We start from the raw sequence: 44,892 nt of genomic DNA, 5'->3' as shown, positions 1-44,892 counted from the left end.
TGACTGTTTACCTGGAAGCCAAAATGTATCGTCCATAAGGCTTAGCCTATTTCTATTCTTATATCGCAACATAGCAGTGACCTCGTTTTTTAAATCTTAATATCACTACTATAGCATACAATGCAAGCAAAATATTTAGTTAAATCGAATGCCTGCCCGGACTTTTTGCAGGGAGATCATAAATACAGAAATATTATTAAGCAGAATTAATTTTTTTCATACTTCTGAAAAGGCAATTCTTAAAAATTATAAATTTTTATATAACAAAAAAAGCATAGATGGAACAACTAAGGCAAATTTGAAAAAAGATTCACAATTTGAAACACATGGAGTATGCTATGAAATTGACACTGAGGATTTAAATATATTAAAAAATTTCGAAAAAGGATATGATGTAGTTAATGTTGAAATTATAACTCACAAAAATGTTACTGCATATGCTAAAACTTTCATATCTAATTCGACAATAGAAGGAATTCTACCATCAGAAGACAGTGATGTTCTTCATTTGGTGATCTCGGATGACTCGGAGGCTGAAAGTGTTGAAGTGAGCCCGAACATCACGGCGGAACTCAATAGTAACAGAGAACTCATCGGTATCGAAATTTTTGAAGCGAGCACCTTCATCCGTGACTCGATTTTTGAAAGTGTGCAGGCCAGAGTCCTTCACTTGGCTGGCGCACGTGTTGGCTGAGCATTAATTTTTCCCTCATGCCCGTCCTCACCTATAATCCCGCCTCCCGCATGGCCGTGATGGACGGCCCGCTTGGCCCGATTGAGTCGGAGCTTGCCACAAGGTATGTGCAAGGGGGTGCGGTTTTTATCGAGTGATGGGTAGAGAAGGCAGGGGTTAGAGATCAATAGCGGCAAGTACGGCTTTGGCTTTCGTGGCTGGCCAATCACTCATGCGGGAACCGCGAAGAGGCAATCCAAGCCGGAGACAGGGCTTTCGTTCTCGATTTGATCAGCCATGGTTCGCAACGCAAGCGCCTTCACTTTGGAAATGGCTTGCTCCCGCGTCGCTCCATACACCATAACCCCAGGCAGTTCAGGTATTTCAGCAATCCAGCGTCCATCATCTTCCATTTCGAGTTCGATTCTCATGCCACTATCTCCCCTGGCTGAATATCAAGACGTCTTGAATTTATTCCAATATATTTATTCGTCAAGTAGCGTCAATTCAATCCCAAAAGACCTTTATGGCCGTCCTCACCTATAATCCCGCCTCCCGCATGGCCGTGATGGATTGCCCGCTTGGTCCTGTCGAGGCTGAGCTTGCCACAAGGGAGGACTGGCCCTTGCCCGTGCCGCTGAACGAGCTGGGCCGGTATTTCGTGAAGTGCTTTGGAGACGTTCCGGATTCGCTCCGGCAGGCTCCCTACGTGATCCAGGCCTATCCGGACAACCTGCTGGAAATCTCCTTTCGCAACAGCGTGGGGCTTACGCGCATCGGCCCCCTGCCCGTTGTGGTCCGAAATCTGAAGATTGCCGAACCGCAGTACCAGGCCATGCTGGACGCCGTGGTCGCGAAGGTGGCCGGCCTGATTTTCGGATTTGGACAGCCCACGGGCCAGAACGTGCAGCGCGGTCAGCCGGGCAAGGACGTGGCCTACCTGGAGATGTGTTTTTTGCGCATGGCCTTGTTGCGGGAGAAGCCGGACATCGACGCCATTGCCGGAGCCATCCTGGCTGATCCGCACCGGGTTTTCCGGCGGGTGCGCAGTCCCAGGCGGATGGAGGACGTCACCGAGGTCAACCCGGAAGCCTGGGCGGAGTTGGCCACGCGGCCCCAGGGGTTGTGCCGGATTGCCGATGGGCATCCGCTGACGGCCACGGCCTTGGGCAAATCCCTGCGCCGCACATCCGGGCAGTGGCTTTTTCCCCGAGAGCTGGTGGTTGAAGAAAAGGTGCAGTCCGTGGACACCCCGGAGAACCGGTTCGTGAAACATTTTCTGGGCGTCTTGCTGCACAAGGTCCAGGTGTTTCGGGATATCCTCGGGGCAGCTTCCGGAGGGGCGCTGAACCAGGAACTGGCTTCGGAGATGCGGGAGCTGGACCGCAAACTCCGACGCTTTGCCCAGGCTGGTCTGTGGCGCGACGTCGGACAGATGCGTTTTTTTCCGGCTTCCTCCCAGGTCTTGCAACGCCGCGAGGGCTATCGCAGCCTGTTCCGGCTCCATGCCTTGCTCTCCCTGCGCACTCAATGCCGGTTCACGCTGCCGGACTTTGCCCGCATTCTGGAAACCAAGGACACGCCCACCCTGTATGAGTACTGGGCCTTTTTCGTAGTCAAGGACGCGCTTGACGCACGTCTTCGCCAGCAAAGCCTGCATGTCGTGCATTCCGATGACCAGCGCGAACGCTCCATGTCTCATGAGTTGGTCCTGGGGTACGAGGGGGATCTGCGGCTGTGCTTCAACCGCACCTATTCCACTCCCGGACAGAGCTATTCCCATCCCTTGCGCCCGGACATCACCATCGAGCAGGGCGGTCGCCGCCTGATTCTGGACGCCAAGTTCAAGGGGGCAGGCTCGGGCTTCTACGGGGTCTTGGCCGAAGACGGGACCATCCAGCGCTGGCGCGAAGAGGACATCGACAAGATGCACGCCTACCGGGACGCCATTGCCGGAGTGCAGGGCGCGTTCATCCTCTATCCAGGGCTGGAAACCGCCATGTTTGCCCCTTCTGGTCAGTCCTTCCCCGGCGTCGGGGCCTTGGCCCTCAGGTCCGGAGAGCAGGCCAGCCCCAATCCTGAACACGCTGCGGGCCTTGCCCAAGTGATTGACCGCTTTTGCACCTTACAGGAGGGGGCGTCATGCTGAAGTCCCCTCAAGGCCTCCTTTTCTCCGCCACGGACATCATCAATTTTCTGGACTGTCCGCACTGCACCGTGCTGGATCTGATCGACCTGGAAACGCCCTTGCCCAAGACCGAGGACAGCGACGAGGCCAGGCTTGTGCAGATCAAGGGCATTGAGCACGAGCAGCGCTTCCTGGACAAGTTGCGCAAGCAGGGGCTCCAGGTTGTCGATGCCTCCCTTGCCGGAAGCCTGGACGCCAGGGTCCGGGAAACCATCCAGGCCATGCAATCCGGTGTTGATGTCGTCTACCAGGCTGCGCTGATGGACGGCCCTTTGCTGGGCCATGCCGATTTTCTGCGCAAGGCTTCCGTGCCTTCAACGCTGGGTGGACACAGCTACGAGGTTCTGGACACCAAACTGGCCCGCAGCGCCAAGACCAGGTTCGTGGTCCAGCTGGCCTTCTACTCGGACCTGGTGGCCCGACTGCAAGGCCGCATACCGCAATTTATGCACGTCTTTCTCGGGGACCAAACCGAGAAAAACTATGCCTGCGCCCAGTTCAGCCGCTATGTGGCCAATGTGGTCCGCCGCTTCCAGGACCATGTGCAGGCCCTGACCCCCCAAATTGCCTCCCTGGCTAAGCCCGGTGCGCACGTCTCGGTTGCTCTGGGCACCTACCCCGATCCCTGCCCTCGCTGCTCCCTGTGCAAGTGGCAAACCCTGTGCGAAGAGCGCCGCATGGCCGACGACCATCTCTGCCAGGTTGCCGGAATAACCAAGGTGCAGGTCAAGCGGCTCCAGGCCGCTGGCGTGGCCACTCTTGAAGCGCTGGGCAAATGGTCTATGGGCAAGAGGGGGCCCAAAATAGCCGGGCAGACCCTGGAAAAACTGGTCCGGCAGGCCAGATTGCAGGCCAAGGGGCGCAGGACGGGCCAGCAGCACTACGAACTGCTGTCACCCAGCCAGGAAGATGGCCCACGTGGCTTTGCCCGGTTGCCCAAACCTTCGCCAGGGGACATGTTCTTCGACATGGAAGGCGACCCGTTGGAAGAAGGCGGATTGGAGTATCTGTTCGGGCTCTATGTGTTCGAGCCCCCGGAAGGTCGCAAGCCAAGTCGCCAACCAGGCAAGGGCAAAGCAAGCCTGCATCCGAAGTTCATCCCCTTTTGGGGCCATGACCGGGCCGGGGAGAAGCAGGCGTTTGAGCGGTTCATGGACTATGTGTCTGAACGGCTGCGCCAGTATCCCGACGCATATATCTACCACTATGCCCACTACGAGCCCGTGGCCCTGAAAAAGCTGATGTCCCTGCACGGCACCCGCGAGGTCGAGGTGGACAACCTGCTCCGGGCCGGAAAGCTGGTGGACCTGTACAAGGTGGTCCGGGAGGCGGTGAGGGTCTCGGAGCCGAGCTACTCCATCAAGCACATCGAGCATTTCTACCTGGGCCGGCGCACCGGGGACGTGCAAAGCGCCGGGGCCAGCATCGTTTTTTACGAGCGCTGGAAGGAAACCGGCGATGCCTCCCTGCTCCAGGAGATCGAGGACTATAACAAGGAGGACGCGCGCTCCACCCATGCCCTGCGGGACTGGCTCCTGGACCTGCGGCGCTTCAGCGATGCATCGGACCTGCCCTGGTTCACCCCGGACACGGCTTCCAGCGGGGGCGACCAGAAGACCGCCGACCTGACCGAGCATGAACAGCGCATCGCAAAATATCACACTTTGCTTGTGGACGGGTTGCCACCGGACCGCCAGGACTGGGACCACAGCGCCCATGTCCGGGAACTGACCTGGCAGTTGCTGGACTTTTATCGCCGTGCGGCCAAGCCCGGCTGGTGGGGGATGTTCGCCCGCCAGGACATGACCGAGGAAGAGCGCATCGAGGACATGGAGTGCATCGGCTCCCTGGTTCGGGACCAGAAAGTCGCCCCGGTCAAGGAAAAGCAGTCCTTTGTCTACACCTACCGCTATCCGGAGCAGGAGACCAAACTCAAATCCGGGGACAACGTGGTTATTGTGGGCATGCATGCCCCGCTGCGCGATTTCGAGGTGGACCAGGACGCCCGCCGGGTCACGTTCAAGATGGCCGCCAGACACGGTGAGCCGTCAGCCAGGATCAACATCGGGGCCGGTGGGCCGTTCAATACGAACAAGCTCCGGGAAGCGGTGTTCCGGTTCGCGGACAGCCTGTTGGCCGGGGACGGCAACTACCAGGCGATTCATGATCTGCTCAACCGCACCGCGCCGCGTATCAAGGGCCGTGCTCCGGGAAGGCCAATAATCAAGGAGAGCGCCCCTGCCCTGCCGCAGATTTCCAAGGCCGTGGCGGGACTGCAAAGCAGTTGCGTCTTCGTCCAGGGACCACCCGGCTCGGGCAAGACCTACACCGGTTCCCACGTGATCGTGGACCTGCTGGGCCGGGGCAAGACCGTGGGCGTATCCTCCAACAGCCACAAGGCCATCCACAATCTACTTCAGGATGTGGAAAAGGTCGCCTCGGGCAAGGGGGTTACTTTTTCGGGCGTCAAAAAAAGTACGCAAGGTTCACCGGAAACGCATTTCAACGGACGGTTCATCCAGGATGTCTTTGCCGCCGACCAGGTGGACCCCAGGCAGGACCAACTGATTGCCGGAACGGCCTGGCTGTTTTCCGAACCCCACCTGGATCAGACCCTGGATTATCTCTTTGTGGACGAAGCCGGTCAGGTGGCCCTGGCCAACCTGATCGCCATGGGCACCAGCGCGAAGAATATCGTCCTGCTGGGCGACCAGATGCAGCTTGGCCAGCCCATCCAGGGGATCCATCCGGGTCGCTCCGGAGATTCCACCCTGGAATACCTGCTGGGCGAGACCGCGACCATCCCTCCGGACCAGGGCATCTTTTTGAAGTCCACCTGGCGCATGCACCCCAATGTTTGTCGGCTGATTTCCGAGATGGTCTACGATGCCCGCCTGGAACCGGAACCGCATACGGTTAATCAGGTTCTGCTCCTGAACAAGGATGCCCATCCGGCTCTGGCACAAACTGGGGTGCGTTTTGTACCCGTCCATCACGACGCCTGTTCCCAGCAGAGCGAGGAAGAGGCGGAGCTGATCAGGGAGCTCATCGAAAGCCTGCTCCAACAGCGCTACCAGGACAAGGACAAGCAGGACCGCCCCATGACCCTGGAGAACATCCTGGTGGTCGCGCCCTACAACATGCAGGTCAACCTGCTCAAACGCGTCTTGCCCGCTGGGGCGCGGGTGGGTACTGTCGATAAATTTCAAGGGCAACAGGCCGAGGTGGTCATCGTCTCCATGACCACGTCCAACGAGGAATCTCTGCCCAGGTTCATCGATTTCCTGTACAGCAAAAACCGGCTCAACGTGGCCCTGTCCCGCGCCAAAAGCCTGGCCCTGCTGGTCGCCAATCCGGAATTGATGTCCATCAAGTGCTCCACGCCGGAGCAAATGGCGCTGGTGAATGCGTTGTGCTGGGTGTGGGAGTATTCGGACGCAAACGGATTGGCGGATTGAACCCGTGCCGATTGGGCAGGTGGGATGCACGCAGGCGGGGGAGGAGTTATCACGGACATTGCCTGTAGGGCCGGAGTGGTCACTTTGATTTGAAAAATGCGCCGGGAGACGGCGCGAATCTGTTGCATGGATGGAGAAGGGGGGATGGGGATGGCTGAACAGCGCGTGTTGGTCACCGGGGCCACGGGATACATCGGCGGGCGACTGATCAAGAAGCTGCTGGAACGCGGGCATGCGGTAACGGCTATGGCCCGTTCCCTGGGCAAGCTGGGCTGCCGACCCTGGGCCGGGCATCCGCTGGTGCGCCTGGCCCAGGGCGACGTCATGGACCAGGCTTCCCTGGAACGGGCCATGGAGGGCTGCACCGCGGCGTACTACCTGGTGCATTCCATGACTCCGGGGGCCAAGGACTTCGCTTCGGCCGACAGGGTCGCGGCGGAGAACATGGCCCGGGCCGCGGAAAATCAGGGGCTGTCGCGGATCATCTACCTGGGCGGCCTGGGGGAGGAGAGCGACGCGCATCTGAGCAAGCACCTGCGTTCCCGGTTGGAGGTGGCCAAGGTGTTGCGGGAGGGGCGCGTCCCCGTGACCTTTTTGCGGGCGGCGATGATCATCGGGTCGGGCAGTGCGTCGTTCGAGATTCTGCGCTACCTGACCGAACGGCTGCCGGTGATGATCACCCCGCGCTGGGTGCGCACCGAATGCCAGCCCATCGCCGTGTCCAACGTCATCGAGTACCTTTCGGGCTGTCTGGAACATCCGGAAACCACCGGCCAGACGTACGACATCGGCGGTCCGGACGTGCTGACCTATGCCCAAATGTTTCAATTGTACGCCGAAATTGCCGGACTGCCGAAGCGGGTACTGATTCCGGTCCCGCTTCTGACCCCTCATCTTTCCTCATTGTGGATCAATTTCGTGACGCCGATTCCCACGATCCTGGCCAAGCCGTTGGTGCTGGGACTGCGCAACCGGGTGGTCTGCTCGGAGAACCGGATTCGGGAGATCATCCCCCAGCCGCTGTTGACCTGCCGGGAAGCCATCACCACGGCCTTGCGGAAAATCGAGCAACTGGACGTGGAGACCTGCTGGAGCGACGCCGGGTTTCAGCCTCCGCCGGAGTGGCTGGATTGCGGGGACGCGGCCTATGCCGGGGGCACGCTGCTGGGTTTGTCCTACCACATCAAGATCGCGGCCAAGCCGGAGGAAGTCTGGCCCGTGGTGGCCGCCCTGGGCGGGGAAACCGGCTGGTACTACGGCGATTGGCTCTGGCGGCTGCGCGGGTTCATGGACCGGGTGGTCGGCGGGGTGGGGTTGCGGCGCGGGCGACGGCATCCAACGGAAATTCGGGTCGGCGACGCCCTGGACTTCTGGCGGGTGCTTCAACTGGAACCCGGGCGGCGTCTGCGCCTGTTGGCGGAAATGAAGACACCCGGGGAAGCCCTGCTGGACTTCGAACTGCGTCCCTCCGGCCAGGATGGAGCGTACACGGAAATCATCGAGCGATCCCGGTTTCTGCCTAAGGGACTGTGGGGCTTGGCCTACTGGTACGTCACCTATCCGTTCCATATCCTGATCTTCAAGGGCATGCTGGAAAAAATCGCCCATCAGACGGGACGGGCCGCCGGACCGGCCAAGCCGCTGGGGCCATCGTCCACCACGAGTTGCGCTTTGCCCGGTGGACGCTAACAGGGCCGAACGTCACTTGGTTGGTATTCTGGACGCTGGAGCTTGGGAACGATCGGAACATCGAAATCGAAATCGCTATCGAAATCGGAAAGTTGCCAGAAATCGATTTTGGTCACGATTTCGATTCCGATTTCGATAACGATCCAGAGCGCCTGCGGCTCGATAACAGATCAGCCCTGCCGTGAACCCCAAAACGATTGACCTCGCCATGGAAAGGGCCTACCGAGAGCACATTTTATCCGGATGCCTTGGAGGGCGAGAACATGTTCATGGAGGACGATGTCTTTTTTTCAGACATCAAGCTGGACCCCGAGGTTTCGTACTTTCTGTACATTGGTGAAATCAAGACGGATTGCCTGAACCAGTTCGTCAAGGAGACCCTGTCCAAAATTCACGGACGGCCTTTTGATTTCATCTCCATCCTGTCGGACGTGCTGGAATCCTACCCGCACAAGAACACCCTGGTGATCAATCCCATGGCCCGGGAACTGTACCGGGCCAAGGGGCGCAAGGTCAGTTTCCGGATCGCCCCGAGGACCTTCGCGTCCATGGTCTCGGCTTCCGCCGCGGTCAACGATCTGATCCGGCAACTCCTGGACAAGCAGGGTCAGGTGTTCATCCACGTCTTCGAATCCGTGCCGGAGCTGACCCTGGCTTTGATTCCCGACGTGCGCATCCTCGGTCCCAGCGGACACATCGCCAATATCTGGAACAACAAGCTTTACCAGCTACAGATGCTCAAGGGCACGGCCCCGCTGATCGACTACCGGGTTTGCGCGGACGCGGAGCACATGCTGGAAACGGCACGGGATCTCTGGGGGGAATGGCCGGACGGCATTTTCGTCAGCCAGCCCTATTCCGCGGCCGGGGTAAACAGCTTCCTGGCCACTACTCAGGAGGAGATCGAGACCAAAGTCGCCCACCTCAAGGGGAAGTTCTTCATCAGTCGCTATATTCCCCACCTTGACGATCCCACCGTGCTTGGCGTCGTGGCCGGACCCTCCGACGTCTTCATTGCGGCCATCGCGGACCAGGAGATTCAGGACGGAAACAAATTTCGCGGATCGACCTTTCCGTCGGCGCTGTCTTCCGCCTTGCAGCAGGAACTGCGAGAGATCACCCGCAAGGTGGGGCAGGTCATGGGCCGCAGCGGGTATCGCGGGATTTTCGGCTGCGATTACGTTGTCGACGGCCAGGGCCGGATTTATTTCGTGGAAGTCAATGCCCGGAAACAGGGCACCACCATGGAAATGTGCTGTACCCTGGAAAACGCGCTGCCCGCGGACACGCCCGGCTTGTTGGAACTGGAGTACCACGCCGTGATGCACAATCGGTTTCCGGAAAACAAGATGGAAATCGTCGACGCTCTGGGAGACATTTGTTGGCGGACCTACAATTACAAGTTGGACACGGAAGCCGAGACCAATCAGATCGTGCCCGTTGATGAGGATGAACGAACCCTGTTCAGGGAGGTCAAGGCGGGCAGACAGGACCACGGCGTGATCGTGATGGAACATGTCGGCGGCAGGCTTGCCGTGCAACCTGGGACGTTCCTGGGTCGCGTGGTGGCCGTTGGCCACACCCGGGCGCAGTTGGAAGAGGATATCCGTCTGGGCATCCAACAGCTCAAGGAATCCATTTTCGATACGCTACAGACCCAAACCACAACGAAGGATGACTGATCATGAGCAGCACGACCCCGCATGTCTTGGATTCGTTTACCGAGGTTTTTTTTGAAGACTTGTTCATGGCCGAGGGGGATACTTCCGCATCGGAAGTACAACTTGCCGCCGTGGCTGAGTTGAAGGACGCGGCCCTGACCCAGGACCGCACCGGCCCCATTGTCGAACTCTTCGCGGAATTGGCTCGGATTCATGGTGAGCAGGGCCTGACACCGGAACAGCTTGGCCTGACACGGGAGGAACTTGTCACGTTGGCGGACAAGCATGCCAAACTGGACGAACACGGTGTGACCGTGGGTGGACGAGTAGGCAAGGCCCTGCCCATTGTCGCCGAAGCCAAGTCCCGGATCGCCGACTACCTGGAACGCCACGCTGTGGAAGCCCCCAGCGGGATCGAGGCCTGGGAGCGAATCCAGGAGAATCAGGCCCGAATCAAGCGCGTACTGGGCATGACCGACGAGGACTGGAACTCCTATTCCGGACAGTTGCGCCATGCCGTGGAGGACGTGGACGCGCTGGCCTCGATTATCGATCTGCCGGCCAAGGCCGTGGAGGAGGTCCGGCGGGTCACCCAAACCTACCGGATGCGCCTGACCCCATACTATGCCAGCTTGATTCTGCCGGACCGGAGCAACGATCCCGTGCTGCTTCAGGCCGTTCCCACCGCGGAAATGGTCGACAACGCCGGGGTGGAGATCCCGCCGGTGGCCGCGGACCATTCCCCGGCCCGGCTGATCGACCAGTTCTATCCCCGGGTGGTGACCATCAAGGCCACCAACATGTGCGCCATGTACTGCACCCACTGCTTGCGCATCGCGCACATCGGCGCCAAGGACCGGATCTACAGCAAGGAAGCTTACGGCGAAGCCCTGAGCTACATCCGGGCCAACCCGGAAATCCGGGACGTCCTGGTTACCGGCGGAGACGCTTTCGTGCTGCCCAACTCCATGCTGGAATGGCTCCTGGGTGAACTGGACTCCATCGAGCATGTGCGGATGAAGCGGCTGGGGACCAGGATCCCGGTCACCACGCCGCAGCGGGTGGACGGGGCATTGCTGGACATCCTGGAGGCCAGCAACGAGCGCAAGCCGGTGCGCGTGGTCACTCAGATCAACACGGCCCAGGAAATCACTCCGGTGTCCAAGGCCGCTTTCAAGGCGATTTCCGGGCGCGTCATGGCAGTGATGAACCAGGCCGTGCTGCTCAAGGGCATCAACGATACCAAGATCAAGATGTGGAAGCTGTGCGAGACCATCCAGGAGTCCTACGTCCGGCCCTACTACGTGTTCAATTGCAGCTACCGCAATCCACAGTTCACGCATCTGCGCGTTCCCGTGGCCACGGGTCAGGAGATCATCGAGAGCATGTACGGCAACATCTCCGGCGACGCCATCCCCCGATACATCGCCACGGCCGGCGGCAAGATTCCCCTGCACAAGACCAACCTTCTCGGGCGCAAGGACGGCAACCTGCGGATGCAGAAGCCCTGGAACGAGGAGCGGGTGATGTATCCGGACGCTGATCCCGGAGAGTACGCCCGCCAGGATTTCGGATTTGCCAGGTATCGGGCCGACACGGAAAAATAGTCGCCCCATGCACGATCAAATCATCGCCTATCTGGCGGACCGGGAAACCGAAGTCGTTGAACTGTTGCGGCGCTTGGTGGAGATCCAGAGCGGTAGCCGGAACAAGCCGGGCCTGGACCTTATGGCCGAGGTCATGGGCGAGATCCTGGGGCAGGTCTTGCCGGACGTCCGAGTCCTGCCCTTTGCCGACTACGGGAACATGGTCCAGGCTTCCTCCGGACCATGGAGCCGTGGCGAATCCGGCTTCGCCCTGGTGGGACACATGGATACCGTATTCCCCGCGGACACGTCGTTCACCACCTTTCAGGAAGACGGCGAGATCTGTCGCGGGCCCGGGGTTTACGACATGAAGGGCGGCCTGGTGGTGGGCGTTTACGCGCTCAAGGCGCTCCGGAGCCTGGGCGTTTTGAATGACATGCCGGTGACGTTTTTGTGTAATTCCGACGAGGAGATCGGCTCCCCGGCTTCCCGGCCCTGGATCGAGGAGCAAGCCGTGCGTGGTCTGGCCTGTTTGGTGTTTGAAGGCGGGGGGCTGAACCGGGAAGTGGTCACGGGCCGCAAGGGCAGGCTGGGTTTGCGGGTGACGGTTTGCGGAAGGGCCGGGCACGCGGCCAAGGGCGGCTCCAAGGCCAGCGCGATCCTGGAACTGGCCCACAAGATCACGGCTTTGGAAGCCTTGAACCACGACGCGGAAATCACCGTGAACGTGGGCCGCGTGGAGGGCGGGATCGGGCCGAATACCGTCCCGGAACTGGCTCAGGCCCTGGTGGACGCCCGGTTTCTCTCACCTGAAGGTCAATCCCGGCTGCGGGAGTCGATGGCGGGTATTTTCGCGGATCAAACCGTTCCCGGTACGTCCTGCGAGCATGTCGAAACCACGGGCCGTCCAGCCATGCCCCAATCCGAGGCGAATAAGCACCTGTACGCGGCGGCCCGGAGGCAGGCGGCGCTGTTGGGATACGACTTGCCCGACGAGCTGCGTTTCGGAGTTTCCGACGCCAACTTCATTGCCGACCGGGGCGTTCCGGTTTTGGACGGGCTGGGACCGCTGGGCGATCTGGATCATAGCGACAAAGAATACATCGTCAGGCGCAGTCTGCTGGAGCGGTCCGTCCTGGTCGCCTCATTGCTGCTGGATTTGTGGACCAACCGGCCCCGTTGACCGCGAATCCTCGGCGTTTGACATCAGCACTCATCTTCGGCATATCACTTCGGACAAGATTGGTGAGAGGTGAATTTGTTTGATTTTTAACATTTTTGTTATGGAGGTGTGAGTATGGTAGGAAAGAAATGGTTCGTAGCCTTGGTCGTCGCCCTTGGATTGGCGTTGTCCGCGCCCCAGGCCATGGCGAAGCAGGACATTCTGTTCGGCGGAGCGTCCATTACCGGTGTTTACTATCAGGTCGCCCTGCAGATCAGCAACATGATGAACAAGCACATGGGCGGGGAGTACAACTACATCGGTCGGCCCACCGGCGGCTCGGTGTTCAACATCAACGCCCTGGATCGCGGAGCGTTCGACTTCGCCGTGGCCCAGTCCGACCGGAATTTTCAGGGCTTCAACGGCACCGCGGACTGGGAAGGCAAGCCGGTCACGGCTTTGCGCAGCGTGTTCAGCATGCATCCCGAGACCGTCATGCTGGTCACCCGCAAAGATACGGGCATTACCAGCGTTGACGGCTTGAAGGGCAAGCGGGTGAACATCGGCAATCCCGGTTCCGGTCAGCGCGGCAATGCCGAAGATGTCCTGCGCATGTACGGGCTGGATTTCAACACGGATTTTCGGGCCGAGGCGCTCCAGCAGCATGAAGCTTCCCGTGCCCTGGTGGACCGCAACATCGACGCTTTTTTCTACACCGTGGGCAACCCCAGCGCGGCCATTGAAGAGCCCGCCCAGTCGGTGGATCTGGACATGGTTCCCCTGAATTCCGACGCCGTCAAGGCGTTCGTTGCCGAGCATCCCTTTTACATCACGACCAGCATCCCGGCCGGCACATACCGCGGCATTGACCGGGACATCGAGACCTACGCCGTGACCGCCACCGTGGTCACCAACGACTCCGTCTCTGAGCAGGTGGTCTACGACATGGTCAAGACGGTATTTGAAAACCTGGATGAGTTGCGGGCTTCCCACGCCGCTTTCCGTCATCTGAAGCCCGAGGAAATGCTGCAGGGTCTTTCCGCTCCGCTGCATCCCGGCGCCGAGAAGTACTATAAGGAAAAAGGCTGGATGTAGCCTGTCTTGTTTGCTCAGGGGCGGTTTGCGAACCGCCCCTGTTTTGTTCCTCCCTCCGCATTGTTCTCACAAGCACTAAAGGTCCGCCATGACCGATCAGGAACGTACCGAAACTACGCCGCGAGGCGTTGAGCACGCCGTCGAACCTGACACAGAGGGTTCGCGCAAGAAAACCCGGGTCCGTCAGTCCGCCGAAGACATGGTGGCCATGGTCGAAGCCGGGGCTCGGGAGCCGAAGCATCCAGTCGCTGCCTGGATCATCACCCTGTTGTGTCTGGCGTGGTCCGGATTTCAGTTGTATCTGGCCTATGAGCCGATGAACTCCCACATCGCCCGTTCCTGGCACCTGGGATTCGCCATCTGCCTCGCCTTTTTGGCCTACCCGGCCTACAAGCAGTACAGTCCGCCCATGTGGGTCACCTGGACCCGGAAGATGATTCCCAGCTTCGCCCGTCGTTCCATCCGGACGCATATCCCGATTTACGACATCCTGCTGGCCATTCTGGCCACGGCCGGGGCCCTGTACATCTGGTGGGACTACAGCGGGATCATCACCCGGATGGGCCTGCCTTCGCAGCTGGACATCTGGATGGGCGTGATCCTGGTCGTGCTGCTGCTGGAAGCGGCAAGGCGCGCTCTGGGGCCGGCCCTGGCAGTTCTGGCGGGCATTTTTTTGCTGTACACCATTATTGGTCCTCATTTGCCCGCGCTGTTGCGCCACCGGGGCGTTCCCCTGGATTTCATCATCAGCGACATGTACCTGACCACTACGGGCATTTTCGGCGTTCCTCTGGGCGTGTCCACGGACTTCGTGTTCTTGTTCGTCCTCTTCGGGGCTCTTCTGGACCGGGCCGGGGGGGGCAAATATTTCATCGACGTGGCCTTTTCAGCCCTGGGCACCTTCCGGGGCGGTCCGGCCAAGGCCGCGGTCATGGCCTCCGGGTTGACCGGACTTGTTTCCGGCTCCTCCATCGCCAACACCGTGACCACCGGAACCTTCACCATTCCGCTGATGAAAAAGGTCGGCTTTCCGGCGCACAAGGCCGCGGCCATCGAAGTGGCTTCCTCGGTCAATGGGCAACTCATGCCGCCGATCATGGGCGCCGCGGCGTTCATCATGGCCGAGATCATCGGGATACCGTACCTGGACGTGGTTCGCGCGGCCTTGTTTCCGGCCCTGATCGCATATCTGGCCTTGCTGTACATCGTACACCTGGAGGCCCTGAAAATGGGCATCAAGGCCCTGCCGCGCAAGGAACTGCCCAAGTTCGGCAAGACCGTGCTCCGGGGCTGTCACTTCATCATTCCCCTGGGCGTGCTGATCTTTTATTTGGTGATCATGCGCCGTTCCCCCATCGCCTCGGCGCTGTACGCCATTGAGAGCCTGGTCGTGATCATGCTCGTCCAGCGGCCGATCATCGCCTTCCTGTCCCTGGGCATGCACAAGCGGGCCGGGACCCTGGACCCGAACATCGACCTGAAGCGCTTTTTGCTGACCGCCACCTGGCAGGGGCTGCACGATGTTTGGAGCGGGATGATCATGGGAGCGCGGAACATGGTTTCCGTGGGCGTGGCCACGGCCACGGCCGGGATCATCGTCGGCGTGGTGACCATCACCGGTTTGGTGGGTCGCTTCATCACCATCATCGCCACCCTGTCCATGGGCAACATCGTGCTTATGCTGATCTTTACGGCCATCACCAGTCTGATCCTGGGCATGGGCATGCCTACCACGGCCAACTACATCATCATGGCCACGCTGACCGCGCCGGTGATCATCCAGCTCGGCGGCGACGCCGGATTGATCTTCCCGCTGATCGCGGCCCACTTGTTCGTTTTTTATTTCGGCATCCTGGCCGACGTGACTCCGCCGGTGGGCCTGGCGGCCTATGCCGGAGCGGCCATTGCCCGCACGGACCCGATCAAGACCGGGGTTCAAGGGTTCGCCTACAGCCTGCGTACGGGCATCCTGCCGTTCATCTTCCTGTTCAACACCGAGCTGTTGATGATTTCCGGGGTGACCGAAACCGGCAAGGTGATCTGGCTGGAGGATCCATGGTATCTGACCTGGGTTTTCTTCTCCGGTCTGATCGCCATGTTCGCCTTCGCCTCGGCCCTGCAAGGCTGGCTGGTCACGCGCTGCAACTGGCTGGAGCGGCTCTTCCTGCTGTCCGTCTGCGCCACCACCTTCCGCCCGGGCGTCTTCGCGGCCTACCTGCCCTTTGATCGTCTGGGCATGCAGATCCTCGGCGTGGCCATGTACTTCTCCCTGTTCGCGTGGCAGATGTACCGGTCGAAACGAACAGGCGGCGACGCCTCGCCGTCCCCGGCCTGACGGTGACCAACTCTCAAACCCCGAGCACTCGGACCCTGCTTATTTTACCGCTGCCCTCTTAATCGTTGAACCGTGAACCGTGAACCGTTGAACCCCTTAACCGACCGCGGAGCCGACATGTACAAGCGCATCCTTGTTCCCATTGATATCCAGGAAGGCGAGCGCACCCGAAAGATGAGCCTTGAGCGCGCCGCCGAGTTATGCCGGTTTTATGATGCGAAGATGTTTGCCCTGACCGTGGTTCCGGACATGGGCATGCCCATTGTGGCCGACTACTTTCCCTCCGACGCCGGAGACAAGATCGTGGCCGACGCGGAAAGCCTCCTGCACGAGCTGGTGGACGCCCATATCCCCGACGACATCGATGTCCAGCACCTCGTGGCCCAGGGCTCCATCTATCGCCGGATTTTGCGCATGGCCGAAAAAGTCGAAGCCGACCTGATCATCATGCCCGCCCACCGCATCAAGCTTCAGGACTACCTCCTCGGCACCAACACCTCAAAGGTCGTTCGCCACGCCAAGTGTTCGGTTCTCGTGCTGCGATGCGAGAGCTGAGTTTGATCAGCGAGTTGCGGGGTTGAGTCTTTTCTGTACCCGGAAAGAGGTGATGCCTATGGGGTTTGAGATTGCGGATCATTCTTTATCATATGAAGAGACTGACCGTTTTACTGAGTATCTCACAAGAAATGATTTCTCGTCGTGCATCGTAGATATTCCGGGTTAAGGACTCTCTAGCCCCCATCCGAGTCTTCGTGGAAAAGGATTCCTAGGCGTGACAGTGACGACGCCTGATTTGTCACTGTACGGGTACGGAGACGAAGACTGGCTGCCCATATAGAATTATTTCCTGCGTGTCGTACAAAGCAGATGAAGAACGCCCAGTTCAACACCCTTCACGTCAAGAAGACATGCGAACAAAAGTTGGAGATCAGATTCAAGGCTGGCGGCGAACAGAACGGGTGGTTCGAGCATGACGGCAAGAAGACTGCCAGGATCACGATACCAAAGGGGTCACCCCACCAAACGGAAATTTGTGTACGCAAAGCCCTGCTCTGTGGTGCATAATTCGGTACACCGTGATTGACATTGGTCTTTTTTGGTCAATTGATATCAAGAGTTTATATCCAAAATTCGATTCCTAACCTGTCCGTCGAATCCGCAGGAAGTGGGTTCAGGTGGAGGGGATGCGTATCGTGTAGCTACCTGCTCAAAAGTTACTTGATACTTGGTGACACGAATGTTGGGTCTGGGCCAATTAGAGCATATAGGGTGGAGATTCGTAGAATACGCAAAGATGAAATATGACATACAACGTCCCAAGATTCTGGAAGTCGAAGCAGGAAAACAAGGACGCCCTGCCATCAAGTAGCCGGGCATTATCGCAGACGCTTGATTTGCCGAAAACCCTGATGATTGCTTAAAATACGCCACCTTAAAAAAGTTCTTCCAAGATCTTCTAAGATCTTCTACATGAAAGCGCCTTTTTTAGGGCGCTTTCATGTTTTTTTAAAGGCAGGGGCAATAGGAAAGAAAAGAGTGTTCAAACCACTCCTGGGATGCAAAGAAATGGATGAATACCTTACTCGATAATTATCTGTTTTATTTGCAGTCTCCTAAAGAAATTACTGTTACAGCTATAAATTTATCGTTTTTGTCAACATATGAATATGCTATATCTACACCTTTATTTACAACATCTGCCAGTGGTGTGGGACACAATTCGGTTAAATTGATATTCCTTATTACATTTTTAAATGTATTTTGATCTATAGTTCTAATATCTGCATCGTGAAGCTTGTAATGGTATGTCAATTTGTTGTACTTTGCACTCGCGAAAAGTAAAGTTTGTCTTGTTCCATCTGGGAGATCAAAAGTTTTTGGTGCAATATTGTTCACTTCTTCAGCCATTATAGAAACAATTGAATTTACATTATTTTTACTATGTGCATTAATAGGTATCATATAAAATAAAATTAAGAAAAAAATACAAACAAGATTTTTCATGTTATTGTCTCCTTTTTTGAAACATTTTCGTTAAGATTTTTTTTGAAAATTAAAGATGTTTTGTCCACGCGAATTCGAGCAAATGAAAAATTTTCTTAGAAATTCATCCATTAACCTCCATAATACATCGATTAGTGTTTTGATTAATGTTGACTTCAAATAAATAATTTTATGCCATTTTGTCTATCATTTTTTTTGCCCCCAGAAGGGATAACCTACAGGAGAGCGAGAAATAAACTGGTTCTCTTTCCTATCGCCCCCGTATTGGTTCGGGCAATTTGGCCCAGACCCAACATTCGTGTCACTAGGTATCAAGTAGCGTCTATGAGGTCGTTGCAAGGGTGGTTTTTCAATTCTCACAAACGATGGTTTGTAAGAATCGAAATTGAGAATTGAGAAACGACGGTGAAACCTGACTTCCGGGGTTCTCAAAAACCATTCTCGGAATTATTTTCTCGAAACCGAAAGATAAGACGGATTTTGAGCATTGAAGTGGAAGCAACTATGCATACGCAAGCTGAATTTGTCCGGGAGAGTGAACTGCCGGTTTGACCTTGATTTCTATATCGTAGCCCAAACGGTTCAAGCATTCCATCAGTTTTCGTTCTGAAAACAGGTTCAACTTGCCATGCATCATTTCCGAAACCTTGGGTTGTGTCAGCCCCATTACTTTCGCGGCCTGATGTTGGGTTAGTCCCTGGCGCTCCATGGCGTTCATGATCTCAATGATCAATCCGGTCTTGATTTTGAGTTTCTCGGCGTCGGGCAATTCCAAGTCAGCATAGACGTTGCCTGATCCTACTTCGTAATCGATGCCTTTAATCTCACAAGTTTTCATTTTTTTATCTCCTCAAAAATGGCTTGAGTCTGCTTCAATCTCCCCCGAATAATATCAATGTGTTCTTTTGGCGTTGTAGCTCCTCGTTTGCTTTTCTTTTGGAAGCAATGAAGAACAAACACGCATTCGGCGAATCTCACCGAATAGACGGCACGGCATGTGTCATTAAAATCCGCCAACTCCCTAAAAACTCCAACTGACCTTCGCCTCAAACCCCAGCGTCGCGTCCAGGTCGTGGCTTCGGCGTTTGTCGCCGCCGGAGTCGTAGACTTCCAGTCTTCGGTTGAAGTTGTAGGTCGGGCCGATGCGCAGCAGCAGGGTGGGGGTAGGGGTGACGTCCAGATAAAGGCCGGTGGTGAACATCCGTGATCGGACATATCCTCTGGGCATGACGGTACTGTCGTCAGCCAGGCGGTAGGTGTCCGAGTTGATGCCGAATCCCAGCCAGGTGGACCAGACAGGGGATACGGTGTAGCGCAATTCGCTTTTCGGGAATCCGAGTCGGCCGGAGAAGCCTGGGGCGCGGGGATTGCGGTACTGTAAAAAGGGACCGGCCATGGCGAAAGTGCTGGAAAAAGCGAATTTGGTGGTGGGATCCACGCCGATGAATCCTCCCAGGCCCACGGTCCAGTCTTCATTCCAGGCATAGACTAGGCCTCCATTGGCCGCCACGCCCACGGATCGGGAGAGCTGCTTTTCGAAGCCGGAGCGAATTGCCCCTTGAACGAAATAAGACCAGCGTTGGGAAAGGATACCGCGCTGGTTGACCATGAAGGTGAGCACGTGCAGCGAATCCCAGGGGGCGCCTCGTCCGTCTCCGAAGGGCAGGGCGCTCTTGTCCTCCCAGGAATACCAGTTGGAGTGCCAGCCCAGACTGAAGCGGGACCAGGAGGCGTCTGCCCGGGTCTGGGTCACGGAGACTTTGCCCTGGTCGTCGCCCACGGCACTGTTGAACAGATGAAAACCGCTGAGCGCGACGCTTCCGGATGGGGCGCCAAATCCAGGCCTACTTTGGGTGGAAGCTGGTGGGCCATCCTGCCCGTGGGCCGGGCCTACGAGAACCAGGGTGGCCGCGATGAGCAGGGCGATGAAAAATGGCAGTCGGGGTTTGACTCTCCACGGGGATACATTTCGACTCGCGCGGGACAGGGACATGTGAAGGACCTCCAAAGAATGCGATATCAATAATGTGGTGGGTATCCAGTGCTTTCTGTATGGTGAGCTGAGTTGTTGCAAAAAAAATCCCGCCATGCGCGAGCATGGCGGGAGCGGGAAAAGTCAGCTAGGCGCGGCATCTCCAGGATTGTTCCTCGCCTTGAGCGAGGCGCTGGATGTTGTCCTTGTGCCGCGAGTAAACCAGGGCCATGATGACCAAGGTCACCGGAAGCAGGCTGTAGGATTCGGTCAGCAGCATGAAGATGGGCATCAGGGTGACCAGGACCAGGGAGCCCAGGGAGACGTACCCGCCCAGCTTGATTACGGTCAGACAGACGATCAGGGCCAATACGGCCGGCCAGAAGGCCAGTCCAAGAAAGATGCCCACGGTGGTGGCCACGCCTTTGCCGCCTTTGCCGTCCAGAAACACGGAGAACATGTGCCCCAGGAGCACGGCCAGGGCGGTGAGGGACAGGAACAGCCAGGAGTCGCTGAAGGAGGCGGCCACGCCCACGGCGAAAAGGCCTTTGAGGGCGTCCAGGATCAGCGTCATCGCGCCACAGCATGTGCCGCAAACACGGGCCACGTTGGTCGCGCCCATGTTTTTGCTGCCGTGCAGCCGCGGGTCGGGCAGTCCGCGCATTTTGGTCAACAGCAGGCCGAAAGGAATGGCCCCGATCAGATAACTCATGCCCAGCCATAAAATGCTCAACATCGTCTACTCCTTTTGCTCAGTTTGATCATCAATAATCTCCACAACCTTGATTTCATTTAGTAATGGATCAATCCTTCCCAGGCGGAGTCCGTAGTTTCCACCGATGAGAAACTTGTCCCCCAGCAGGCGCTTGGGCGCTCGGACCTGTACCTGCTCGGCGGGCAAAGAGAATACCGCCTGAGTCGGTGTTTCGTCCACTAAAATCGCGCCCCAAATTTTGTCGTTGGCGCTTTGTTGGCGTAAATACTCCAGTTTCCAGTAGCGCGACCGGGTTCGTTGCACTCGGCCCACCGCCTCCATCCTGGCCCGCCAAAAGGGGAGTGCGGCGTCCAGGTCCCGCTTGGTCAACCGGGCCGATCCCTGGTCCAGTCGGGAAGCCACCTGGGCCAGGTTGATGAAATCCACGTAGCGCCGCAACGGCGAGGTGATGGAGGCGTAGGCCGAGACGCCGAGGCTGGCGTGGGGTGCGGGCTTGGTCTGGATGGCGGCGTTGGCCAGCAGGCGGGACAGGCGGTACATGTCCTCCGGTCGCGTGTAGCACCCGCCGATACCCGGTGGAAGGGCGACGTTCTGGGTCCGGAAAAGCAGGGGAACTTCGTGCTCCCGCGCCCATCCGGCCAGCCGCGTGTTGGCAAGAACCATGAATTCGCTGACTAGAAGCTGGGCCATGGGCGAGGCCGGCTTTTCCTCCCGAACGACTCGGATGGCCGCGCCTTCTTCGACCAGTTTCAGATGCGGGTCCTGCTGATCAAAGACCACGGCGTTGTCGGCGATGCGGTGGCTGCGAAGCATTTCGGCCAGGGCGTGGGCCGAGGCAAAAGGCTCGATTCCGGCCAGGATATCCGCCTCCACCTGTTCGTAGTGGGTATTGGCATGCACCCGAACCCAACCCAGGCGCGGTTCGATGGAGCGGACCCGTGCCTCGGGGTCCAGGTCCAATTCCAGAAGCAGGGCCGGACGCTCCACGTCCTGGCGTAGGCTGAACAACTCAATGCCCAACCGTTCCGGAAGCATGTGGCTGACCCCTTCGAGCAGATAGAGGCTGGAAGCCCGTTGCGACACGGCCTGGTCCAGTTCCGAGAGCCAGGACCATTCCAGACAGGGCCGGGCGATGGCCAGGGTCAGGCGGAATCCCTGGTCCGCGGTCCGTTCCAGGGCGAAGGCGTCGTCGATGTCCCGGGTGGACGGGGAGTCCACGCTGAACAGCGTCAGGGGGGCCGGAGGAGAGACGCGGCCTCGGACCGCTTCTTCCAAGCGCTGAATCTCCGGCAGGAATTCCCGGCTCCAGTCGTCTTGCCAATCGTAGTCAGCCTGGGCCAGCAGATAGTTGTGGTGGGCCGGTACGAGTCTCCAGGCTTGGGCCAGGAGCAGGGCTTGCTGGGGATGATCCGGGATGCGTTTGGTCAGGTTGCGCCAAAGGTCGTCCGTGGCCGGGTCCTCGGGCTGATTGATGCGTCGCAGCAGCAGTTCCCTGAGTTTCGTGGCCGTGGATTCCAGAGGAGGCGGGAAGGAGGCATCGGTTTTCCCGGACGCTTTCGAAACTCCGATTTGCCACAAGTGGTGGAAAAAGTCCTGTCCGGCCGCAACCAGTTCCTGGTGCTCACGGGCCGCTTCCTGTTCGGTCAACCGGGCGAGGACGGTTTGTTCCGGATAGATCAGAAACGACGGCGGCTGAAACTTGAAATGGGTCTTGGCCTCCAGCAGGACGCGACCCAGGGCCGAACGCTGATCCGGGCCGGGTTCCTCCCAGAGCAGGTCGGCGAACCATTCCAAAGGGGCCGCGTCCAACTCGCCCTGGGCCAAGCTCCAGATCTCCATGACGTCGATGGACTCGGTCAACGCCTTGCGGGATTCCAAGTGTCGGGCCAGCCGCTCTTCATTCTCAGCGCGGGTGGCCGGGAGGGCATACTTCGGGCCGTGCCAGGGCAGGAGCCTGGCCGCCGGCAGGTTCATTTCCCGGCCTCTCTGGGTGAACAGGCGCGTTCGCCCGCCCTGTTCCTCCAGCATCACGGCCAGGTTGACCTGGTTGTCCTGCAGGTATTCGACCAGGGAGCCGGGGCCGGGGGACGAGGAGGGGGGAGATAAGGTCAAAACGAAATCCGGATTCTTTTAGTTGACTGTTGAAAAAGTCATTGTCTCCAGTCCGTTCAAAAATCCCAAGTGCAAGGAGCAAAAAAAGTTCAAGGTCGAAGCGTATTTATTGATACGTGAGAGTTTGAACTTTTTGCAGCGACGCAGCAATTGGGAGTTTTTAACCGACTGTTAGTGCCGAAAGGAGCGCTGCCCGGTGAAAACCATGGCCACCTGGGGATCAGCCTGGTTGACCGCGGTGATGACCTCATGATCCCGGATGGAGCCGCCGGGCTGGGCGATGGCCGTGACGCCCTGGGCCACGGCCAGGTCCACGCCGTCCCGAAAGGGGAAGAAGCCGTCGGAAACCAGGACCGTTCCGGGCAGGCCGCCCTTGGCCGTCTCGGTCCGGGCCTGGATGTCTTCCAGAATCCGACGCGCTTCCGGGTCGGTCTCGGCCTTGTTCTGAAGCTCGTAAAGGGAAACGCCCTGTTCGGTGAAGCTGAGCCAGTCCGCGTATTTGGTGTAGGCTTTGTGAATGGTCAGCTGGACGCATCCGACCCGGTCCTGCTCGCCGGTGCCCACGGCCACGGTGGCCCCGTCGCGGACAAAGAGCACGGAGTTGGAGGTCACGCCGGCCTCCACGGCCCAGGCAAAGAGCAGGTCGTCCATTTCCCTGGCAGTGGGCGTCCTGGCCTGGAGCAGGGCGCCGTCGCGCTCGGTCTTGGACGGCAGGAAATCCTGGGGACCGCGGATGCGGTTGCGGAACGAGAACTGGACGATCACTCCGCCGTCGGCCAAGGATTTGACGTCCAGGAAGGGCTTGTCCGCGAAGGTTTTCAACTCCGCCAATCCGGGAATGCGCAGAATGCGCAGGTTCTTGCGCTTTTTGAGGATGTTCAGGGCCTCGGGGTCATACTCCGGGGCCGCCACCACCTCGAAGTAGGATTCGTTAATGAACGCAGCGCAGGCCGCATCCACGCCGCGATTGACCACCACCGTACCCCCGAAGGCCGCGATCCGGTCGCTCCAGAACGCTTTTTTCAGGGCGGTCTCCAGCCCCTGGTCGTTCCAGGCCGCGCCGCAGGGGTTGTTGTGCTTCAGGATCACCGCGGCGGGCTTGGCGTGCAGGTATTGAAGGATGTTGATTCCGTTGTCCACGTCCGTGAGATTGATCTTGCCGGGGTGCTTGCCGGACTGAAGCATGTGCTCTTCGGTCAGGGCGGAGACCAGGCCGTCCCCGGCCTCGCGAAAGGCCACGCCGTCCAGTTCCAGCGTCCCTTGGGCCAGGGCGTACAGGGCCGCCGGCTGGTCCGGATTTTCTCCGTACCGCAGCCCCCGATCCTCCCCGTCGATGTGCCAGGTACGCTTTTCGAACTTTAATTCCTGGTCACCCAGGGTGATGGTCATGGTCCTGGGAAACGGGTCCGTGGACAGGGTGCGGTAGACGGTTTTCAGGTCGGACATGGTCGCTCCTCATACTGCTTGGGGTGTGGCTTGGGTTGATGTTCAGATCGGCTTTCGCCTCCTGCCTCCAACATTTCACCTTGAAAACATCGGACGGAAGGCATAGAAAAACGAATTGCGGCAGTGTGCGGTTTTTCTGAGAGGTGAACCGTGAACCCTTACAAACAAACGAAGGCAGGGCATTACTCGTGGAAAAGGTGTTAATCAAGCTGGCCGACCAGCTTGCCCAGTTCGATGAAGCGTCGTTGACGTCGTTGATGGACAAATATGAAGGAATGGCCGGTGAGTTTCAGCCCACGAAAAAATGGGAGCAGGCCGTGATGGTCTTGGGGTTGATCCAAGTGGTCCGCTGGAAAAATCATCTCTTCAACTATCATTGGGCCGAGCAGCAAAAACCCCGGAAGACGCTGGAGGCTCCGGCCTTGCCGCTGACCGCGTCAGGAAAAAAGGCGCGGACGCCCAAGCCGGCCAAGGTGCTTCCCTTCCGGTCGTTCAAGAACGAGGAGCCCGTTTAGGACGTAATAGTAGTACCGAATCGCCTCAACGTGGGCCACGGCTTCAAAGCCTCTGGTGTAGCCGTGGCGCGCCTTGCTGTAATAGTCGCGTTGGCTGAGCAGGGGAAAGACGCGCTTCACGTCGTTCCAACTTGTCTTCTTCAGCCCGAGGCTCTCGGCCAGGGCCATGGCGTCCCATGTATGACCGAGGCCCTGGTTGTAGGCGGACAAGGCCAGGAACCAGCGATCCCACTCGGAAAGGTCCGTGTTATCCAGTCGGTTCCAAATTTGGCGCAGGTACCGCGCACCGGCCAGGATGCTTTTGTTAGGGTTCATGGGGTCGTCCAGGCCGAGTTCCTGGGCCGTGACCTGGGTGATCTGCATGATTCCGCGCACCCCGGTCCGGCTGACCGCTTCGGGGTCGAACCGGGATTCGTGATAGATCAGAGCGATGAGCAGCAACGGGTCTATTTCGTAGCGCTGGGCCGCCTTGAGGATGGTCGGACCGTACCGAGGCAGTTCACGCTGGAGGGTTTCCATCAGGTGCAGCAGGGCGAAGCGGTCGCTGCTTTCCGGAATGAATCCGAGATATTTGTCCTGAATCCGCTCCAACGCATTGTCCTGGGTCATATTATTCCAGAATTCGGTCAGCTTTGGGGCGATCAGGTTACGGTCGTCGCGCCAGAACCAGCGGTATTCCAGAGTCGTTTCCAGGCTGTGGGCCAGTTGGAAGTCGGCGTAGAACGGTCCCCAAAGAGAGAAACGCCCGGTATCCACGAGGGTAAAGCGAGCCTCGGTTTCGACCATGGCCGCGAGCTGCACCGGAAGCGACGCTTCCTCGGTCAACAGTGGGGCCTCGGAGCACGTCGCATCGTCCAGGCCCAGGTCGTTCCGGTCCATGTCGTCCAGCAACTGGAGGAAGGTCAGGCGCAGGAGAGGGTTCTCCGGGAGCAGGACCTTGCGGCGACAGAGGTCCGACGGGTCCTGGGGAGGGTGGTGGTGACGCTGATGGACCACCCCCACGGGATGACGGGCGTAGACAGGCCCGGAGGCCACCGGGGTCACCAGGGAGTCCAGAAAGGGTCGGGACGGCGCGTATCCGACGCCGACCAGCAAGTCGGCCCGGTGATGGCGCAGTTCGTCCCAGGCCGGTCCGGGGCCGTCCATGTGCAGCCAGATCGGATGCACGCCGGCCTGCTCGGCGAACAGTTCCACTAGTTCCCGTTCCAGACCCGGTCCGTAGGGCGATATTCGGGAATGGACCAGTTCGGACTCCGGAGCCAAGACCCGGACAACCGGCTTGATCAGGCCGGGCGGGCGGGCGTCCCAGAGCAGTTTGTTCACCAGGACCAGCTGGGCGAACACCAGGAGAAAAACGAAAAGGCGGAGATGTCTGACAAGCAGGAGATACGGGGTTCGTTTCATATCGGGAGAGGGGAGTCGAGGAGGAGCTATGGAAGCCGGGAAAGGAAAAGGGTGTGTTCAAGAACCCCCAAGGGTGGGTTGGCAATCATCGAAATCGCTATCGAAATCGAAAATTTGCCGGAAATCGATTTCGATCACGATTTCGATTTCGATACCGATCCGGAGCGCCCGGGGTTCGAGAAAAATCTGTCCTGGGAAATTTCAAGACGTGCATTGACTTTGCGGACGGCCTTTTTTAGGGAGATGGGTCGTCTTGCGCAAACGAATAGATATACTTTTAAGGAGCGGTTCATGTCAAACGTCGTCGTGGTGGGCACCCAGTGGGGTGATGAAGGCAAGGGCAAGATCGTCGATTTGCTGACGGAACGGGCGGATCTGATCGTCCGGTTTCAAGGCGGAAACAACGCCGGTCACACCCTGGTCGTCGGCGAGAAAACCTTCATCCTGCACCTGATTCCCTCGGGAATACTGCACCCCGGCAAGGTCTGCCTGATCGGCAACGGCGTGGTTCTGGATCCGGAGGTTTTTTGCCGGGAACTGGATGCCCTGGCCGAGCGCGGATTGGACGTGGGTCCGGAGCGGATTCTGATCAGTCCCAAGACCCATGTGATCATGCCCTACCACAAGGTTCTGGACAAACTCCGCGAGGAGAAGCGCACCGGCGAGAAGATCGGCACCACGGGCCGGGGCATCGGGCCGTGCTATGAGGATAAGGCGGCCCGGGTGGGCATCCGGGTTGGAGACTTCCGCTCGTCGGATCTCGTGCGGGCCAAGATCGTTCAGGCCCTGGCCGAGAAAAACGCCTTGTTCACCCACTATTACGGCGCCCGAGCCATGGACGTGGACGCGGTGCTGGAAGAGGTTTTGGAGTCCGGCCGACGCCTCGTGGCCCATCTCGGCGATGTTTCGGAGCGCATTGCCGAGGCCGTGGCGGACGGACGCAGCGTGCTCTTCGAGGGCGCCCAGGGAACCCACCTGGACATTGATCACGGCACCTATCCCTTCGTGACCTCCTCCAACACCGTGGCCGGGAACGTGGCCGCCGGGGCGGGGTGTTCGCCGGGGATGCTGGGCACGGTCATGGGCATCGTCAAGGCCTACACCACCCGGGTCGGCTCCGGTCCCTTTCCCACGGAACTCTTCGACCCCGTGGGCGAGCACTTGCAGCGGCAAGGCGGGGAGTTCGGCGCGACCACGGGCCGTAAACGGCGCTGCGGCTGGCTGGACCTGCCCTTGCTACGCGAATCCATCCGCCTGAACGGCGTGGCGGAGATCGTCCTGACCAAGCTGGACGTGCTCAGCGGTCTGGATCGGATACGGATCTGCGTCGGATATGAGCTGAACGGCCGGGAGCTGGCGTATCCGCCCCAGGAAGAAGGCCTGCTGGCCGCGGTGAAGCCCGTTTACGTCGACGTGCCCGGCTGGTCCGGGGACATCGACAAGGCCGCGACATGGGACGACCTGCCGGAGGCCGCACGGGCGTATATCCTTCGGCTGGAAAAAGAGCTGAACGTTCCGGTGACTATCGTCTCCGTGGGCCCGGATCGACGTCAGACCATCGAACGCCGCGCATAACGGGAGCCGATCATGGCCAGGACGGCCTCCCAGACCCAGGCCCAGGCTCGGACCAAGAGCCCAACCAAAAAGCAGACCCAGGACGAGGCCCAGGACTGGGCCCCTAGGGTCGTGCCGGATTTGTTCCGGATTCCGGGCCAGGATCGGGTGGTGGGCATCCTGGCCCGCCTGCTTTCCCGGCCACCCCGGGTGCTTCTCTTGGAAGGCGGGACCGCCGAAGAGCGCCAAAAGCTCGGTCTGTATTGGACGGCTCTGCTTAATTGCTCGGCGCTCCCGCCGTCCTCCTCCCTCCATCCCTCTCCTTACGACTCTTCGTTAGCTTTGCCCGGCGGGCCGAGGCCTTGTGAGCAGTGCCCCGCGTGCAGCCGGATTCGGGACGGCGTGTTTCTGGACCTGGTCTATCTGGACGGCAGGGAAGGGCGGATCGGCATTGATACGGTCCGGGAACTGCGCGGCCTGCTGGGCCAGGCCCCCCGGGACGCGAAGCGCCGGGTGGTCGTCCTGGGCGAGGCCCAGGAGCTGACCGAAGAGGCGGGCAACGCTCTGCTTAAATCCATGGAAGATACCGAAACCCGCAACGCCTACGTCTTGCTGGCTCCTCAGCGGGAGCGCCTGTTGCGTACTCTGGTATCCAGAAGCTGGGTCGCCACCCTGTCCTGGGATTTGGACGGGGTTCAGGAGCGAGAAGGGGGGTCGGATCCGGAATGGACCGAGGCCCTGGCCCGATTCCTGAAGACCGGCCGGGACTGGTTCGGCCGGACCATGGTCAAGGGCCAGGTGGACCGGCCGCTGGCTTTTCATGTGATCCTCGCCTGCCGCCGGGGTCTGATCCGGGCCTGCCAGGGCCGAACGGATTCGTCCCTGGCCCGGGTGTTCCTCGAACAAGGGAGCCCGGCGGCCTGGCGGGCCGTTGATCTGCGCCTGGACGAGGCCGAGCAGGCATTGCGAACCCAGGTCGCCCCGACCTTGGTTCTGGACTGGCTGGCCGTGGGGCTGCGCGGGGCGCTGCGAGCACCGCTTCGCTGAGCACGAGAAGGACGATTTACTGTATCTACTCAGCACATTTTGTATCCGCCCTTGCTCCGGCAATCGGAGTCGGGGTCGCTATCGGAATCGGAATCGGAACAGGAAAAATTTTGAACGCTTCCCAGCGTTTTCGATCCCGATCCCGATACCGATCCCGACTCCGACCCCGGCAACAGCATTACTCTATGCTGAATAGTTACATACGAATGAAGTTCCCGATGCGACGAAAGCAGGTTGCATGATTGACATTGAAACTGCTTATCATTAGAAACCCATCATTCAGCGCCACTGATTGAGCCTGATCGGGGTTTTGCGGGTCGTGGTTTGGAATCATCGTGAGCGTCCTCAACAAGCAAGGAGAATCAAGCCATGTTGCACCGTTTCCGGAAACAAAAAGCAATGCCGCTCCAAGAATGCCCTTCCTGTGCGCAGACCACGCAGAGCGGAAATGGCGAGGACCAGACGCTGACCAACGTGGCCAACGGGTGCCGGTGTCGGATTCGACGGCACAGGGCGCATGGGGCCATCCGGCAGCGCCTGCTGGACCTGGGCTTTGTTCCCAACGCGGAAATTGAAATGGTCCGTTGCGCCACGCTGGGCGATCCGTTGGAGATGCGCGTCGGCGACTACTACGTCACCCTGCGCAAGCGGGAAGCTGATTTGATCGACGTGCGGGCCGCCTAGTCGGGCTCGTTCCCGTCGTACGCAGGATCAGGTCGAATCTTCCGGTTTTGAATTGATCTTGAAAATCATTTTGGTAGTTGCTGTGATTTTTTTTCTCTTCAAAATAGTTTCCCGGAGAGACGGCCACCCGCGGTCTTCCCGCGGTCTCTTGGGAACTGCACGATAATCTGAAGGATAGCATGTCACCCGCCAAGAAAAACATCATGATCGGGCTGGCCGGTCAGCAGAACGCCGGCAAGTCGACCATCTTCAACATGCTCACCGGGGCGAACCAGCATATCGCCAATTACCCCGGCGTGACCGTGGACAAAAAGACCGGCAATTATCACGACGAGCTGGGTCGGGTGGAGGTCGTGGACCTGCCAGGGACCTACAGTCTGACCTCCTTTTCCCTGGAAGAGCGGGTGGCCCGGGATTTTTTGTTGCGGGAACGGCCCGACGCCATCCTCAACGTCATCGACGCCTCCAGTTTGCGCCGGGGGCTGTATTTTACCTTCCAGATTCTGGAAATGTCGTTTCCCGTGGTCATGGCTCTGAACATGGTGGACGTGGCCGCGGCCCAAGGGCGCAAGATCGATCACGAAAAGCTGGGCAGGCTGCTGGGCATCGAAGTCGTGCCCACGGTGGGTCGCAAGGGCCGGGGCAAGCTGGAACTGCGTCCGGCCCTGCGCCGCGCGGCTCGCGAGGAACGGGGTGAGGATGAAGGATTCCAGGATCAGCATGGTTTGCGGATCAATTACGAAGAGTTGGAAGAACACATCGCCGCTGTCCACGAGCATTTGCTGGAATCGGAAAATTTGGTCAAGGCCGTCCCCTTGCGCTGGATGGCGGTCAAGCTCCTGGAGGGCGACTCCGAGGCCCTGAAGCTGTTGCGACGACACCATGCCCGGGCTGATGCCGTAATGGACGCGGTATCCGCGGCCACCGCCGCGTTCCAGGAAAAAATGGACATCACCCCGGCGGACTATATCGTCACCTGCCGGGACCGTCTGGCCGCCTCCCTGGTGGAGCAGTGCGTGGAGGTGACCAAGGCGGACACGGTGCGCTTTTCCGAAAAAATCGACCGGGTGCTTCTGCACCGGGCCTTTGCCCCGATCTTTCTGGTGCTCACGGTTTACCTGATCTACGAGCTGTCCATCGTCCAGGGCTACAAGCTGACCTTCCTGACCTGGCCGGCCCTGGCCTGGGTCAGGACCTTCGTGGCCGGGCTGTTGCCGGACCCCGGCCTGCTGCACGACACCATGCTTCGGTCCATGTCCTTGTGGATGGTGGACAGCGTGAACACCCTGCTGAATTACGTGCCCATCTTTCTGATCCTCTTTGCTCTGATCGCGATCCTGGAGGATTCCGGGTACATGGCCCGAATCGCCTTTATCCTGGATCGGGTCTTTCAAAGTTTCGGCCTGCACGGCCAGTCCACGCTGCCGTTCATCCTGGGCGGGGTGTTCACCGGCGGCTGCGCCGTGCCCGGGATCATGGCCACCAAGGGCATTCCGGACGAGCGTTCCCGCCTGGCCACGATCCTGACCGTGCCGTACATGAACTGCCTGGCCAAAATCCCGCTCTACACCCTGCTGGTTTCCATCTATTTCGCGGCCTACAAGTCTTACCTGATGTTGTTCATCTCCACGATCACCATTATCATGGCCATGATCATCGCCAAGCTGCTCACCTCCACCATCCTGCGCGGGCGGGAAACGGCCCCCTTTGTCATGGAGATGCCCAACTACCACATGCCCACGCTGATGGGCGTGTTGCGCCGCGCCGTTGACCGGACCTGGGTCTACATCAAAAAGGTGGGAACCATCGTGGTGGCCGTGGCCATCGTGGTCTACGTTTTGTTGCAGTTCCCAGGACTGCCGGCCGAACGCATGGCCTACTTCGACGGCCGTATGAACGAGGCCGTCGCCGCCTTTCACGAAGACATTCGGGAGACGGCCTACGCCGAAATCCTGGCCGACGCCGCTGCGGTGCTTAACCTGCTCAACGTGGCCAATACCTACCGCGAGGCCAAGCTGGCCGCATCCACCCAGGAGGCTTCCTCCGCGGTAGATGCTCGCTACGAGGCCCTGCACCCGGAGATTTTTCCCCTGCTGCGCCCCAGGGACCCGGAAGCCCGCAACCTGAGCCGGTCCTTGCGCTCCTTGTCCACGGAACGTTCCAATCTGCGCACGGCCATTCGCGAAGAGACCATCGTCTACAGCTACTTCGGCACCGTGGGTCGGGCTCTGGAGCCGGTGACCAAGTACGCGGGCTTTGACTGGAAGATCAACGTGGCACTGATCAGTTCCTTCGCTGCCCGTGAATCCAGCGTGGCCACGCTGGGAGTGCTGTTCCAGGAAGGGGCCGACGAACAACTGTCCCTGGAGGAACGCATGGGCCAGGAAGGCGCAGCCACCGGGTTCACTCCCTTGCACGCCTTTGCCTTGATTCTCTTTTTCGCCTTGTACCCTCCCTGCCTGGCCACCACGATCATGGTCAAGGTCCAGACCGGTTCCTACAAATGGATGCTTTTCTCAATCATCTTCCCAACGGTATTTGGTCTGGCCGTGGCCAGCGGGGTGTTCACCATCAGCTCCTGGCTCGGTTTGAGCGGCATCCAGGCCATGTTCGGATTCTACTTCCTGGCCCTGGGCACGGCCATCGGCCTGTCTTTTTTGCCTGATCCGGCCTGGAAGAGACCGGGAACGGCCATCACCCACGCCAAGGAGGCCTGATCATGTTCTGGGAATACCTGATTCTGGGAGTTCTGTTGGCCTGGGCCGTCTTTTATATTTGGAAATCGTTTTTCAAAAAGAAAGGCTGCTCCTGCGATTCCTGCCCATCGGCTTTGAAGTTGCCGGGGCAGGAAGGGATTGGGGATTTGCGGCGGGACGGGAAAGAGAAAGGGAGGAGGGATGAAACCTGAGACCTGAGGGGGAAGATGTTCTTGGTTCGTTGTTCTTCGTTGGAAAAATCGCGGGCTGGCGGAGATGGGAGCGTGAACCCGGATGCCCGCCACCCCTCGCTTCATTCCCTTCCTGGGAGGGGCCAGGGGTAGGTTCTTTTGGTATTTTTTTACACCATTTTTTGATTAGTGGAGGATACTGACATGTTGCGACGCGGATTGATTTTGTTTGTTTTGGCGGGGTTTCTGGTGGTCGCGGGGACGGCTTCGGCGCACACGCCGCTGTTCTCCTGCTTCGACAACGCCGACGGGACCATCTACTGCGAAGGCGGATTTTCCGACGGCTCCAGCGCGTCCGGGGTTCCGATCATTGTCAAGGATGCATCCGGAGAGGTGATTTTGTCTCTCCAATTGTCCGGAAACAGCGATGTGGAGTTCGATAAGCCCGAGGGAGAGTACTCCGTTGTTTTCGACGGCGGCGAGGGGCATGATATTCTGATTCCCGGCTCACAGATTTTCGAGTAGGAAATGTCCGGACCGCGGGGGATCCTTCGGCTCGGTTTTCAGTCATTGTTGAGAAAGATTGTTGTTATTAACATTATGTAAACCCTGAAATGGAGGAAGAAATGAAACGTGGATTGTTGCTTGCCGGACTGTTGACCCTGTTCTTGAGCGCCCCGGCCCTGGCCCACTTCCAGATGCTCTACACCCCGGAGAGCGCCCTGGAGCAGGGCGGAGAGATGAGTCTGAAGCTGGTCTTCACGCATCCTTTTGACGGTGATCATATCATGGACATGGATCCGGTCCAGGAGTTCTACGTGGTGCATCAGCGCGGCGAGGAAGGCGAACCCCGGAAGACCGACCTGAAGGAGTATCTCTCGGAGATCACCTGGAAGGGCCTGGACGACGCGGCGGGCAAGGCTTTTGACGCCAACCTTCCGGCCCGCGTGGTTCGCTCCATGGGAGACTACGTTTTCGTTCTGGTTCCGACTCCCTACTATGAAAAGGCTGATGAAGGATACATCCAGCAGTTCACCAAGATGATCGTGAACGTGGGCGGTATGCCCGGCAATTGGTCCGAGCCCCTGGGTTTGCCCGCCGAGATCGTGCCCCTGAACAAGCCGTACGCCAATTGGACCGGCGGGGTGTTCACCGGCGTGGTCATGTCCAACGGCGAGCCGGTTCCGAACATCGAGGTCGAGGTCGAGTACCTGAACGTGGACGTGGACATGGCCGCCAACGCCTTTGTCGGCGAGCCCAAGATCGAGGCTCCGCATCCAGCTTTTGAAACCATGATCGTCCTGGCCAACGGCAAGGGCGAGTTCACCATCGGTCTGCCCAAGGCCGGCTGGTGGGGCATCGCCGTGCCGGACGTGGTCGAACTGGAGCACGACGGCAAGGAAATGGTTCAAGAAGCCGTGCTTTGGATCCAGGTCACGGATATTCCGTAAGCCCCTCCTGAAGCGCCCCGACTTCATCGTTCTTCACCGTAGTTGATGGAGTCGGGGCGGTTTTGTTGTTTCTTGTTGCGCAGGGAACAAATTGCTTTGTAAGCAAACAGACTTCAAGGCATAGTGACTTATTCAGGATAACCCAGGAGGTGCGAAATGAACGAACTGATGAAAAATGGATTGTGGTTGCTGGCTGGTGTCGTGATCGGCGCGGCGGGAGCCAGCCTCATGGCCCGGCAGGACAGCCCTTTGCGGGGAGCTGTGGTGGGCACCTTGGCCCAAGGTTTGGCCGCAAAGGACAAGATGTTGACGTCCCTGGAAAAGGCCAAGGAAAACGTGGAGGACCTGATGGCCGAGGCCAAGCAGGTCAAGCCGTCCGCGGGCCTGCCAGATCAATCAAAATAATCCTCCTCCCTGGCCGTGTTACGGTCAGGGAGACCTCTTCCTTCTGTTTTCTGACTCCTGACTCCTGACTTAACCCTCACTTTTTCAGGATTATCATCATGGGCAGACCTCCAAAGCGCTTTCTCGTCGTCCTGGTTCACGCCTTGCCCGGCCGCTTTCGGCTCCGCTTGGATCACGTGCCGGATCAAGCCACCCTCGGCATGGTCCGACAAGGGCTGTGCGGTCACCATGGCGTGCGGGAGGTACTGACCTCTCTGCGGACGGGCAGCATTCTGGTTCTTCACGACGCGACCACGTCCTTGGAAGAATTGGTGCTTTTGTTTCAGGACCAGAGCTTGGCGCTACGAGAGCTGGGGCAGGCACCCTCCACTAACTGCCCCACGACGACGGCCTTGAGCACGATCGACGACCCCGGCGGTCCGCCGTCCCTGATGCAGACCCTGGCTTTTCCCGGGCTTTTGCTGCGGGCGTTCCTCCCGCCTTGGGTTCGTCTGATTCTGGCCGCGCGAAGGGCCTTGCCGTTCCTGCTCAAGGGATTCGCCTCACTGATGCGGGGCAGGCTGAACATCGACGTGCTGGACGCTCTGGCCATCGCGATTTCCCTGGCTCGCCGGGATCTGCGCTCGGTGATGATCATCACCACGCTTCTGTCCCTGGGCGATTTTCTGGAGCAATGGACCCGCAAGCGTTCCCGCGATCAATTGGCTCAGGACCTGCTGCAACTGCCGCTCACGGTATGGGTCAGAAACAACGACCAAGTGGAGGAGCGGGCCCTGGAACAGGTCCGCGCAGGCGACCTGGTGGTCGTCCAGGCCGGATCGCGGATCGCCGTGGACGGCGTGGTGGTGGACGGCGAAGCCATGGTCAATCAGGCCTCGTTGACCGGCGAACCTCTGGCCGTGGTCAAGAGCCGGGGCATCTCGGTTTTTGCCGGGACCGCAGTGGAGGAGGGGACCATCGTCATCCGGGTCGATCAGGTGGGCGACACCACGCGGGTGCATAAGATCGTCAAAATTCTGGAGCAGTCCGAGCGGCTCAAGGCCGGCCTACAAGCCAGGGCCGAGCAGTGGGCCGACCGGGTCGTACCGCTGACCCTGGGCTTGAGTCTGTTGACCTGGTTCCTGACCCGGAACCTGAACCGGGCCGTGTCCGTGCTGCTGGTGGATTTTTCCTGCGCCATCAAGCTTTCCACGCCTCTGACCATGCTTTCGGCCATGCGCGAGGCCTCCACCAAGGGCGTACTGATCAAAGGCGGGCGGTTTCTGGAAAAACTGGATCAAGCCGACACCTACGTTTTCGACAAGACCGGAACGCTGACCGAGGCCCACCCCCGGGGCCTCGAAGTGATTCCCTTCAACGGCCACGATTCCCGCGAAGTCTTACGCGTCGCGGCCTGCCTGGAGGAGCATTTCCCGCATCCCCTGGCCCGGGCCGTGGTGACCATGGCCGAACGGGAGGGGCTGTCCCACAAGGAAGAGCATGCCGAGCTGGAGTATATCCTGGCCCACGGGATCGCCTCCAAGCTCAGGGGGCAACGTGTCCTGGTGGGGAGTCGGCACTTTCTTCAGGAGCACGGCAAGGTTGATCTGGATCGGGCTGCCGACGCCGTGGCCCAGGCCGCGGAGCAGGGCTGTTCCGTGCTCTATGTGGGCATGGGCCATGACCTGGCCGGGGTCATTCTCCTGGAAGACCCGGTGCGCCGGGATGCGCCGTTGTTTCTGCACCTGCTGCGGCAGGGCGGGGTCAAACGGGTCCTGATGCTCACAGGAGACGGAGAGGAGAGCGCCGCCAGCGTTTCCCGGCAGCTGAACATCGACGAATTTCACTCCCAGTTGCTGCCCGAGGACAAGGTCCGCATCGTCCAGAAACTGCGCTCCGAGGGTCACGTGGTGGCCATGGTCGGGGACGGGATCAACGATACCCCGGCCCTGTCCGCGGCGGATGTGGGCGTTTCCATGAAGTCCGGGGCGGACATCGCCCATGAAGTTTGCGACGTGTTGTTGACCAATGCCGATCTGGACGGCATTCTCTCCGCCAGGGCCATCTCGTCTCGGGCCATGTCCCGGCTGCGCTGGAACTATTCCGCGGCCGTGGGCATCAACGGTGCCCTGGTGGTGCTGGGATTGACCGGTCGGATTTCTCCTACGATTTCCGCCCTGATTCACAACCTAGCCACGATCCTGGTAACCGTGAACAGTCTGCGCCCCTACGATGACGGTGGGCGGTAGGGGCACGGCGCTCTCCGTGTCCCTACGAATGTATTTCGCGAAACCGCTACCAAGAGAGGCAAACACGATGTACGTCAGTTCCATTCCCGGAAGACTCCGGATTCGCACCGAGGATCAGGCCGCGTTGCAACGTTTGGCTGAATCCGTCGGCAAGCTGGGGGGCGTTCTCGCTGTTCAACTCAATCCACGTACCGGAAGCCTGTTGGTCCATTACGAGGACGAGTCCAAGGTCGAGGCCGCGCTGCTCAAAGCCCTGAAAAAAATCCCCGGCTCGGACACCGCCCTGGTGCCCAAATCCACGTCCAAGGCGTCGAACAAGGCTGCCTACATGACCATCGCCAAGCGAGGCATGCTCTCCAGCCTCGGCCTGGCCATGCTTTTCGCCCTCATTGATCGCGAGGACGGCCATATCGTCACTGGTGCTCTGTTTCTCAGCTTCCTCGGTTATCACCTTTACGGGTACCGGAAGCGGGTGCTGGCGTAGGGGGGACGTTCGTCGTTCGTTGTGCTTCGTTCCTCGTTCTTTGTTGGGAGTGTCGCGGAGGATCGGGCTTTGCGTCACTTTTTTCCTTGAGAGCAAAAGATGGGTCAGCAAAGTGCAACCGGTGACAGCAAGGAACGTCGAACCAAGAACCAAAAAACAAGAACCAAGAACCAAAAAAATGCATTTATCCGATCTCGCCAGCCTGCGTCGCTATCTGACCATCAAGCATCACATTCCCGGACGCATCAGGCTGCTTTTTAATCCGGTCCTGGTTTCCCGGCCCGAGGTTCGGGAATTGATGGCCACGCATTCGGAGTTGCCGCCGGGCGTGTTTTCCGTTCGGGTCAATGCTTTGGCCCTGTCCTTGGTCATCGAATACGATTCGGAGCGCATCGCTCCGGCGCTGTTGGATGAACTGGTCACTGCGGGCGACGATCGGGTGGTGGAGGTTCTGCGAGAACTGGGCGAAAGATTGATGACGTGATCGTTCTCGCGAATCAAGTCATCTCTTGATACGCCATGAACCATTCTAACCAAGACAGCCGATCGTATCATGGACACATCTTCGGTCATCGACTTCCTGAACGAGAGCATCGCTGAACTGCATAAGAAGGTCGACGATCAGGGACGCATCCTGGCGAAACTGACCATACTGCGAGCAAATATTGATATTGATGGTCAGTCTTGTTACCTTTGCGATTATCATCGGGAGAAGCATCTGGAAGGCGCCATTCGCGAGGCGATTCTGGTTCTGGAGCAGAGCAAGCGCAATTTTCGTTCCAAGCAGCTTGAAACACTGCGCAAGCGCCTCATGGAAGCGCTGCTGGACGTCGATTTCGAAGCACTGGAGAACACACCATGTCCCACGACTTTTCCGTCTCCACGGAGCTGATCTCCGGAGAGCTGCGGATCAAGGCCCGCGGAGAGTTCGACCGCAAGGCCGCGCGTATGTTGCTTGATCTACTCCGGGACCATGAATCCGGGCAGGAATGGTTGGTCATCGATACCAGGGAACTCTGGCGGGTGCATACTCACGCCTGCACGGTCTTCAGAGAGGGAATATACCGATTTCGGCGTATCGAGCCCCGGTTGAGATTTATCGGCAGCAAGGGCCGGGCCATGGCCGGACAGCGGGAACTGGTGATGCATGGTGAACATCGCGAAGGGAGTTTTGCATGACTTCTCGATGGACGAAACCTCCGACCTGGGGCGGCAAACGGCTCGTGGTGTTGACCCTGGGCCTGGTGCTGGTGGCCACGGTTTACTTTGGAACCGACGTATCCCGGGGCAACCGGGGTGGTCCGCCGACGGGTTCCGCCGGTCGGGTCGCCCTGCTTCAGTTGACCGCCGAGCACTGCCCGGCCTGCCGGGACATGGAGCCGACTCTGGAGATGATCCGGCAAAGTCATGGGGAGCGGGTGCTGATTCGCCAAGTGGATGTCTTCCAACGGGCGGGAGCGGCATCGAGGTACGGCGTGAGCACGATTCCGGCCCATTTGTTCTTCGACCACCAGGGCCGCGAGCGGTATCGTCACGAAGGCGTCATGGACCGGGAGTCCGTGCTCAGGGTCCTGGATGAACTGTTGGCGGAACTGGACGGGTGAGCAGCGCAATTCCAACATCGATAAGATTACGGAGGTGGAAGATGGTGAACAGACTCGGCGCCTTGGTGCGCCGGAGATGGAGCGGCTTCGTGGAGGAGGGCGTATTCGGTTCCGAGGGGAGGACCGTCGAAGTACGAAGGAGGCCTTCCGAAGATGCCCCGCGACCTTTCGAATCCGGCAATGTTCACCCCGACGTCAAGATTCGCTCCCGGGAGGATTGCCTGGCCGCCGAGCCCGTGATGGTCTGGCCGGCCGATGCCTGCCGCGTGGTTCGGGAACTCAATGCCAGGGTCGCGGAATTGGAGGAAAGCAATGCGACGCTCCGGAGGAGAGACGAGGCGCACCAATTTCGCGTCGCGCCGGAAACGCCCAGCGCCGTGAGAGACGTGCTCGACGAGGCCCGGTGCTTCGTGGATGAGACCAAGGCTCTCAAATGCGAGTTCTTGCGCACCGTGAACCATGAACTGCGGACCCCGCTCAACGGCGCGAAAGGGATGTTGCAGGCGTTGCGGGAGACGAATCTTGATGCGGAGCAGATGGAGTATGTCGACCAGGGACTGGCCTCTTGCGAGACATTGGACAGGGCGGTCCGGGATATCCTGGATTACAACACCTTGAATCCCGACTGCGTCCAGTTGGAACGCAAGCCGTTGGACATCGCCGACATCCTGCATGATGTCGAGCAGCTTTATACTCCGGGCTGTGTCGAAAAGGGGCTGGATTTCGTGATCCGTAAGGACTCTTCCGTCAGAGGACTGTTTTTAGGAGACGCGGCGAGATTGAAACAGATTTTCCGTCACCTGCTGGACAATGCCCTGCGGTTTACTCTTTCAGGTGAAATTCGCGTCGAGGCGTCTTGTTTGTCCGAGGCGGGGAACGGTCGGGTCCGGCTCTGCCTGAGCGTTCACGACACGGGTATGGGAATTCCCGAGGATTGTTTGGAACGTGTTCTCGAGCCATTTGCCCAGGTTGAAGCGGGATTGACCAAGACATTCTATGGTTGCGGTCTGGGGCTGGCCATGGTCAGGAAGCTGGTCGGGTTGATGGATGGACAGTTTAGGCTGGAGAGCCTTGAAGGGGCGTACACTTCGGCCTATTGCATCTTGAGCCTGGAGCGGTTGCCCGGAGAGGACGACTGCTGAATGGTCGGAGTGGGGAAAATATTGAAGTGAAAATTCTACTTGATAAAAGAAATCATTTTCTATATCTTTTTTCTCAAGCGGAATCTTCAGGCTCTGAAGAGCGGAGTAAAACATCCTCCGCCTATCGTGTCGCCACAAAAAATCTTTTCACGGATCGGATAACCCTTAGAGGAGAAGCCATCATGGACTCGACGTTTCGGATGCGGACCAGAAAAAGCATGGGCAACCTGCATGTGCGATTGGAAGGAATTTTGGATACCAATTCCGCGACTTCCCTGGCACTTGTCTTGCATGAGGAAGCCGCGACCTGCCGAAATTTTTTTATCAATACCGAGGATTTGGAACGTGTGGAACCTCTGGGAGCGTCCGCGTTGCGAACGTTCATGACGGAGTTCGCGCAAAATACCGCCGAGGACGTGAGTACGAGGATCTACTTCAAGGGGAAGAATGGCGCTCAGGTCGCCATGGAAGGTCAACGGGTGCTCCAGACCAAGCCGTCCTCCGGGTGCAAATGCTCTGGGAAATGCAAGGTCTGCAAGTGCGCCCAGCGGATGGAAGGGAGTCCCCACCGATCATCGTGTCACGGATAACCTCTGGGTTGATTCGAATGTTGGGAAATGACTATTGCCTGCTTTACATGATATCGAGTTTCAATTGCATTTTTAACTAGATTGGAGATTGTCATATGTGCGCAACCTTGATCGGCGGCATGGACCGTCTGAAGCCGAATTATTTGCAGACCGCCAAAAAGGCGGGAGTCAGTCTGAAAATTTTCACCGGCAAGGAAAACTCCATCTCCTCCTCTCTGGGGGACAGTGAAATGATCATCATCTTTACCAACAAGGTCTCCCACCAGGCCCGCAACGAGGCCATGCAGGTGGCCAAGACCCGGAACATCCCCGTGCACATGCTGCACTCTTGCGGCGTTTCCAGTCTGAAGAAATGTTTGCAGGGCACGGCGTAAGCACGGCACAATCCATCATTCAAGGAGAATGCATCATGAGCAAGGTTTTGATCGTTTACGGCTCGACCACCGGGAATACCGAGCATGTGGCCGAGGTAATCGGGAAGGTGCTCCGGAAGTCAGGCAAGGAGGTCGTGGTCAAAAACGTTACGGATGCCAAAGTCGAGGAACTGGGAAGCGAGTACGACCTGACCTTGCTGGGCGTGTCCACCTGGGGGGACGAAGATGTCGAGTTTCAGGAGGATTTCGACTCCTTCTACCAGGACATGGACGACGCCGAACTGGAGGGCAGGAAGGTCGCCCTGTTCGGTTGCGGGGACTCCAGCTACGAGCATTTTTGCGGGGCCGTGGTGCTGTTGCGGCAAAAGGTGGAAGGCCTGTCCGCGGATCTGGTCAACGAGCCCCTGCTCATCGACGGTGATCCGTCCGTCATGCGATCCGAGATCGAAGAATGGGCCGAGGAAGTTGGGAGGGCGGCGTGAGAGGAGAGGGCTGAAGCCTGAGGGATGAGACCTGAGACTGGGTGGCGGATGTTCTTCGTTCGTTGTTCTTCGTTGGAGGATGACGCGCGGAGAAAGGGGGCTTTATGCCCCTATTTGCCTGAAAGCGAAAGGCGGGTCAGCACGGAGTAACGAGCGAACAGCAACGAACGAAGAACGAAGAACCACGAACGTCAAACAAAGAGCAGACGGAGAATACCATGATCGACTTGGATAAAGCGCGTCAGGAGTACGCGGAACGGCGACAGGAGTTGATTCGGATGCGGGAGCGGTGGATTGATGAGATGCGGGATTTCTCGGTGTTTCTTCGGGATAGGGCTGAGAGAGAAAGCAGTGAGAAAACCGACGAATAATCTCAGATCCTGGCTTCGACCAGGAGCTTGTTGAGCAGTCTCCTGATTTGCTGGATGGTATAGGGTTTGGCTATCGAGCCGACAAAGCCGTATTCTTGAAAATTGGCCATCACCGGGTCGCTGGAATAGCCGCTGGAGGCCACGACCTTGGCGGCGGGGTCGAGTTTGAGGATTTCCCGGACCGCCTCCTTGCCGCCCATGCCGCCGGGGATGGTCAGGTCCATGATCACGACGTCGAAAGGCGTTCCTTCAGCCATGGCCTGTCGGTACCGGGCCACGGCCTGTTCGCCGTTTTGAACCGGAATCGCCGCATGCCCCAGGTGTTCCATCAGGTCCAGGCTGACGTCCAGGATCATGACCTCGTCGTCCATCACCAGGATGCGCCCTCCCGGATGGTCCGGATCAATCTCTTCGGTGGCGCGGGACGTCGGCAGAGCGGTGGGCACGGCTGGTAAAAAAACATGGAACGTCGTTCCCTGATCGGGCGCGGATTCCACCGTAACGACGCCGCCGTGGCGTTTGATGATGGAATAACTTGAAGCCAGACCGAGCCCCGAACCGTGGTCCTTGGTGGTGAAGTACGGATCGAATATCTTGGTCAGGTGTTCCGGCGAGATGCCGTGTCCCTGGTCGGTCACGGAAATCCGCGTGAACGGTCCGGAATTGCTGATGGCTTCAGGGAGATTTGGGCCGTCGATATTGCCTCCGGTCAGGGTGACCACGCCGCCTTGGGGCATGGCATGGTGGGCGTTGATCACTAAATTGTGGACCACCCGGCTGACTTGGTCCGGATCGGCGTGGACGGGCCAAAGGTCGCCGGGAAGATCAAAAACGCATTTGGCGTTGGTCCCGCTCAGGGCGAACTCGGCCGACTCCCTCACCAATTCAGCCAGGGGCAAAATATCTTTGACGGGTGTGCCGCCCTTGGCAAAGGTCAGCATCTGTTGAGTCAGGGCCTTGCCTCGGTAGGTGGCTCTTTCGGCCTCGCTGAGTTTGTGCTCGGCTTTGTCCGCATCGGTCAGGGAGAGCTTGGCTGAGGTAATGTTTCCCAGGATCGCGGTCAGAATGTTGTTGAAGTCGTGGGCGATGCTTCCGGCCAGAATTCCCAGGGATTCAAGTTTTTCGGCTTTAAGGGCTTCGTCCAGGAGGCGCTGCTTTTCGGTCTCGTCCCGGAAGGCCAACACCACGCCGATCATCCGGCTTTCCTTGTCCCTGAGCGGAGCCGCGTTGGTCGCGATGAGCCGGTGCTTTCCGTCCTTGGAAGCAAGGCGGCTGGTGCCGTCCAACTGGCGAATGATCCCGTTCGCCAAGACCAAGCGGACCATATTCTCGGCTTCCTCGAAACGCTCATTCCGGAGCTGGAACACTTCGGACAAGAGACGCCCCCGGGCTTCATCCTGAGACCAGCCGGTCAATTCCTCGGCGGTCTTGTTCAAAAACAGTACCTTCTTTTCCGTGTCCGCCGCGATCACTCCGTCGCCGATGGATCGCAGAATCACGGCCAACCGCTCCGAGGCCAATTCCGCCGCCTCGGCCATGCGGTGCGTCTCCATTCTGTTGTTCTCAGCCTGGGCCAGGGCGTTTTTCAAATTGGCGACCATTTCAGTGATGGCCTGCATCAACCGCCGCGCTTCTCCGTAAAAGCGCCCGGTAATTTTGGCGTTGAGGTCTCCGGCGGAAACCTTGTCCGCATAATCGGCTAAAATGCCCAGGGATCTGGTGAACACGACGGAGGCGAGCAGGGCCGCGGGCAGGACGAGAAGCAGGATGAGCAGCGAAAACGTGACCACTTCAACGCGCAAAACGCGCATCTCGGCCTGAATGTCGTCGATGTACAGGCCGGTGCCCAGAATCCAGCCCCAGGGTTCGAAGAGCAGCGCGTAGGATTCCTTGGGGTACCATGCCTCTTCGGTCATATCTTCGGAATTCGGCCTGGGCCACATGTAGGATACGAAGCCGTCTCCGGTTTTCGTGACAACCTCGACAAGCGCCCAGGTGATGTTCTTCTCGCTGGCAAAGTTTTGAATCGGGCCGTTCATGCCGTACTGGATGCGCGTAACGCAATAGTACAGAGGGTTGTCCGGCAAAGCGTCTTCCAGTTCCGAGATAAATGGATGCATGACAAGTCGAAGGTCGAGAGCGTCATTACTTCTGATCCAAAGGTAACCGTCCCGTCCGTAGCGAATGTGCCTAAGCTGTTTTATGGCGCGATCCTGGGCCTCCTTCAGGGATAATTCACCGACATGGACTCGTTGCTGATACTCGCCGAGCAGGGAGTGGACCGAATGCGTCACGTGCATCAGTGCCTCTTTCCTGCCGTACAGCAGCCGCTCCTGCATCAACGGCACGAAATAGAACAGAATCATCCCACAAAAAACCAGGACGAGCGCCAGGATCAGTCCGAAGGTCTTGGCGGGGATGGACAGGTTCAGGAGCTTGTTGAGCATGAGTTACCTTATCCGTGCTTGGTATCGGGTTGCTTCAATTCCGTCACGTCCATGAGCATGACCAGAGCGCCGTCGTACACGCCTTCGTCCGTGAACAGCGGTGCGGCGGAGACCATGACCAGAATGGTCTGGCCGTTGCGATGGAGGATGTTGACGGGAAAGCGCACGCTCCGCCCGGTCCGATTTTCTTCGGCAAAGAGCTGAATTCGCGCCGCCTCTTCCCGGGGGAGATAGTCCAAGACCGGAGTCCCAATCATTTCCGCCGCAGAATACCCTCCCAGTTCCTGAATCCGGGCATTTGCGAAGGTGATCCGCAAATCCCGGTACCAGCCGCAAGAAGCCCTCGTTGGTCCGCTCCAGGACCAGGCGGTGCTGTTCCTCGCTGTCTCGCAGCCGCTCCTGGGCCGCCATGGTTTCCGTCATGTCGTGCAGCGTGACGATGACGCCGAGGATTTCTCGTTTGCTTCGACAGGGAGTGAGAAATACCCGCAGATATCGCCGTCCATGCCTTCCATAGTTTAACCATTCTTCCTGAATCCGTGAAGTTATTGCAATGCTAATACAGTAACAGTGCAGTCTTTTTCTTGACTTTGATCAATCATTTAGATATGTTCAGTCATCGACGCAGTAACTTTACAAACTCACCCAATAGGTGATGGGGGCGATGAGTATGGGCATATCCAAGGTGGTTCACAAGGAAAACCTCCAGGCCGGGCCAGCCGGCTTGGTGTTCGTAGGACAGATGGCCAAACTGGCAGGTCTTGATGCTGTGGCAAAGCAGGTGACCATCGGTAGGCCGCAGATATCCACAGAAAACATCTTGAAAACCATGCTCGGGCTGATGGTCCAAGGGAAAACTGATTTTGATCACGTCAAACCGCTGGCAGGCAACCGGTACTTCATGAACGCCGTTGACATCGGCAGGGTGCCTTCGGCGGAAACCTACAGGCAAACCTTTCAGCGCATCGCCCTGAACACTGAGCTGGAGGCCATGCTTCCGGGATGCTCGGTCAAGCTCTGGAAAAAGACCGGCATGGCTCATGAGTACTTGCAAAAAGACGACAAGAAATGGGTTCGAGTGGATATCGACCCGGTGATCTACGACAACGACGAGACCAAAAAAGAAG

At 58.6% G+C, this 44,892-nt stretch carries 40 protein-coding genes and 2 pseudogenes; 31 read left to right on the top strand and 11 right to left on the bottom strand.

The window, feature by feature from the left end; translation table 11 throughout:
* Positions 1-148: 148 nt before the first annotated feature.
* Positions 149-694, top strand: a complete 546-nt coding sequence (locus AC559A_RS16540) for a DUF2283 domain-containing protein (protein WP_498818816.1) — start codon at positions 149-151, stop codon at positions 692-694.
* 209 nt (positions 695-903) lie between these two features.
* Here AC559A_RS16540 and AC559A_RS16535 read toward each other — a convergent pair whose 3' ends face one another.
* Positions 904-1,104 carry a type II toxin-antitoxin system HicB family antitoxin gene (locus AC559A_RS16535; protein ID WP_045220672.1) on the bottom strand — a complete coding sequence of 67 codons (201 nt, stop codon included), beginning with the start codon at positions 1,102-1,104 and terminating at the stop codon, positions 904-906.
* A 95-nt stretch (positions 1,105-1,199) separates the two neighbouring features.
* Here AC559A_RS16535 and AC559A_RS16530 point away from each other — a divergent pair, with 95 nt between their 5' ends.
* The 9 genes from AC559A_RS16530 (at position 1,200) to AC559A_RS16490 (ending at position 16,402) form a co-directional block, all read left to right on the top strand.
* Positions 1,200-2,822 (top strand): DUF2357 domain-containing protein, encoded by a 1,623-nt coding sequence (locus AC559A_RS16530; RefSeq protein WP_498818815.1) that lies wholly within the window; start codon positions 1,200-1,202, stop codon positions 2,820-2,822.
* Positions 2,816-6,319 carry a TM0106 family RecB-like putative nuclease gene (locus AC559A_RS16525; protein ID WP_498818814.1) on the top strand — a complete coding sequence of 1,168 codons (3,504 nt, stop codon included), beginning with the start codon at positions 2,816-2,818 and terminating at the stop codon, positions 6,317-6,319. The genes AC559A_RS16530 and AC559A_RS16525 overlap by 7 nt, the downstream gene beginning before the upstream one ends.
* A 150-nt stretch (positions 6,320-6,469) precedes the next feature.
* Positions 6,470-8,008 (top strand): SDR family oxidoreductase, encoded by a 1,539-nt coding sequence (locus AC559A_RS16520; protein ID WP_498818813.1) that lies wholly within the window; start codon positions 6,470-6,472, stop codon positions 8,006-8,008.
* A 263-nt stretch (positions 8,009-8,271) separates the two neighbouring features.
* Complete coding sequence (locus tag AC559A_RS16515) at positions 8,272-9,690, top strand: ATP-grasp domain-containing protein (RefSeq protein ID WP_028571416.1); 1,419 nt, start codon at positions 8,272-8,274, stop codon at positions 9,688-9,690.
* A gap of 2 nt (positions 9,691-9,692) precedes the next feature.
* Complete coding sequence (locus AC559A_RS16510; protein ID WP_498818812.1) at positions 9,693-11,276, top strand: KamA family radical SAM protein; 1,584 nt, start codon at positions 9,693-9,695, stop codon at positions 11,274-11,276.
* Positions 11,277-11,283: 7 nt separating this feature from the next.
* On the top strand, positions 11,284-12,438 hold the full coding sequence (locus AC559A_RS16505; RefSeq protein WP_498818811.1) for a M20 family metallopeptidase: 1,155 nt from the start codon (positions 11,284-11,286) through the stop codon (positions 12,436-12,438).
* A 114-nt stretch (positions 12,439-12,552) separates the two neighbouring features.
* Positions 12,553-13,512, top strand: coding sequence for a TAXI family TRAP transporter solute-binding subunit (locus tag AC559A_RS16500; RefSeq protein WP_028571419.1), 960 nt, complete (start codon positions 12,553-12,555; stop codon positions 13,510-13,512).
* A gap of 88 nt (positions 13,513-13,600) precedes the next feature.
* Positions 13,601-15,847 carry a TRAP transporter permease gene (locus tag AC559A_RS16495; RefSeq protein WP_498818810.1) on the top strand — a complete coding sequence of 749 codons (2,247 nt, stop codon included), beginning with the start codon at positions 13,601-13,603 and terminating at the stop codon, positions 15,845-15,847.
* Between the two features lie 117 nt (positions 15,848-15,964).
* Positions 15,965-16,402 carry a universal stress protein gene (locus AC559A_RS16490; RefSeq protein ID WP_028571420.1) on the top strand — a complete coding sequence of 146 codons (438 nt, stop codon included), beginning with the start codon at positions 15,965-15,967 and terminating at the stop codon, positions 16,400-16,402.
* Positions 16,403-17,446: 1,044 nt separating this feature from the next.
* Here AC559A_RS16490 and AC559A_RS16485 read toward each other — a convergent pair.
* The 7 genes from AC559A_RS16485 to AC559A_RS16455 form a co-directional block, all read right to left on the bottom strand.
* Positions 17,447-17,851: a hypothetical protein gene (locus AC559A_RS16485; protein WP_498818809.1), complete on the bottom strand. Its 405-nt coding sequence runs from the start codon at positions 17,849-17,851 to the stop codon at positions 17,447-17,449.
* 502 nt (positions 17,852-18,353) lie between these two features.
* Positions 18,354-18,689, bottom strand: coding sequence for a helix-turn-helix domain-containing protein (locus AC559A_RS16480; RefSeq protein ID WP_498818808.1), 336 nt, complete (start codon positions 18,687-18,689; stop codon positions 18,354-18,356).
* On the bottom strand, positions 18,686-18,868 hold the full coding sequence (locus tag AC559A_RS16475; RefSeq protein WP_498818807.1) for a type II toxin-antitoxin system RelE/ParE family toxin: 183 nt from the start codon (positions 18,866-18,868) through the stop codon (positions 18,686-18,688). Before AC559A_RS16475 ends, AC559A_RS16480 begins: the two co-directional genes overlap by 4 nt.
* A 4-nt stretch (positions 18,869-18,872) precedes the next feature.
* Positions 18,873-19,844 carry a hypothetical protein gene (locus AC559A_RS16470; RefSeq protein ID WP_498818805.1) on the bottom strand — a complete coding sequence of 324 codons (972 nt, stop codon included), beginning with the start codon at positions 19,842-19,844 and terminating at the stop codon, positions 18,873-18,875.
* Between the two features lie 127 nt (positions 19,845-19,971).
* Entirely contained in the window at positions 19,972-20,559 is a 588-nt protein-coding gene (plsY, locus tag AC559A_RS16465) for a glycerol-3-phosphate 1-O-acyltransferase PlsY (RefSeq protein WP_028571422.1), read from the bottom strand.
* 3 nt (positions 20,560-20,562) lie between these two features.
* Positions 20,563-22,650: a ribonuclease catalytic domain-containing protein gene (locus tag AC559A_RS16460; protein WP_498818803.1), complete on the bottom strand. Its 2,088-nt coding sequence runs from the start codon at positions 22,648-22,650 to the stop codon at positions 20,563-20,565.
* Positions 22,651-22,821: 171 nt separating this feature from the next.
* Positions 22,822-24,096 carry an IMP cyclohydrolase gene (locus tag AC559A_RS16455; protein ID WP_498818802.1) on the bottom strand — a complete coding sequence of 425 codons (1,275 nt, stop codon included), beginning with the start codon at positions 24,094-24,096 and terminating at the stop codon, positions 22,822-22,824.
* 188 nt (positions 24,097-24,284) lie between these two features.
* Between AC559A_RS16455 and AC559A_RS16450 the strand changes: the two genes are divergently transcribed.
* A complete protein-coding gene (locus AC559A_RS16450) occupies positions 24,285-24,611 on the top strand; it encodes a hypothetical protein (RefSeq protein WP_028571425.1) in 327 nt (108 codons plus the stop codon).
* Here the strand turns inward: AC559A_RS16450 and AC559A_RS16445 are convergent.
* Entirely contained in the window at positions 24,534-26,015 is a 1,482-nt protein-coding gene (locus AC559A_RS16445; RefSeq protein WP_051434344.1) for an MltF family protein, read from the bottom strand. The two genes, AC559A_RS16450 and AC559A_RS16445, sit on opposite strands and share 78 nt — an antisense overlap.
* Positions 26,016-26,306: 291 nt before the next feature.
* Here AC559A_RS16445 and AC559A_RS16440 point away from each other — a divergent pair, with 291 nt between their 5' ends.
* The 19 genes from AC559A_RS16440 (at position 26,307) to AC559A_RS16350 (ending at position 41,318) form a co-directional block, all read left to right on the top strand.
* Positions 26,307-27,590 (top strand): adenylosuccinate synthase, encoded by a 1,284-nt coding sequence (locus AC559A_RS16440; protein ID WP_498818801.1) that lies wholly within the window; start codon positions 26,307-26,309, stop codon positions 27,588-27,590.
* A 12-nt stretch (positions 27,591-27,602) separates the two neighbouring features.
* Positions 27,603-28,616, top strand: a complete 1,014-nt coding sequence (locus tag AC559A_RS16435; RefSeq protein ID WP_498818799.1) for a DNA polymerase III delta subunit-related protein — start codon at positions 27,603-27,605, stop codon at positions 28,614-28,616.
* A 369-nt stretch (positions 28,617-28,985) separates the two neighbouring features.
* The gene (locus tag AC559A_RS16430) at positions 28,986-29,300 is read left to right on the top strand and encodes a FeoA family protein (RefSeq protein ID WP_498818798.1); all 315 of its coding nucleotides are present in this window, start codon (positions 28,986-28,988) and stop codon (positions 29,298-29,300) included.
* 179 nt (positions 29,301-29,479) lie between these two features.
* Positions 29,480-32,017: a ferrous iron transport protein B gene (gene feoB, locus AC559A_RS16425; RefSeq protein ID WP_498818797.1), complete on the top strand. Its 2,538-nt coding sequence runs from the start codon at positions 29,480-29,482 to the stop codon at positions 32,015-32,017.
* 2 nt (positions 32,018-32,019) lie between these two features.
* The gene (locus AC559A_RS16420) at positions 32,020-32,208 is read left to right on the top strand and encodes a FeoB-associated Cys-rich membrane protein (RefSeq protein ID WP_498818796.1); all 189 of its coding nucleotides are present in this window, start codon (positions 32,020-32,022) and stop codon (positions 32,206-32,208) included.
* Positions 32,209-32,391: 183 nt separating this feature from the next.
* Complete coding sequence (locus tag AC559A_RS16415; protein ID WP_498818795.1) at positions 32,392-32,712, top strand: hypothetical protein; 321 nt, start codon at positions 32,392-32,394, stop codon at positions 32,710-32,712.
* A 101-nt stretch (positions 32,713-32,813) separates the two neighbouring features.
* The gene (locus AC559A_RS16410; protein WP_498818793.1) at positions 32,814-33,638 is read left to right on the top strand and encodes a DUF4198 domain-containing protein; all 825 of its coding nucleotides are present in this window, start codon (positions 32,814-32,816) and stop codon (positions 33,636-33,638) included.
* A gap of 156 nt (positions 33,639-33,794) precedes the next feature.
* Complete coding sequence (locus AC559A_RS16405) at positions 33,795-34,043, top strand: hypothetical protein (RefSeq protein WP_498818792.1); 249 nt, start codon at positions 33,795-33,797, stop codon at positions 34,041-34,043.
* Positions 34,044-34,141: 98 nt separating this feature from the next.
* Positions 34,142-36,271: a heavy metal translocating P-type ATPase gene (locus tag AC559A_RS16400; RefSeq protein WP_498818791.1), complete on the top strand. Its 2,130-nt coding sequence runs from the start codon at positions 34,142-34,144 to the stop codon at positions 36,269-36,271.
* 67 nt (positions 36,272-36,338) lie between these two features.
* The gene (locus tag AC559A_RS16395; RefSeq protein ID WP_498818790.1) at positions 36,339-36,755 is read left to right on the top strand and encodes an HMA2 domain-containing protein; all 417 of its coding nucleotides are present in this window, start codon (positions 36,339-36,341) and stop codon (positions 36,753-36,755) included.
* Positions 36,756-36,933: 178 nt separating this feature from the next.
* Positions 36,934-37,239 carry an HMA2 domain-containing protein gene (locus tag AC559A_RS16390; RefSeq protein ID WP_028571431.1) on the top strand — a complete coding sequence of 102 codons (306 nt, stop codon included), beginning with the start codon at positions 36,934-36,936 and terminating at the stop codon, positions 37,237-37,239.
* Positions 37,240-37,308: 69 nt separating this feature from the next.
* On the top strand, positions 37,309-37,647 hold the full coding sequence (locus AC559A_RS16385) for a hypothetical protein (RefSeq protein ID WP_498818789.1): 339 nt from the start codon (positions 37,309-37,311) through the stop codon (positions 37,645-37,647).
* Positions 37,614-37,934, top strand: coding sequence for a hypothetical protein (locus tag AC559A_RS16380; protein ID WP_498818788.1), 321 nt, complete (start codon positions 37,614-37,616; stop codon positions 37,932-37,934). Before AC559A_RS16385 ends, AC559A_RS16380 begins: the two co-directional genes overlap by 34 nt.
* Positions 37,931-38,359 (top strand): thioredoxin family protein, encoded by a 429-nt coding sequence (locus AC559A_RS16375; RefSeq protein ID WP_051434348.1) that lies wholly within the window; start codon positions 37,931-37,933, stop codon positions 38,357-38,359. Before AC559A_RS16380 ends, AC559A_RS16375 begins: the two co-directional genes overlap by 4 nt.
* A 41-nt stretch (positions 38,360-38,400) precedes the next feature.
* On the top strand, positions 38,401-39,501 hold the full coding sequence (locus tag AC559A_RS16370; RefSeq protein WP_498818786.1) for a sensor histidine kinase: 1,101 nt from the start codon (positions 38,401-38,403) through the stop codon (positions 39,499-39,501).
* Between the two features lie 182 nt (positions 39,502-39,683).
* The gene (locus tag AC559A_RS16365; protein WP_498818785.1) at positions 39,684-40,091 is read left to right on the top strand and encodes a hypothetical protein; all 408 of its coding nucleotides are present in this window, start codon (positions 39,684-39,686) and stop codon (positions 40,089-40,091) included.
* A 95-nt stretch (positions 40,092-40,186) separates the two neighbouring features.
* On the top strand, positions 40,187-40,465 hold the full coding sequence (locus AC559A_RS16360) for a DUF2325 domain-containing protein (protein ID WP_498818784.1): 279 nt from the start codon (positions 40,187-40,189) through the stop codon (positions 40,463-40,465).
* A gap of 35 nt (positions 40,466-40,500) precedes the next feature.
* Complete coding sequence (locus tag AC559A_RS16355) at positions 40,501-40,947, top strand: flavodoxin (protein WP_498818783.1); 447 nt, start codon at positions 40,501-40,503, stop codon at positions 40,945-40,947.
* Positions 40,948-41,165: 218 nt separating this feature from the next.
* Entirely contained in the window at positions 41,166-41,318 is a 153-nt protein-coding gene (locus AC559A_RS16350) for a hypothetical protein (protein WP_498818781.1), read from the top strand.
* Positions 41,319-41,320: 2 nt separating this feature from the next.
* On the opposite strand, the gene AC559A_RS16345 is transcribed toward AC559A_RS16350, so the two are convergent.
* On the bottom strand, positions 41,321-43,765 hold the full coding sequence (locus AC559A_RS16345; protein ID WP_498818780.1) for a cache domain-containing protein: 2,445 nt from the start codon (positions 43,763-43,765) through the stop codon (positions 41,321-41,323).
* Positions 43,766-43,773: 8 nt separating this feature from the next.
* Positions 43,774-44,094: pseudogene (locus tag AC559A_RS16340) on the bottom strand (PAS domain-containing protein); the annotation flags it as partial.
* Positions 44,095-44,435: 341 nt separating this feature from the next.
* Between AC559A_RS16340 and AC559A_RS16335 the strand changes: the two are divergent.
* A pseudogene (locus AC559A_RS16335) lies at positions 44,436-44,892 on the top strand (IS1380-like element ISDth1 family transposase); the annotation flags it as partial.

It is taken from the genome of Desulfonatronum zhilinae, assembly GCF_900182865.1.
In the GTDB taxonomy this organism is placed as follows: Bacteria; Desulfobacterota; Desulfovibrionia; order Desulfovibrionales; family Desulfonatronaceae; genus Desulfonatronum; species Desulfonatronum lacustre.
The sequence above is the reverse complement of the archived record's forward strand: the minus strand, read 5'-3'. Positions and strand labels throughout refer to the sequence as shown.

Bases quoted from the DNA above. Each gene is read 5' to 3' on its own strand.
- AC559A_RS16445 (WP_051434344.1), bottom strand. From the start codon at position 26,015: ATGAAACGAACCCCGTATCTCCTGCTTGTCAGACATCTCCGCCTTTTC.
- AC559A_RS16520 (WP_498818813.1), top strand. From the start codon at position 6,470: ATGGCTGAACAGCGCGTGTTGGTCACCGGGGCCACGGGATACATCGGC.
- AC559A_RS16440 (WP_498818801.1), top strand. From the start codon at position 26,307: ATGTCAAACGTCGTCGTGGTGGGCACCCAGTGGGGTGATGAAGGCAAG.
- AC559A_RS16490 (WP_028571420.1), top strand. From the start codon at position 15,965: ATGTACAAGCGCATCCTTGTTCCCATTGATATCCAGGAAGGCGAGCGC.
- AC559A_RS16415 (WP_498818795.1), top strand. From the start codon at position 32,392: ATGTTGCGACGCGGATTGATTTTGTTTGTTTTGGCGGGGTTTCTGGTG.
- AC559A_RS16540 (WP_498818816.1), top strand. From the start codon at position 149: ATGCCTGCCCGGACTTTTTGCAGGGAGATCATAAATACAGAAATATTA.
- AC559A_RS16495 (WP_498818810.1), top strand. From the start codon at position 13,601: ATGACCGATCAGGAACGTACCGAAACTACGCCGCGAGGCGTTGAGCAC.
- AC559A_RS16360 (WP_498818784.1), top strand. From the start codon at position 40,187: ATGTGCGCAACCTTGATCGGCGGCATGGACCGTCTGAAGCCGAATTAT.
- AC559A_RS16430 (WP_498818798.1), top strand. From the start codon at position 28,986: ATGTTGCACCGTTTCCGGAAACAAAAAGCAATGCCGCTCCAAGAATGC.
- AC559A_RS16480 (WP_498818808.1), bottom strand. From the start codon at position 18,689: ATGAAAACTTGTGAGATTAAAGGCATCGATTACGAAGTAGGATCAGGC.
- AC559A_RS16525 (WP_498818814.1), top strand. From the start codon at position 2,816: ATGCTGAAGTCCCCTCAAGGCCTCCTTTTCTCCGCCACGGACATCATC.
- AC559A_RS16535 (WP_045220672.1), bottom strand. From the start codon at position 1,104: ATGAGAATCGAACTCGAAATGGAAGATGATGGACGCTGGATTGCTGAA.
- AC559A_RS16355 (WP_498818783.1), top strand. From the start codon at position 40,501: ATGAGCAAGGTTTTGATCGTTTACGGCTCGACCACCGGGAATACCGAG.
- AC559A_RS16375 (WP_051434348.1), top strand. From the start codon at position 37,931: ATGACTTCTCGATGGACGAAACCTCCGACCTGGGGCGGCAAACGGCTC.
- AC559A_RS16510 (WP_498818812.1), top strand. From the start codon at position 9,693: ATGAGCAGCACGACCCCGCATGTCTTGGATTCGTTTACCGAGGTTTTT.
- AC559A_RS16530 (WP_498818815.1), top strand. From the start codon at position 1,200: ATGGCCGTCCTCACCTATAATCCCGCCTCCCGCATGGCCGTGATGGAT.
- AC559A_RS16485 (WP_498818809.1), bottom strand. From the start codon at position 17,851: ATGAAAAATCTTGTTTGTATTTTTTTCTTAATTTTATTTTATATGATA.
- AC559A_RS16410 (WP_498818793.1), top strand. From the start codon at position 32,814: ATGAAACGTGGATTGTTGCTTGCCGGACTGTTGACCCTGTTCTTGAGC.
- AC559A_RS16400 (WP_498818791.1), top strand. From the start codon at position 34,142: ATGGGCAGACCTCCAAAGCGCTTTCTCGTCGTCCTGGTTCACGCCTTG.
- AC559A_RS16455 (WP_498818802.1), bottom strand. From the start codon at position 24,096: ATGTCCGACCTGAAAACCGTCTACCGCACCCTGTCCACGGACCCGTTT.
- AC559A_RS16515 (WP_028571416.1), top strand. From the start codon at position 8,272: ATGTTCATGGAGGACGATGTCTTTTTTTCAGACATCAAGCTGGACCCC.
- plsY (WP_028571422.1), bottom strand. From the start codon at position 20,559: ATGTTGAGCATTTTATGGCTGGGCATGAGTTATCTGATCGGGGCCATT.
- AC559A_RS16435 (WP_498818799.1), top strand. From the start codon at position 27,603: ATGGCCAGGACGGCCTCCCAGACCCAGGCCCAGGCTCGGACCAAGAGC.
- AC559A_RS16385 (WP_498818789.1), top strand. From the start codon at position 37,309: ATGGACACATCTTCGGTCATCGACTTCCTGAACGAGAGCATCGCTGAA.
- AC559A_RS16350 (WP_498818781.1), top strand. From the start codon at position 41,166: ATGATCGACTTGGATAAAGCGCGTCAGGAGTACGCGGAACGGCGACAG.
- AC559A_RS16395 (WP_498818790.1), top strand. From the start codon at position 36,339: ATGTACGTCAGTTCCATTCCCGGAAGACTCCGGATTCGCACCGAGGAT.
- AC559A_RS16505 (WP_498818811.1), top strand. From the start codon at position 11,284: ATGCACGATCAAATCATCGCCTATCTGGCGGACCGGGAAACCGAAGTC.
- AC559A_RS16370 (WP_498818786.1), top strand. From the start codon at position 38,401: ATGGTGAACAGACTCGGCGCCTTGGTGCGCCGGAGATGGAGCGGCTTC.
- AC559A_RS16390 (WP_028571431.1), top strand. From the start codon at position 36,934: ATGCATTTATCCGATCTCGCCAGCCTGCGTCGCTATCTGACCATCAAG.
- AC559A_RS16405 (WP_498818792.1), top strand. From the start codon at position 33,795: ATGAACGAACTGATGAAAAATGGATTGTGGTTGCTGGCTGGTGTCGTG.
- feoB (WP_498818797.1), top strand. From the start codon at position 29,480: ATGTCACCCGCCAAGAAAAACATCATGATCGGGCTGGCCGGTCAGCAG.
- AC559A_RS16380 (WP_498818788.1), top strand. From the start codon at position 37,614: ATGTCCCACGACTTTTCCGTCTCCACGGAGCTGATCTCCGGAGAGCTG.
- AC559A_RS16420 (WP_498818796.1), top strand. From the start codon at position 32,020: ATGTTCTGGGAATACCTGATTCTGGGAGTTCTGTTGGCCTGGGCCGTC.
- AC559A_RS16365 (WP_498818785.1), top strand. From the start codon at position 39,684: ATGGACTCGACGTTTCGGATGCGGACCAGAAAAAGCATGGGCAACCTG.
- AC559A_RS16345 (WP_498818780.1), bottom strand. From the start codon at position 43,765: ATGCTCAACAAGCTCCTGAACCTGTCCATCCCCGCCAAGACCTTCGGA.
- AC559A_RS16470 (WP_498818805.1), bottom strand. From the start codon at position 19,844: ATGTCCCTGTCCCGCGCGAGTCGAAATGTATCCCCGTGGAGAGTCAAA.
- AC559A_RS16500 (WP_028571419.1), top strand. From the start codon at position 12,553: ATGGTAGGAAAGAAATGGTTCGTAGCCTTGGTCGTCGCCCTTGGATTG.